This window comes from Mesorhizobium sp. M7A.F.Ca.US.011.01.1.1, assembly GCF_003998295.1.
Classification (GTDB): domain Bacteria; phylum Pseudomonadota; class Alphaproteobacteria; order Rhizobiales; family Rhizobiaceae; genus Mesorhizobium.
Map to the genome: position 1 here is coordinate 56715 of NZ_RZRT01000015.1, position 57671 is coordinate 114385.

Annotated in this window: 47 protein-coding genes and 1 pseudogene (2 of these 48 cut by a window edge); 31 read left to right on the forward strand and 17 right to left on the reverse strand. The window is 63.4% G+C overall.

The features are described from left to right. Window positions 1-969, reverse strand: the start of a protein-coding gene (locus EOA13_RS16705; protein ID WP_127294167.1) for a TonB-dependent siderophore receptor. It extends 1176 nt beyond the left edge of the window; 969 of the gene's 2145 nt are visible here — the first part of the coding sequence; its start codon is at window positions 967-969; the stop codon falls past the left edge of the window. 242 nt (window positions 970-1211) lie between these two features. Between EOA13_RS16705 and EOA13_RS16710 the strand changes: the two genes are divergently transcribed. Beyond that, a complete protein-coding gene (locus EOA13_RS16710; protein ID WP_127294169.1) occupies window positions 1212-2588 on the forward strand; it encodes an MFS transporter in 1377 nt (458 codons plus the stop codon). Window positions 2589-2843: 255 nt separating this feature from the next. Here EOA13_RS16710 and purH read toward each other — a convergent pair whose 3' ends face one another. The 4 genes from purH to htpX form a co-directional block, all read right to left on the reverse strand. Further along, window positions 2844-4460 carry a bifunctional phosphoribosylaminoimidazolecarboxamide formyltransferase/IMP cyclohydrolase gene (purH, locus tag EOA13_RS16715; protein WP_127294171.1) on the reverse strand — a complete coding sequence of 539 codons (1617 nt, stop codon included), beginning with the start codon at window positions 4458-4460 and terminating at the stop codon, window positions 2844-2846. Window positions 4461-4809: 349 nt separating this feature from the next. Further along, window positions 4810-6534, reverse strand: coding sequence for a heparinase II/III family protein (locus tag EOA13_RS16720; protein WP_127294173.1), 1725 nt, complete (start codon window positions 6532-6534; stop codon window positions 4810-4812). Between the two features lie 148 nt (window positions 6535-6682). Further along, entirely contained in the window at window positions 6683-8071 is a 1389-nt protein-coding gene (locus tag EOA13_RS16725; RefSeq protein WP_245490400.1) for an RsmB/NOP family class I SAM-dependent RNA methyltransferase, read from the reverse strand. Then, a complete protein-coding gene (gene htpX / locus EOA13_RS16730) occupies window positions 8068-9087 on the reverse strand; it encodes a zinc metalloprotease HtpX (protein WP_127294177.1) in 1020 nt (339 codons plus the stop codon). Before htpX ends, EOA13_RS16725 begins: the two co-directional genes overlap by 4 nt. A 137-nt stretch (window positions 9088-9224) precedes the next feature. On the opposite strand from htpX, the gene EOA13_RS16735 reads away from it, so the two are divergent. Further along, window positions 9225-9446 carry a DUF1674 domain-containing protein gene (locus EOA13_RS16735; RefSeq protein ID WP_127294179.1) on the forward strand — a complete coding sequence of 74 codons (222 nt, stop codon included), beginning with the start codon at window positions 9225-9227 and terminating at the stop codon, window positions 9444-9446. Between the two features lie 8 nt (window positions 9447-9454). Here the strand turns inward: EOA13_RS16735 and EOA13_RS16740 are convergent, their stop codons facing one another. Then, window positions 9455-10120, reverse strand: a complete 666-nt coding sequence (locus EOA13_RS16740; RefSeq protein WP_127294181.1) for an HAD-IA family hydrolase — start codon at window positions 10118-10120, stop codon at window positions 9455-9457. Between the two features lie 168 nt (window positions 10121-10288). On the opposite strand from EOA13_RS16740, the gene EOA13_RS16745 reads away from it, so the two are divergent. The 3 genes from EOA13_RS16745 (at window position 10289) to EOA13_RS16755 (ending at window position 14603) form a co-directional block, all read left to right on the forward strand. Further along, window positions 10289-11158, forward strand: a complete 870-nt coding sequence (locus EOA13_RS16745; protein WP_127294183.1) for a transglutaminase family protein — start codon at window positions 10289-10291, stop codon at window positions 11156-11158. Window positions 11159-11505: 347 nt separating this feature from the next. Further along, window positions 11506-12924, forward strand: a complete 1419-nt coding sequence (locus EOA13_RS16750; protein ID WP_127294185.1) for a pilus assembly protein — start codon at window positions 11506-11508, stop codon at window positions 12922-12924. 410 nt (window positions 12925-13334) lie between these two features. Then, a complete protein-coding gene (locus EOA13_RS16755; RefSeq protein ID WP_127294187.1) occupies window positions 13335-14603 on the forward strand; it encodes a cyclopropane-fatty-acyl-phospholipid synthase family protein in 1269 nt (422 codons plus the stop codon). Between the two features lies 1 nt (window position 14604). Here EOA13_RS16755 and EOA13_RS16760 read toward each other — a convergent pair whose 3' ends face one another. Then, window positions 14605-15351, reverse strand: coding sequence for an MOSC domain-containing protein (locus tag EOA13_RS16760; RefSeq protein ID WP_245490401.1), 747 nt, complete (start codon window positions 15349-15351; stop codon window positions 14605-14607). Continuing rightward, complete coding sequence (gene acs / locus EOA13_RS16765) at window positions 15351-17306, reverse strand: acetate--CoA ligase (protein WP_127294189.1); 1956 nt, start codon at window positions 17304-17306, stop codon at window positions 15351-15353. Before acs ends, EOA13_RS16760 begins: the two co-directional genes overlap by 1 nt. A 303-nt stretch (window positions 17307-17609) precedes the next feature. Here acs and EOA13_RS16770 point away from each other — a divergent pair, with 303 nt between their 5' ends. Continuing rightward, on the forward strand, window positions 17610-17882 hold the full coding sequence (locus EOA13_RS16770) for an usg protein (protein WP_013529022.1): 273 nt from the start codon (window positions 17610-17612) through the stop codon (window positions 17880-17882). 305 nt (window positions 17883-18187) lie between these two features. Here the strand turns inward: EOA13_RS16770 and EOA13_RS16775 are convergent, their stop codons facing one another. Then, window positions 18188-19222, reverse strand: coding sequence for an aldo/keto reductase (locus tag EOA13_RS16775; protein WP_127294191.1), 1035 nt, complete (start codon window positions 19220-19222; stop codon window positions 18188-18190). 52 nt (window positions 19223-19274) lie between these two features. Beyond that, on the reverse strand, window positions 19275-20456 hold the full coding sequence (locus tag EOA13_RS16780; protein ID WP_127294193.1) for an MFS transporter: 1182 nt from the start codon (window positions 20454-20456) through the stop codon (window positions 19275-19277). A 119-nt stretch (window positions 20457-20575) separates the two neighbouring features. Between EOA13_RS16780 and EOA13_RS16785 the strand changes: the two genes are divergently transcribed. After that, on the forward strand, window positions 20576-21484 hold the full coding sequence (locus tag EOA13_RS16785) for a LysR substrate-binding domain-containing protein (protein WP_127294195.1): 909 nt from the start codon (window positions 20576-20578) through the stop codon (window positions 21482-21484). A 44-nt stretch (window positions 21485-21528) separates the two neighbouring features. On the opposite strand, the gene EOA13_RS16790 is transcribed toward EOA13_RS16785, so the two are convergent. From EOA13_RS16790 to EOA13_RS16800, 3 genes are all read right to left on the reverse strand, one after another. Then, complete coding sequence (locus EOA13_RS16790; RefSeq protein ID WP_127294197.1) at window positions 21529-22578, reverse strand: aldo/keto reductase; 1050 nt, start codon at window positions 22576-22578, stop codon at window positions 21529-21531. 178 nt (window positions 22579-22756) lie between these two features. Continuing rightward, window positions 22757-23011 (reverse strand): type II toxin-antitoxin system Phd/YefM family antitoxin, encoded by a 255-nt coding sequence (locus EOA13_RS16795; protein WP_127294199.1) that lies wholly within the window; start codon window positions 23009-23011, stop codon window positions 22757-22759. Window positions 23012-23094: 83 nt separating this feature from the next. Then, the gene (locus tag EOA13_RS16800) at window positions 23095-23757 is read right to left on the reverse strand and encodes a YggS family pyridoxal phosphate-dependent enzyme (RefSeq protein ID WP_127294201.1); all 663 of its coding nucleotides are present in this window, start codon (window positions 23755-23757) and stop codon (window positions 23095-23097) included. A gap of 155 nt (window positions 23758-23912) precedes the next feature. On the opposite strand from EOA13_RS16800, the gene leuS reads away from it, so the two are divergent. The 3 genes from leuS (at window position 23913) to EOA13_RS16815 (ending at window position 29956) form a co-directional block, all read left to right on the forward strand. Next, window positions 23913-26537: a leucine--tRNA ligase gene (gene leuS, locus EOA13_RS16805; protein ID WP_127294203.1), complete on the forward strand. Its 2625-nt coding sequence runs from the start codon at window positions 23913-23915 to the stop codon at window positions 26535-26537. Next, window positions 26524-27102 carry an LPS assembly lipoprotein LptE gene (lptE, locus tag EOA13_RS16810; RefSeq protein ID WP_023811749.1) on the forward strand — a complete coding sequence of 193 codons (579 nt, stop codon included), beginning with the start codon at window positions 26524-26526 and terminating at the stop codon, window positions 27100-27102. Before leuS ends, lptE begins: the two co-directional genes overlap by 14 nt. 310 nt (window positions 27103-27412) lie before the next feature. Continuing rightward, window positions 27413-29956 (forward strand): DNA translocase FtsK, encoded by a 2544-nt coding sequence (locus EOA13_RS16815; RefSeq protein WP_127294205.1) that lies wholly within the window; start codon window positions 27413-27415, stop codon window positions 29954-29956. Window positions 29957-30042: 86 nt separating this feature from the next. Here the strand turns inward: EOA13_RS16815 and fsa are convergent, their stop codons facing one another. Then, window positions 30043-30699: a fructose-6-phosphate aldolase gene (gene fsa / locus EOA13_RS16820; RefSeq protein ID WP_127294207.1), complete on the reverse strand. Its 657-nt coding sequence runs from the start codon at window positions 30697-30699 to the stop codon at window positions 30043-30045. A 90-nt stretch (window positions 30700-30789) separates the two neighbouring features. On the opposite strand from fsa, the gene EOA13_RS16825 reads away from it, so the two are divergent. From EOA13_RS16825 to EOA13_RS16860, 8 genes are all read left to right on the forward strand, one after another. After that, window positions 30790-32973 (forward strand): primosomal protein N', encoded by a 2184-nt coding sequence (locus EOA13_RS16825; protein WP_127294209.1) that lies wholly within the window; start codon window positions 30790-30792, stop codon window positions 32971-32973. A 53-nt stretch (window positions 32974-33026) separates the two neighbouring features. Further along, window positions 33027-33722, forward strand: a complete 696-nt coding sequence (locus EOA13_RS16830) for an aspartate/glutamate racemase family protein (protein WP_127294211.1) — start codon at window positions 33027-33029, stop codon at window positions 33720-33722. 94 nt (window positions 33723-33816) lie between these two features. After that, a complete protein-coding gene (locus tag EOA13_RS16835; RefSeq protein WP_127294213.1) occupies window positions 33817-34212 on the forward strand; it encodes a DUF4345 family protein in 396 nt (131 codons plus the stop codon). 246 nt (window positions 34213-34458) lie between these two features. Continuing rightward, window positions 34459-35019: a F0F1 ATP synthase subunit delta gene (locus EOA13_RS16840; protein ID WP_023762496.1), complete on the forward strand. Its 561-nt coding sequence runs from the start codon at window positions 34459-34461 to the stop codon at window positions 35017-35019. After that, entirely contained in the window at window positions 35019-36548 is a 1530-nt protein-coding gene (atpA, locus tag EOA13_RS16845; protein WP_127294215.1) for a F0F1 ATP synthase subunit alpha, read from the forward strand. Before EOA13_RS16840 ends, atpA begins: the two co-directional genes overlap by 1 nt. A gap of 46 nt (window positions 36549-36594) precedes the next feature. Further along, window positions 36595-37479, forward strand: a complete 885-nt coding sequence (locus EOA13_RS16850) for a F0F1 ATP synthase subunit gamma (RefSeq protein ID WP_023811757.1) — start codon at window positions 36595-36597, stop codon at window positions 37477-37479. Window positions 37480-37549: 70 nt separating this feature from the next. Further along, a complete protein-coding gene (gene atpD, locus EOA13_RS16855; protein ID WP_023811758.1) occupies window positions 37550-39157 on the forward strand; it encodes a F0F1 ATP synthase subunit beta in 1608 nt (535 codons plus the stop codon). A 113-nt stretch (window positions 39158-39270) separates the two neighbouring features. After that, window positions 39271-39678, forward strand: coding sequence for a F0F1 ATP synthase subunit epsilon (locus EOA13_RS16860; protein WP_127294217.1), 408 nt, complete (start codon window positions 39271-39273; stop codon window positions 39676-39678). A gap of 52 nt (window positions 39679-39730) precedes the next feature. On the opposite strand, the gene EOA13_RS16865 is transcribed toward EOA13_RS16860, so the two are convergent. Continuing rightward, window positions 39731-41251: a mannitol dehydrogenase family protein gene (locus EOA13_RS16865; protein WP_127294219.1), complete on the reverse strand. Its 1521-nt coding sequence runs from the start codon at window positions 41249-41251 to the stop codon at window positions 39731-39733. Window positions 41252-41394: 143 nt separating this feature from the next. On the opposite strand from EOA13_RS16865, the gene uxaC reads away from it, so the two are divergent. The 8 genes from uxaC (at window position 41395) to EOA13_RS16905 (ending at window position 48591) form a co-directional block, all read left to right on the forward strand. Further along, window positions 41395-42807: a glucuronate isomerase gene (uxaC, locus tag EOA13_RS16870; protein WP_164780112.1), complete on the forward strand. Its 1413-nt coding sequence runs from the start codon at window positions 41395-41397 to the stop codon at window positions 42805-42807. Window positions 42808-42840: 33 nt separating this feature from the next. Further along, window positions 42841-43818 (forward strand): TRAP transporter substrate-binding protein, encoded by a 978-nt coding sequence (locus tag EOA13_RS16875; RefSeq protein WP_127294223.1) that lies wholly within the window; start codon window positions 42841-42843, stop codon window positions 43816-43818. Window positions 43819-43875: 57 nt separating this feature from the next. Next, window positions 43876-44403, forward strand: coding sequence for a TRAP transporter small permease (locus EOA13_RS16880; protein WP_127261423.1), 528 nt, complete (start codon window positions 43876-43878; stop codon window positions 44401-44403). Then, entirely contained in the window at window positions 44403-45683 is a 1281-nt protein-coding gene (locus EOA13_RS16885; RefSeq protein ID WP_127294225.1) for a TRAP transporter large permease, read from the forward strand. The genes EOA13_RS16880 and EOA13_RS16885 overlap by 1 nt, the downstream gene beginning before the upstream one ends. Before the next feature lie 101 nt (window positions 45684-45784). Next, complete coding sequence (locus EOA13_RS16890) at window positions 45785-46558, forward strand: FadR/GntR family transcriptional regulator (RefSeq protein WP_127294227.1); 774 nt, start codon at window positions 45785-45787, stop codon at window positions 46556-46558. 23 nt (window positions 46559-46581) lie between these two features. After that, window positions 46582-47433, forward strand: coding sequence for a 5-dehydro-4-deoxy-D-glucuronate isomerase (gene kduI, locus EOA13_RS16895; RefSeq protein ID WP_127294229.1), 852 nt, complete (start codon window positions 46582-46584; stop codon window positions 47431-47433). Then, window positions 47430-48188 (forward strand): 2-dehydro-3-deoxy-D-gluconate 5-dehydrogenase KduD, encoded by a 759-nt coding sequence (gene kduD / locus EOA13_RS16900; RefSeq protein ID WP_127294231.1) that lies wholly within the window; start codon window positions 47430-47432, stop codon window positions 48186-48188. The genes kduI and kduD overlap by 4 nt, the downstream gene beginning before the upstream one ends. Before the next feature lie 67 nt (window positions 48189-48255). Then, window positions 48256-48591: a cupin domain-containing protein gene (locus tag EOA13_RS16905; protein WP_127294232.1), complete on the forward strand. Its 336-nt coding sequence runs from the start codon at window positions 48256-48258 to the stop codon at window positions 48589-48591. 288 nt (window positions 48592-48879) lie between these two features. Here the strand turns inward: EOA13_RS16905 and EOA13_RS16910 are convergent, their stop codons facing one another. Further along, complete coding sequence (locus EOA13_RS16910) at window positions 48880-50301, reverse strand: coniferyl aldehyde dehydrogenase (RefSeq protein ID WP_127294234.1); 1422 nt, start codon at window positions 50299-50301, stop codon at window positions 48880-48882. A gap of 648 nt (window positions 50302-50949) precedes the next feature. On the opposite strand from EOA13_RS16910, the gene EOA13_RS38770 reads away from it, so the two are divergent. Together EOA13_RS38770 and recQ are read left to right on the forward strand one after the other, a co-directional pair. After that, a complete protein-coding gene (locus EOA13_RS38770; protein ID WP_245490402.1) occupies window positions 50950-51405 on the forward strand; it encodes a sulfotransferase in 456 nt (151 codons plus the stop codon). Next, entirely contained in the window at window positions 51405-53246 is a 1842-nt protein-coding gene (gene recQ, locus EOA13_RS16920; protein ID WP_127294236.1) for a DNA helicase RecQ, read from the forward strand. Before EOA13_RS38770 ends, recQ begins: the two co-directional genes overlap by 1 nt. Before the next feature lie 260 nt (window positions 53247-53506). On the opposite strand, the pseudogene EOA13_RS16925 reads toward recQ, so the two are convergent. Then, window positions 53507-54402: pseudogene (locus EOA13_RS16925) on the reverse strand (LysR family transcriptional regulator). A 276-nt stretch (window positions 54403-54678) separates the two neighbouring features. Here EOA13_RS16925 and EOA13_RS16930 point away from each other — a divergent pair. The 3 genes from EOA13_RS16930 to EOA13_RS16945 all read left to right on the forward strand — a co-directional run. Then, a complete protein-coding gene (locus EOA13_RS16930; RefSeq protein WP_127294238.1) occupies window positions 54679-55413 on the forward strand; it encodes an SDR family oxidoreductase in 735 nt (244 codons plus the stop codon). A gap of 72 nt (window positions 55414-55485) precedes the next feature. After that, on the forward strand, window positions 55486-56085 hold the full coding sequence (locus EOA13_RS16935) for an NADPH-dependent F420 reductase (RefSeq protein ID WP_127294240.1): 600 nt from the start codon (window positions 55486-55488) through the stop codon (window positions 56083-56085). A 1282-nt stretch (window positions 56086-57367) separates the two neighbouring features. Beyond that, a protein-coding gene (locus tag EOA13_RS16945; RefSeq protein ID WP_063169437.1) for a DUF1403 family protein crosses the window boundary here: on the forward strand, window positions 57368-57671 show its beginning. It continues 653 nt past the right edge of the window; only the first 304 of its 957 coding nucleotides appear in the window; the start codon lies at window positions 57368-57370; its stop codon lies off the right edge, out of view.

Genomic DNA, 57671 nt, shown 5'->3' on the forward strand with positions numbered 1-57671 from the left:
GCGGAAGGTGAGGTTCTCGTTGAACTCGTGCTCGAACTGGTAGCCGATATCGACCTGCTCCGTGTTGAAGCGGTTGAAATCCGGCTCGCCCAGGAATGTGCCGACGTCGATATTGCCGCCAGCCGGGGTGCCGCGTGCGCCTGTCCCATCTCGCTTGTAATAGTCAGTCAGGATGGTGAGCGACGTTCCTTCCTCGGGCTTGATGGTCAACGCGGGCGCGATGTAAAGCCGATCGTCGTTGGAATAATCCCATCCTTGATCGCCATCCTTGGCCAGCCCGGTGAGCCGATAGGTCCACACGCCATCGGGGTCGATCGGTCCGCCAAAATCAACGCCAACCTCCTTGGTACCGTCGCCATAGGACGTGTAAATCTCCCCCTGCTTCTGGTCCAGCGGCCGCTTGGTGATGGCATTGACCAGTCCGCCAGGGCCGTTGAGACCAAAAAGCGTCGATGTCGATCCCTTCAGGACCTCCACGCGCTGAAGTCCGTAAGGCTCGAGACGGCTGGCCGTGAACCAAGCGGGGATGCGCGCCGTGAGGCCATCGCGATAAGTACCGAGCGATGTCTGGTCGAAACCGCGGATACGAATATAGTCGGATCGGTCATCGTTGCCGAACTCGTCGGTGAGGACGCTGGATGTGTAGGCCACGGCCTGCTGGAGGCTTTCGACATGGCGTGCCTCCAGTTCCTTCTGGGTTACAACTGAAACCGAGGCGGGAACGTCGACGATGGGCGTATCGGTCTTGGTGCCGGTCGCCGTATCCTCGGCGACGATCGTTTGATCGGGCCCGACAACGCGGTCCGACTTGCCGGTGACGACGATCGTTTCCAGTTGGGTTGCATCGTCCGGCAAAACCTCCTGGGCCCGGCCGGCCCCCATCGCTCCAAAAGATGCCGCTATCAAGGCACTGCTCGCAATCAATCGCCTTGCCTGAGTGCGCAACAATGCCTGTCGACCAATCGTCATCTCTTATTCCCTGTCAGACCAATATCGAGCCGTTCGACCGGTGACTTTCCGGCCCTACGCGAGCGCAATTAGTCAAAGCGGACAAAAGGAGTCAACTTAATAATCGAGAAATTCGCACCCACGGCAATCGCTGCGAAGCAGGGGGGAGGACGGCGGGACGGCGCCAAGCTTCGTTCATTGCATGAGCGCATAAAACATGCAGACATGGCGCCCGAGACGGAACCGGTGCCCGGGGGATCATGATGACGGTAGAGACAGTGCAGCATGCGTCCGGGCGCGGCATCTGGGGATGGATGCTGTTCGACTGGGCGGCGCAGCCGTTCTTTACCGTCGTCACCACCTTCATTTTCGGACCTTACTTCGTGTCGCGGATGGCGAGCGATCCGGAGACCGGCCAGGCGGCCTGGGGCTACGGTATTGCCGCGGCCGGCCTTGTCATTGCAGTGCTGTCACCCATCCTCGGCTCGATCGCCGACCAGACCGGACCGCGCAAGCCTTGGATCGCATTCTTTGCCGCGGTCAAGATCACCTGCCTTTGCATGCTTTGGTTCGCGGCCCCCGGTTCGAACCTTTTCCTGGTCGTGCTGTTCTTTTCGCTGGCGTCGGTGGCGGCGGAGTTTTCGACTGTGTTCAACGATTCGATGATGCCGCGCCTGGTGCCGAAGAGCGAGATCGGCAGGATCTCCAACATGGCCTGGGGCCTTGGCTATCTCGGCGGCATGATCGCGCTGATCTTCGTCGTCGCCTGCCTGGCCGGTTCGCCGGAGACCGGCAAGACGATCATCGGCATCGACCCGCTGTTCGGGCTCGACCCGAAGCTCGGCGAGGACGCGCGCGCAACCGGGCCTTTGTCAGCCGGCTGGTACTTCCTGTTCATCCTGCCGATGTTCTTTTTCACCCCCGACGCCATCAAGGGCCTGCCGATCGGTCCGGCTGTCCGAGAGGGGTTGGCGGAGCTGAAAGTGACACTGGGTGAGGTGCGCAAGCGCAGCGGTATCTTCCGCTTTCTGGTCGCCCGCATGATCTATCAGGACGGCGTCAACGCGTTGCTGGCGTTGGGTGGCACTTTCGCCGCTGCGATGTTCCACTGGTCGATCACCGAGATCGGTATTTTCGGCATCATTCTCAACGTCATCGCCATCTTCGGCTGCCTGGTCGCAGCCCGTCTCGACACGGCGCTTGGCTCAAAAACCATCGTCATGATCTCGCTGGTCCTGCTCAGCATCGCCACGATCGGCATCGTCTCGACTGGGCCGGGCTATACTTTGTTCGGCCTCTGGATGATGCCTGGACCGGACAGCGGCGGCCTTTTCGGCACGGCAGCGGAAAAAGCCTACATCTTCTTCGGCCTGTTGATCGGCGTGGCTTTCGGGCCGGTGCAGGCGTCGTCGCGGTCCTACATGGCGCGCAGCGTCACCGCGGCAGAATCCGGCCGCTATTTCGGCATTTACGCGCTGGCCGGGCGGGCGACCAGTTTCCTGGCGCCGTTCATGGTCGCGTCGGTCACCCTGGCCAGCGGCTCGGCGCGGCTCGGCATGGCGGTGATCGTGCTGTTCCTGGGCATCGGCATGGCGATCCTGGTCAAGACGCCCTATCCGGCGGACCGGCCGGTGGATTGACTTTGCCCTCCCCCTTGTGGGGGTGAGCAGCCGGTTCGCGAAGCGAATTCATCGTGCCAGTGGCACGATGAAAGGCCGGTGAACGCCGGGACGCTGCGAAGCAGTGGGGACCCGGCCCGGCGACTGGTCATTCAGAATTCAGCCCCGAGCCCTTCGCAGGCTTAGGGCGTTCGAAGCTCGAAAAGCCAAGCAATTGGCTTTTCGTTCGCTGCGCGAACCGCTTCTCACCCCCACAAAGGGGGAGGGTAAAAGCAGCTAATGGCGGAAATGCCTGATCCCCGTAAACACCATGGCGATGCCGTGCTCGTCGGCGGCGGCGATGACGTCCTTGTCGTTCATCGAGCCGCCCGGCTGGATGACGGCGGTGGCGCCGGCGGCAATCGCCGACAGCAACCCATCGGCGAAGGGGAAAAAGGCGTCGGAGGCGACGACCGAGCCCTTGGTCAGCGGTTCGGCAAGGCCGGCGGCCTCGGCCGCGTCGAGCGCCTTGCGGGCGGCGATGCGTGAGGAATCGACCCGGCTCATCTGGCCGGCGCCGATGCCGGCGGTAGCGCCGTCCTTGACGTAGACGATGGCGTTCGACTTGACATGCTTGGCAATGCGGAAAGCGAATTTGAGGTCGGCCATTTCGGCCGCTGTCGGCGCGCGCTTCGTCACCACCTTCAGCTCGAGGTCGTCGACGACGGCGTTGTCCCGGCCCTGGATGAGCAGGCCGCCGGCGACGGATTTGACCGTCGTCCCCGGCGTGCGCGGGTCCGGCATCCCACCGGTGACCAGCAGGCGCAAATTCTTCTTCCCCGCCACGATGGCCGCTGCCTCATCGGTGGCGTCGGGCGCGATAATCACCTCGGTGAAGGTTTTTACGATCTCTTCCGCCGCCTCGGCGTCGAGGGTGCGGTTGACGGCGATGATGCCGCCGAAGGCCGAGACCGGGTCGCAGGCCAGCGCCTTGGCGTAGGCGGCTTTCAGCGAGGCGCCTTCGGCAACGCCGCACGGATTGGCGTGCTTGATGATGGCGACGGCAGCGGAAAGGTCGGGGTCGAACTCGCCGACCAATTCGAAGGCGGCGTCGGTGTCGTTGATGTTGTTGTAGGATAGCTGCTTGCCCTGCAGCTGGCGCGCCGTGGCGACGCCTGGGCGCTTGTCGCCGTTGACGTAGAAGCCGGCGCTCTGATGCGGATTCTCGCCATAGCGCATCACCTCGACCAGCCTGCCGCCAAAGGCGCGCCATGTCGGATGTTCGATCTCGAGCGCCTCGGCGAACCAGCCGGAGATCGCCGCGTCATAGCTGGCGGTGCGGGCAAAGGCCTTGGCCGCCAGCTTCTTGCGGAAATCCAGCGACAGCGAGCCGATGTTCATCTCCAGCGCATTCAGCACCGAAGCGTAATCGCCGGGATCGGTGACGATGGCGACATAGGCGTGGTTCTTGGCCGAGGCGCGGATCATCGCCGGGCCGCCAATGTCGATGTTTTCGACGATCGACGCGTAATCAGCGCCGGAGCGGCGGACCTCCTCGAACGGATAGAGATTGGAGACGACGAGATCGATCGGCTCGATGCCGTATTTGCGCATTGCCGCGGAATGCTCCGGATCGTCGCGCACGCCAAGCAGCGCGCCATGCACGCCGGGATGCAAGGTCTTGACGCGGCCGTCCATGATCTCGGGGAAACCGGTGAGCTCGGAGACGTCGCGCACCGCCAGGCCCGCCTCGGTGATCGCCTTTGCCGTGCCGCCGGTCGAGACCAGTTCGACACCGGCCGCTGCCAGCGCTTTGGCGAAATCGATAAGGCCCGTCTTGTCGAAAACGGAGAGCAGGGCGCGACGCACGGGAACAAGGTCTGGTGCGGGAATGTTCTTGGCGGCGACGGCCATGGGCTGGCGGCCTTTCACGACTGGTGTGGTGGATGCCCGCGCCCGTAGCACATGCCGCCCGGAAATCAAACCGGCGGTCAGGTGGGGGCAAGGCGAATCCGTGTTAACGGGTTTCTTCGGAGACTTCGCAGGCGCGTTGGCTGACGGAGCACCAACGAAAAAACCCGCCTATGCGGCGGGCCACTGGCACAAATCAGCACCATAGGCAAAAATGTACCATAGCTGAGGGCACGGAGTCAAGAAAAAATTCCTATCGTGGGAAAGCTGCCGGCACAAAAGCTGCCGATGCCCCCGAACTGGTTGTCGTCAGGCCTTTTGTTAACCTGAGTTCGAAGTCCTGTCAGGAGGGTCAGTTGTTTTCCGGGTAGCCGGCGATGCTGGTGCGGGTCAGCTGCCAGTGGATTTCGGCGATTTCCGAAGCCTTGAAGGCAAGCACGATCTGGCGGCTGCGGCGCGGGCCGCCAAGGCCGGCGAAATAGATCGATTCCTCGACCTCCGGCACCACTTCGGCTGCTGTGAACACCCAGGTGTCGGCCTGATCGGCGGCCAGCACCAGGCGGTCATGCTCGTCCTGCAAAAGGTTGACGTCGGGATGAACGTGGAAGCGGACGGTGACGAAGTCGCGCCCATTGTTGCGGATCGCCGTATTGCCGGGGCGCTGGAAGCGGTCGCGGCCAGCCAGCACATTGCCGTTCGACGACAGTTTCAGCTCGCGCTCATGCAGGAAGCCGAAGCGCGGGACATAGCCGTCATGGCGGGCGATGAAGCCCTGAACGCCCTTCTGGTCGGTGCGCTTGCACTGCACATGCTGCGGGCCGCCGATCAGCGGCGAACCGAGCAGGTCGTTGACGCGCAACGAATGGCTGAAGCGCGCCGACGAGGTGTCGTTGATGGTGGCGGTCGAGTGCGCGGCGGTAGCGCGCGCCAGCGGCCGGAATTCAGCCGCGCCATAGGTGTCAATGCCGGCATTGACGATGTAGTGCTGGCGGCCGGACGACAGTTCGAAGGCGAGGCAGCTGGCGTGTGCGGCGTTGGACACATCGATCGGCGGCGGCGGGCCGGTGTCGGCGATGACCGTGGTGCCGCCCATCGACAGGCGCTCATAGCCGGAATGCGGCGCATGCAGCAGCGGCGCGCCAGCGGTGTCGTCGTGGCGCAGAATGGTGGCGATGCGGTCGTGGATGGTGGCGCCCATGCCGTTGAAGCGGGCGAGGCTGCCATCCTGATGGCGGAAGAAGCGCAGCGCCGGCAGCATGCGGTCGATGGCGCCGATCAGCGCCTGCGGCGGCGTTTCCGCCTGGTTGGCATAAGTCTGGCGCAGCGGCAGAAGGTCGGCGAGGATTTCCAGGACGACCATCGGGTTGCGCGAAATGTGCCCGCCATCGGCGAGGATCTGGCGGTCGAGTTCCTCGGCAAGATTGCGGGTCGCGCCCCGCAGGGCCGATGCCGGCGCCGGCAGGGACAAGGCAGCGAAGGCGAGCGCGATGCGGGCCCGCAGCCTGTCCTTGCCGTCGGGCATTTCGCGCGCCATCGACCTGAGGTAGCGGATCTGGATGGCAACCGATTTCAGGAAGGCGCGGTAGAAAGGGAACTCGGCGCCCTGCAATACGACCGAGGAGTGCTGCAACCAGGCGATGATGCGCTTGGCCGTCGTGCCCGGCTCCCAGGCGATGCCGGAGATATGGCTGCCATGCATGGTGATCCAGTCGGAGACCAGGGCGCGGGCATTGGCGGCGGCAAGCTCGGTGCCGGCGGCGCGCATATGGCGCAGCCAGCGAAAGCCGTGCAGCGTCTTCTGCCAGCCGTGATTGGGCACGTGGATCTGGAAAGGCGACTTGCCGCCGGTCTCGACCACGTGCCCCGACAGGGGATAGCGGCCGTAATAGATCTCGAGTGCGATCTGCGGGTCGGCGAGGCGCAGGTCCGGCGGTGCGATCAGCACACGTTCCGGCGTGCGGCCGGAATATCGCCAGCGATAGACAGGCCCGGCGCGCAGGCGCCGGCGCGTTTTGCGCCAGAACTCCTTCGCGACAAGCGTCCACAGACGCGTCGTGCTGCTGGCAGCAAGTGCCAAAACTCCTCCTGATCGTCCTCTACCCCGGCGCCGAGTCTACATGATTGCACGATTCGTGCGAAGGCGAATTCCACGAGCCCACGCCGGTTCACCTGGTTTTGCCCCCGATCCTACCCAAAAAAGTCAGTAAATCCGGGCAGTTCAATCCCTAGCCGGCTCGCCGCATGCGAGCGGCGAAGAAGCCGTCGAGGCCCGAGCGCTCCGGCACGCCGAGGTCCAGGTCGGCGGGCGTGGTGCGCAGCGTGCCTTGCTGCGTCAGGAACGGATCGATGCCGGCGATCTCGCCTTGCCGCAACGGATCGTTGGTGATTTCAGGCGTGCCGGCCAGAAAGGCGCGATAGAGATCCTCGCCTTCGAGCGGATCGAGCGAACAGTTGGAAAAGACGATCCTGCCGCCGGGCTTCACCAGCGTGACGGCGCGGGCGAGCAACCTGCGTTGCAGGTCGGCCAGTTTTTCGACATCGGCCGAAGTCTTGGTCCATGGCACGTCGGGATGCCGCCGCACCGTGCCGGTCGACGAGCAGGGCGCGTCGAGGAGGATCGCGTCGAAGAGTTCTTCCGGCTCATATTTGAGCAGGTCGGCCTGGACGATTTCGGCCGACAGGCCGAGACGGTCGAGATTCTGCGTCAGCCGCACGAGCCGGTTTTTTGACGTGTCGACGGCGGTGACCTTCGCGCCGGCAACGATCAGCTGCGCGGTCTTGCCGCCGGGCGCGGCGCAGAGATCGGCAACCCGCAATCCCGTGACATCGCCGAACAGCCGGGCGGGCAGGCTGGCCGCGGCGTCCTGGACCCACCAGGCGCCCTCGGCAAAGCCAGGCAATTCAGTGACAGGACCGACAAGATTCTCGACTCGCACCGTGCCTGTCTGCAGGACGATGCCGCCGAGTTTTTCGGCCCAGAGTCCGGGATCGGCCTTGACCGAGAAGTCGACCGGCGCCTCAACGCGATGCGCTTCGAGGATCTGTCTGGCCTTCTCGTTGCCGTAGGTGGTCTTCAGCCGGTCGGAAAACCATTTGGGCGCTTCGTCGGTGGCGGCAAGGGCGGCAGGCAGTTCCGTTTCCTTGGCCCGTGCCAGTGTGCGCAGCACGCCATTGACGAGGCCGGAGAAACGCACCGTGCGCGGATCGGACTTGGCATGGGTCACCGCAATGTCGACGGCGGCGCTGTCGGGAATATCGAGGAACAGGATCTGTGCCGCTGACACATGCAATATGTGCGACAAAGCGGTGGCATTGGGCGGCAGCGGTTTTTCCAGGCGCCGCGCCAGCAGCCCTGATATGGTCATGCGGTAGCGCAGCGCGGTGACCAGGATGGCGCGGACAAGGCCGCGATCGCGCAAATCGAGCGCCTTGTATTGCGGGTGGCCGTTTTCGTGATCGGTCAGCCCGTCAAGCGGGGTCCTGGCGTCGATGACGGCGGCAAGCAGGCGCGCCGCCGCCTTGCGGGCGGCGAGGCCGGCAACGAAGTCGCCGCCGTCCCTGTGTTCCTGATCGCCTGAAACTGTGCGTCGTGGTCCTCTGTCCGCCACGCTCACGACCACCGGCCCTTGGGCCCGGTCGGATTGCGACCCCACGGGTTGGATTTGGGCTTGGCGGCCTCCGCCGGCTGCTCGGGCCGCGCTGCCTGATCCCATGGGCCGGATGGCCGTAGTTCGTCCGCCTGGCGTGGCGTTGGGGCCTGGCGCGGTGCAGCCCGGGTTTCGCTGCCGGCCATGTCGCGCGCCATCGCCTGCAAGGCTGCGATGCGGTTCTCAGTGGCGGGGTGGGTGGAGAACAGGCTGTCCATGCGCTCGCCGTGAAGAGGATTGATGATGAAGAGATGCGCGGTCGCGGGATTTCGCTCGGCATCGGGGTTGCGGATGCGTTCGGCGCCGCGGGCGATCTTGTCAAGCGCCGATGCAAGCCAAAGCGGGTGTCCACAGATTTCGGCGCCACGCCGGTCGGCCTCGTATTCGCGGGTCCGGCTGACCGCCATCTGCACGACCATCGCTGCAAACGGAGCCACGATCATCGCAACCAGCACGCCGACAAAGCCGAACGGGTTGTTGTCGCGGTTGCCGCTGAAAAAGAACGCAAAATTGCCGAGCATCGAAATGGCGCCGGCAAAGGTGGCGACGATCGTCATGGTGAGCGTGTCGCGATGCTGCACATGGGCGAGTTCGTGCGCCATGACCGCTGCGACCTCTTCAGGCGTCAGCGCCTGCAACAGGCCGGTGGAGGCAGCCACCGCCGCATTCTGCGGATTGCGGCCGGTGGCAAAGGCGTTCGGCTGCGGGTTGTCGATCAGATAGGTCTTCGGCATCGGCAGGCCGGCCTGTTTGGCCATTGCCTGGACGATGGCGTAATATTCGGGCGCGTTCCTTTCGTCGACCTCGACGGCACGGTTCATCGACAGCACCATCTTGTCGGCATTCCAGTAGCTGAACAGGTTGGTGCCGGCGGCGATCAGCAGCGCGATCATCATGCCGCCGGTTCCGCCGATCAAAAAGCCGACGCCCATGAACAGCGCGGTCATCGCGGCAAGAAGCATGGCGGTGCGGATGGTGTTCATCGTCTGCTCCTGTCCGGGGGATAGCGAAAAGGGGTCGATCGTCGTGGGTTCATGGCTATATGATGGGAAACGCCAGTTCCTGTTTCAATTGACTGGACTCAATCTGCTGACTGGACTGAATCTGCCGAGATTATCGCATGACCGACGAAATCAGTAAAACAGGCGCCGCTCCTGCCGAAGCGGCATCGCAAAGAGAGCTAGCGCCGGCCGCACGCCGTGCGTTGGCCGAGGCCGCAGCGCGGCGGGAAGAATACCGCGAAAAGGAGGCCGCGCTGCCGAAGGAGATCGGCGGCCGCGGCGGCAAGGAGCCAGGGCGCTACGGCGACTGGGAAGTAAAGGGCCTGACCAGCGACTTCTAGATGCGTCCCTACGCAGCGTTGCGCTGCGGCTCGAGCGCGATCCAGCCACGCTCGTCGACCGTGATGCCGACCATGTCGTAGCCTGCGATCGCGGCATGTTGCGTTGGCAGGGGATGCTTGTGCGTGGCGCTGATGACCATGACCGCCGCGCCCGCCGCTTCGGCTGCCGCGATGCCAGCTGGAGCATCCTCGAAGACGAGGCAATCGCGCGCGTCGACGCCGAGCCGTTCCGCGCCAAGCCGGAAGCAATCGGGCGCCGGCTTGCCGCGGGAGACATCTTCCGCCGCGACGATGACGGCCGGGACAGGGATGCCGGCGGCCTTCATGCGCAACAGCGCCAGCTCGCGCGGGGCGGAGGTTACGATTGCCCAGCGTTCGGGCGGCAGCGAATCGAGAAATGCCACGGCGCCTGCGATCTGGAGAATGCCATCGAGATCGGCCGCCTCGGCCTTCAGCAGCAGATCAGCCTCGTATGCCGGGTCGACGCCCGGCAGTGCCAGGCCGGTGATGGTCTCGATCGCGCGCACGCCATGGATCGTCGGCAGGAAGGCGGCGACGTCGAGGCCCTGGCGGCGTGCCCAATCGCTCCACACCCGTTCCGCCGAGGCGATGGAATTGATGAGCGTGCCGTCCATGTCGAAGAGGAAGGCCGCGAATTTTCTGCCTGAATACATGATTTTCCTGAGTTCGGGGAGCGCTGGTGGGGTTGCCGAACCTAACGTCTCGACCGCGGCAGGGGAAGACACGGGGTGGGCTTTTCGATCGGCCCAGGGAACCACGGTATCCTCCGGGCGTTTGGGAAGGACTGCTTCTCACAACAACGATCGAAGGGGGGACCAACGATGCTGATCCGGCTCGGCTACGAAATCGCCATCGAATGCGTAGCCGCCACGCCGGTGATTTCAGTGCTCGAGATCCATCGGGACAGGCAGGCCGACATCAAGCGGCAGACGCGGGTGCTGACCTCTCCCGCGGTGCCGACAAGACTGTACCACGATCTGCATGGCAATGCCTGCCGACGCTTCACAGCGCCCGCCGGTGGTTTTCGCATCCTGTATGACGCGGTCGTCGAGGACAGCGGCGAGACCGACGAGGTAAACACGCTGGCCAGGGAAGTGCCGGTGGCGGCCCTGCCGGACGAGGTTCTCGGTTATCTCCTGGGCAGTCGGTATTGCGAGACGGATCATCTGAGCAGCCTGGCCTGGCAGCTCTTCGGTGACATCCCGTCCGGCTGGGCGCGCGTGCAGGCGATCGTCGACTATGTCCACAATCGGTTGTCGTTCGGCTATGGCTATGCGCGCTCGACCCGCACCGCGGCGCAGGCGCATGAGGAGCGCGTCGGGGTTTGCCGCGACTTCGCTCATCTGGCGATCACGCTTTGCCGCTGCATGAATATTCCGGCACGCTACGTGAACGGCTATCTCGGCGATATCGGCGTGCCAGCCGATCCGGCGCCGATGGACTTCTCGGCGTGGCTGGAAGTGTTCCTCGACGGCAAATGGTACACGTTCGATCCTCGCCACAACACGCCAAGAATCGGCCGTATCGTCATCGCCCGCGGCCGCGACGCCACCGACGTGCCGCTGCTGCACAGTTTCGGCCCCCACCGGCTCAGCCTGTTCAAGGTGTGGACCTACGAACAGGAAGGCAATCTGTTCAACCCGCCCTACCACGGCATCGACAGGACCGTCAGCGCACAGATGCTGGCGTAGTCGCGAGGCCTACCGATGCAACTGCTCCAGGGTGGTCAGGAGGTTTTCTCCGGGCCGCAACTTTCGGAACACATGGTCCGCTTCGGCACAGTGAGCTTGTGCCGCAACAGGACGCCGTCGGCGGCGTCGCGATGCCTCGGGCCAGATCATGGTAAGCGGCTGGTAAACGCCAGCGCCACGGCGCGTTCCCGTTTACCAGCCGTTCACCTTTGTTGGTTCCAAAGTTTAACAAAAACAGTGACTTGCTACTGAAAAGCCAGCTCTCCGCCCAGCTAGGGCGTCATCCGGCGGGAATCCTGCATTGCCCTTTCCGCGGCGACGAGGCCGAGGCGAGTGGAGGCTGTAGGATGCGGAATTACGGGGGTCTTGTTCACGCGGTCGGCGGGTTCGCCAGGGATCGCGGTGGAAATTTCGCAGTCCTGTTCGGCCTCAGCGCCTCGGTCTTGGCGCTGGCTGTCGGCTTCTCGGTCAACGTATCGCAGCTCTACAATGCCAGATCGAGCCTCCAGAGCGTGGTCGACGCCGCGGTCACGTCGACGGCACGCGACCTGACGACCGGCGCCATCAAGGAAGCCGATGCCAACACATCGGTGCAGGCTTTTCTCGACGCCAACAGCACGGCAGGCATCCTGCAGGCCAACCAAATCGTGCTCGACAAGCTGACTGTCAACAGGACCGCCAAGACGGTCCAGGCCGACGCCCATGTCGATGTCGGGCTGTATTTCCCGATTTTTGGCACGGGCGACATGAAACGCGTCGCCGTCTCCACGACGGCGCTCTATTCGGACAAGACCATCGAAGTGGCGATGATGCTCGATGTGACCGGATCGATGGGGCCGAACGCATGGGCCAAGACCAACAAGATCGCCGACTTACAAAATGCCGCTTCCGGGGCTGTCAGCGATCTGCTGGACAACAACATCGATGCGAAAAACCCACGCGTGCGTGTGGCGATCGTTCCCTATGCCGAAGCGGTGAATACCGGCGGTCTCGCTGACAGCGTCTTCGTCGAGGCGAGAGGCGGGCCGGATCTGCCGCCGCCTGTGGATGCTCCGGTTTCGGCGTCGGTGACACCCGCGCCGGACAAATGTGCCACGGAACGCAAAGACAAGGATGGCTATGCCGATACGTCATCCGACGGGCCTTACACGTCGCGGTGGGACAACAAAGGCAAAGAGTATCTGGCTAAAATCAATAGGGATGATCACATGAGAACGTGCCCGACGCCCGAGCTCATCCCGTTGTCGGCCGACGAGGACAAACTGCTCGACACGATCGACGATTTCAGCGCGGCTGGTGTGACCGCCGGCGGCATCGCCGTGCAGTGGGGTTACTACATGCTTTCGCCGTCCTGGCGCCCGACGATCGTCAATGCCGGGCTCGGCGCGGGTCCCGCCAATTTCGACAAGAGGAAAGTCGCCAAGGTTGCCATCCTGATGACGGACGGCCAGTTCAATACAGCGTTCGCCGGCGGTCGCGGGGCGTCCAAATCGCAGAACGCGGGCCAGATGTCGCGTGGCAATGCCGAAGGTATCTGCGACGCCATGAAGCGCGACGGCATCGAAATCTTCACGATAGGCTTCGACCTGAACGATCCGACCATGAAGGCGACCGAACGGGATCAGGCGAAAAGCGTGCTCCAGGATTGCTCCACGGCGGACACATCCTCGCTGAAGCATTATTACGAGGCCGCAACCGGTGCGGAACTGAAGCAGGCATTCGATGACATCGTCCGGAACATCGAGAAGGTCACCGTTGCCAAATAAGCTCTTGAGAACTGCGGTTCAGTTGTGATCGCCCAAACGGAAAAGGCCGCCGCTTCTTTCGAAGCCGGCGGCCTTCCGTGTTTCCGTCCGTGGCGCGGCCCTATGGCGATGACCTATGAGGTCACCCGCCGCGCATTTCGCGCCTTAACGGGAAGACTGCTTCCCGAAAGTGCAATCCGCTGAGGCCACGTTCTGGAAAACGAAATCACTCGACATCGGATCACCTCCTTTCGATTTGTTGAACACATACTCATGATGGGGTGCGTTGCAGCAAAAGACAAGGCGCAGGTTTGAAAAAGTCGGGAAGGTGCTTTTGGCACGACACTGGGTTGCGGGCTGTCGGCCGGGCAGGCAAGATCATGGCATAGAGCCGAGCCGGCAACCCGGGTCGGCCCCTGTGGGAGGAATGCATGGAAGCAGCCGAGAGAGCGGCGCGGATCGTGCGGACGGTTGTCGAGACGCTGAAACCGGGCTTTGCCGTCAGGCTGTGGACCGGGGAGCGGATCGGCCCCGCCACAGGTCCGGTGCTCACCATCAACGACCAGGACATCGTCTGGCAGATCGTGAAGCGACCGTCCCTGTCGACGCTGATCGAGATGTGGATTTCAAAGACGATCGACATCGAAGACGGGACGATCTTCGACTTCTACGCCCTGCCGTCGCAAGGCAAGCTCAGAACCAAGCTCAAGTCGCTGCCGAAAATGGCGATCCTGCGCGACCTGCCTTCCGTGCTTTTGGCACGCAAGCAGATGACGGCGCGGACCGATCTTTCGGGGCGCAATCCTTATGTCAGCGGTTCGAGCCAGGAGGCGATCCAGCATCACTATGACATTTCGAACGCCTTCTACCGGCTCTTCCTCGACGAGCGCATGGTCTACAGTTGCGGCTACTTCAAGGATTTCGACAACAGCATCGATCAAGCGCAGATCGACAAGCTCGACCATATCTGCCGCAAACTCCGGCTGAAACCGGGCGAACGACTGCTCGACATCGGCTGTGGCTGGGGAGCGATGCTGATCCATGCCGCGAAGAACTATGGCATCATCGGCCACGGTGTCTCGCTGTCGCAGGCCCAGACCGAGCTGGCCCGTGAGCGCATTCGCGCCGAGGGGCTGGAGGACCGCATCACCATCGAGATCAAATCCTATGCGGAGCTTACAGGCAGCTTCGACAAGATCTCGTCGATCGGCATGTTCGAGCATCTCGGGCTCGCCAACCACGCCACTTATTTCAAGACCATTCATCGCCTGCTGAAGCCCGGCGGCATCTATCTGCACCACGCCATCACCCGGCGCAGCAAGGGCGACATGAAGAAGACCCTGCGCAAGGGGCCGGAGTTCAAGGCGCTGCTCAAATACATTTTCCCCGGCGGCGAACTCGACACGATCGGCATGACAACAGGCAATCTCGAGGCGCACGGCTTCCTGGTCTACGACGTGGAGAATCTGCGCGAGCATTACGCCCGCACCTGTCGCCTGTGGGCCGAGCGCCTGCATGCGCGTTTCGACGAGGCTATCGCCGAGGTGGGCGAGGCCAGGGCGCGGCTATGGCTGCTCTACCTGACCGGCTGTTCGATCACCTTCGAACGTGCCTCGGCACAGATTTTCCAGACCGTCGTGACCAAGCGCGCGCGTGGTCCAAGCGGCCTGCCGCCGACGCGGGCGGATCTATATCCATAGCTTACACGAAGCGCATCGCGTCGCCGACTTCGACGCGCGCCGGCCGATCGACCGTACAGTAGACGCCGAGATTGTGGGCGTTATGGCGGACCAGGTTGCGCAGGATCGCCGGATCATGGTCGAAGCCATCCTGGGCGACGATGGTGAAACCGCAGCGGCGGCAGGGTTCCGAGATGGTCAGCAGGAGATCGCCGACGGCAAGCTTGCGGCCGATCCATTCCGTTTCGGGAAATGACCCTTCGATTGCCGCCATGTCGACGACGATGTTGGGGCGGAAGCGGCGTGGGTCGACGACCCCTTCCGGGTGCAACGCTTTGAGCCGTGCCAGCGAGGCGGTGGTCAACAGATGGATGGGCGCCTTGCGGTAGCGCTCCGCGGTCAGCGGGCCGGAATAGCTGGGTGCGGCATTCTCGCGGCGAAACGGTCGGATCGAGGCCTCGAAGCCGAGATAGGCCGACACCGCGCGGTCGCTCTCGATACTTGGCGCAGCCAGCCAGTTGTCCCCGGGAACGGCAATCTCGAGTTCCAGGGTCGGCGACAGCCGGGTGCGGATGCGCGGCACCTTGTGCCATTTCGCGTCGCGGTCCGGTCGCGCGATCTCATTGTCGGACGCGTCGACAAGGCCGAACATACGGTCGCCCTCGATGCTCTCGATATCGACCGAGATTGTTTCCCGACGCTCGCCGGCAAGCGAACTCGCCGGATAGCGCCAGAGTTCACTGACAGTGCCGAGCGCGGCCTGCATCATCAGCTCTTCTTGTTCTGCCGGTTGGCGACCAAATCATCGACGACGGCTGGATCGGCGAGCGTCGAGGTATCGCCGAGCGCTGAAAAATCGTCCTCGGCAATCTTGCGCAGGATGCGGCGCATGATCTTGCCGGAGCGCGTCTTCGGCAGGCCTGGCGCGAACTGGAGCTTGTCTGGCGAAGCGATGGCGCCGATCTCCTTGCGGACATGGGCAACCAGCTCCTTGCGCAGTTCCTCGCTCGGCTGCTCGCCGGCCATCAGTGTGACGTAGCAGTAGATGCCCTGGCCCTTGATGTCATGCGGATAGCCGACGACGGCGGCTTCCGAAACCTTGTCGTGGCTGACCAGTGCGGATTCGACCTCGGCCGTGCCCATGCGATGGCCGGAGACGTTGATGACGTCGTCGACGCGGCCGGTGATCCAGTAATAGCCATCGGCGTCGCGGCGGCAGCCGTCGCCGGTGAAGTACTTGCCCTTGTAGGTCGAGAAATAGGTCTGGATGAAGCGATCATGATCGCCATAGACGGTGCGCATCTGGCCGGGCCAGGAATCGGTGATGCACAGATTGCCGTCGGCCGCACCTTCCAGCACCTTGCCCTCGCCGTCGACCAGCTGCGGCTTGACGCCGAAGAAGGGCCGTGTCGCCGAACCCGCCTTGAGGTCGGTGGCGCCCGGCAGCGGCGTGATCAGGATGCCGCCGGTCTCGGTCTGCCACCATGTGTCGACGATCGGAACCTTGCCGTTGCCGACGATGTTGAAATACCACTCCCAGGCTTCCGGATTGATAGGCTCGCCGACCGAACCCAGCACGCGCAGCGACTTGCGCGACGTCTTGCTGACATGCGCATCGCCGGCGCCCATCAGCGCGCGTAGCGCCGTCGGCGCGGTGTAGAAGATATTGACCTTGTGCTTGTCGATGACTTCCCAGAAGCGCGACTGCGACGGATAGTTCGGCACGCCTTCGAACATCAGCGTGGTGGCGCCGTTGGCGAGCGGGCCATAGACGATGTAGCTGTGGCCGGTGACCCAGCCAACATCGGCGGTGCACCAGTAGATGTCGCCGTCATGGTAGTCGAAGACATATTGGTGGGTCATCGAGACGTAGACGAGATAGCCGGCGGTGGTGTGCAGCACGCCCTTCGGCTTGCCGGTCGATCCCGAGGTATAGAGGATGAACAGCGGGTCCTCGGCCTTCATCTTCTCGGGCTTGCATTCGGCTTTCACCGTCGCGACCTCGTCGTGGTACCAGACGTCGCGGCCGGGAATCCAGCCGGTCTTGCCGCCGGTGCGGCGCACGACCACCACCTTTTCGACTTTCGTCCCGGCCTTCGCGGCGATCTCGATCGCCTTGTCGGTGTTTTCCTTCAACGGGATCGGCTTGCCGCCGCGCAGGCCTTCATCTGATGTGATGACGAAGGTCGACTTGCAGTCGTCGATGCGGCCGGCCAGCGCATCCGGCGAGAAGCCGCCGAAGACGATCGAATGGACGGCGCCGATACGCGTGCAGGCCAGCATCGCATAGGCGGCTTCCGGGATCATCGGCATGTAGATGGTGACGCGGTCGCCTTTCTTGACGCCGTGTTTCTTCATCACATTGGCGAGCCGGCAGACATGCTCGTAGAGCTCGTTATAGGTGATCTTCTTGTCGTCGTAGGGATTGTCACCTTCCCAGATGATGGCGGTCTGGTTGCCGCGCTTCTTCAGGTGCCGGTCGATGCAGTTGTAGGAAACGTTGGTCAGTCCGTCCTCGAACCATTTGATCGAGACCTTGCCGTCGAAGGAGGTGTTCTTGACCTTGCTGAAGGGCTTGAACCAGTCGATACGCTTGCCGTGCTTGCCCCAGAATTTGTCCGGGTTCTTGAGGCTGTCGGCATACCATTTCAGGTAGGTGTCATTGTCGATCAGCGCGTTTTTCTTCCACGCCGGCTGGACGCGATGGACATGAACCTCGGACATTCCTGACTTTCCTCCCGAACCGATCCGCCGGCTTGAAATGTCGGCGGGATCGCGGCGACACGGCCGCGAATTCGGCGGCATTATTACCAGTTCCGCCGTTACGGCAACATTAGACGTTGGATTCGCGCGGCGGGATGCCGCAGGTAGCTTCTCCGAGGCTGTCAGCACTCGGAGGGGTTCGCTGCTAACTGCATGTTTTCGCATGCCAAAGCCGGTTCAGATGAAGAAAAAATCAATAGACGGTTAATCAGCGGCGCGCACAATCAGCCGTGGGAGGACAGGCGAATCAACCTGGGGACCGTCATGCGCGACCATGCCGAAATGGACCTGATGCTCAAAGGCTATGGCTTGACCACGGCCAAGATTCTTTATCACTTTCCCGATCACCCGCATCTGCTGCAGAGCTTCATCTGGCAGGACTACGATCTGGCGCCGAAGTTTCCGGTGCTGATCAAGTTCATCGAATTCTGGAAGGCCAAGCTGGACGGGCCGCTGCATTCGATCAGCTACACCCACCAGAAGCTGATCGCGCCGAATGAATGGCGCAAGGTGGATGGTGAGTTCGTGCTGCACTGAGAGCAGTAGGCAGGCATTTTATCGACCATTATTGGTTGGCGCAAACGCCCATCGCGTCGTCATCCACGGGCGAAGCAAGGAGCGAAGCGACGCGGCGCAGACCCGAGGATCCATGCCGGGACTCCGAAGCGTCACAACGGTGCAGAATTCTGCTCCGCTGCACTTTACGGCCAAGGTCGCGGCATGGATCCTCGGGTCTTCGCGACGCCGCTTCGCGGCTGCTCCGCCCGTGGATGACGAAGTTGAGGGGCTACGGCTACTCCCCAATGCCTATGGCGGCCCCGGAACGTAGGACTGCGACTTAATCACACCACCGGCGGGCTCAGCCGAGCAAAGCCTTCCTGCCGCCGATACGGGAAGTACGGGTAGGGCGCGGTGACTTCGCTTGCCGCGTCGAGTTTCCTGATCTGCTCCGGCGTCAACGTCCAGCCGACGGCGCCGAGGTTCTGGCGCAACTGCTCCTCGTTGCGGGCGCCGATGATGACCGACGACACGGTCGGGCGCTGCAGCAGCCAGTTGATGGCGATCTGCGGCACGGTCTTGCCGGTCTCCAGCGCCACCGCATCAAGCGCATCCATAACCCGGTAGAGATGCTCGTCCTCGACCGGCGGTCCGAAGCTTGCCGTGTCGTGCAGCCGGCTCTTTTCCGGCAAGGACTGGCCACGGCGGATCTTGCCGGTCAGGCGGCCCCAGCCAAGCGGGCTCCACACCAGCGCACCGACGCCCTGGTCGAGGCCGAGCGGCATCAGTTCCCACTCATAGTCGCGGCCGACCAGCGAATAGTAGACCTGATGCGCGACATAGCGCGGATAGCCTTGGCTGTCGGCCTGCGCCAACGACTTCATCACCTGCCAGCCGGAGAAATTGGAGACGCCGACATAGCGCAGCTTGCCGGCGCGAACCAACTCGCCCAGCGTCGACAGAACCTCCTCGATCGGTGTGCCGGCATCGAAGGCGTGCAGCTGCAGCAGGTCGATGTAATCGGTGCCGAGGCGCCTCAGCGCATCATCCACGGATCTGATCAGCCGCGACCGAGACGAGCCATAGTCGGCCGGCCCGTCGCCCATCGGCAGCGCGGTCTTGGTCGAGATCAGCACGGCGTCGCGGCGGCCTTTTATGGCTTCGCCCAGCACCTCTTCAGAAGCGCCGTTCGAATAGACGTCGGCGGTGTCGAACAGGTTGACGCCGGCCTCCAGGCAAATGTCGACCAGCCGCCGCGCTTCCCTGGCATCGCTGTTGCCCCAGGCGCCGAACAGCGGGCCGGAACCGCCAAAGGTTCCCGCGCCAAATGAGAGTGCGGGCACTTTTAGGCCCGATGCACCGAGACGTCGGTAGTCCATCTTTTTACTCCTGTGGAACGAAGGGTGTCGAAAGCGGGTTTGCAGAGGACGGTCACGACCGGATGGAGGCAGGCTCGCCGAGCGTGACGGTGCGATCGAGACGCAGCGCCAGTCCCGCCACGGCGAGTGCCGCGAGCGGCAGCAGGGCGGCGACCCAGGTGAGGGAACCCAGGCCAAACCCATGGGCAATGACCGCGCCGCCAAGCCAGGCGCCTGCGGCGTTGCCGAGATTGAAGGCGGCGATGTTGAAGGACGAGGCGAGGCTCTGACCGGCACCTTGCGCCTTGTCCAGCACCCACATTTGCAGGGGCGCCACGGTGGCGAAGGCGGCGGCACCGAGCAGGCCGACATAGATGACGGCCATCACCTGGCTATGGATGGCGAAGGTCATCGTTGCGAGCACCAGTGCCAGCACCACGAGACTGCCGAGCACGGCCGGCGCCAGCCAGCGGTCGGCGACTTTGCCGCCAAGCAAATTGCCAGCAATGAGGCCGCCACCGAAGACGAGCAGGATCGGCGATACCGCTGCTTCCCCAAAGCCGCTGATCTCGGTCAGCAGCGGTGCGATATAGGTGAAGACGGCGAAGACGCCGGCATAGCCGAGCACCGTGGTGGCGAGGCCGAGCAGGACGGGGGTGCGGCGTAAAACGGCGAGATCGGCGCGCAGGTCGCTCTTTTCGGGCGTCGTCCGGCTGCGTGGCACCAGAGCCAGGATGACGGCGAAGGCCGCCACACCGACCAATGTCACCGCCCAGAAGGTCGCCCGCCAGCCGAAGGCCTGGCCGAGCCAGGTGCCGAAGGGCACGCCGAGGATGTTGGCGATGGTCAGGCCGGTGAACATCAGCGCGATCGCCGAAGCCTTCTTGTTGGGTGCGACCAGTCCGGTGGCGACGACAGAGCCGACGCCGAAGAAGGTGCCGTGGGCAAAGGCGGTGATGATGCGGGCGCCCATCAGCGTCCAGTAGTCCGGCGCCAGCGCACAGGCGAGATTGCCAAGCGTGAAGATCGCCATCAGCGCCAGAAGCACGGTCTTGCGTGGCCAGTTGCCGGTGGCGATGGTCAGCAAGGGCGCGCCGATGACGACGCCAAGCGCATAGCCCGAAATGAGCTGGCCGGCGGCCGAGATCGAAACGCCGAGATCCTTGCTGACATCGAGCAGCAGACCCATGATGACGAATTCGGTGACGCCGATGCCGAAGGCACCGGCGGCGAGGGCGTAGAGAGCAAGAGGCATGGCGGTTTCCACTTCGATGACGAAGAGCGCCGTCCCGCGCCCCGACCCCTGAGATCGTGCTCCCCTGCATTGTGAACCAGACTTGCCTTGGGCACATTTTCTGTGAAATAGATTCACAAATGGCCAGGCCTGACATCAACCGCTCCGGCGAGATCGAAGTTTTTGTGCGCGTCGTCGCGGAAGGCAGTTTTTCCTCTGCGGCACGCGCGTTGCGCATGACGCCGTCGGCGGTGAGCAAGCTGATCGCGCGGCTGGAGGCCCGGCTTGGCGCGCGGCTGGTCAGTCGTTCGACGCGAAAGCTGCAACTGACGCCGGAAGGCACAGCGTTCTACGACAGCGGCCTGCGCATCCTCGCCGACATGGCGGCGGCCGAGCAGGAGGCCGCGGCGGGTGCGGCACCGCGCGGAAGGCTGCGCGTCAACAGCTACGTGCCCTTCGGGGTACACCGGCTGGTCCCGCTTCTGCCACGCTTCCTCGAACGCTACCCCGAGATTTCAGTCGATCTGGTGCTGACCGACAGCGTCATCGACCTGATGGCGGAACGCGCCGATGTCGCCATCCGTGCCGGGCCGCTGAGTGAGTCACGGCTGGTGGCGCGCAAGCTCGGGCAAAGCCCGGTGGTCGTCGTTGCAGCACCTTCCTATCTGGAGAAGCACGGCATGCCACCGACGCCAGCCGATCTCGACAGGCACAACCGCATGGGCTTCGGGTTCGTCAGGCATCTCGATGGCTGGCCGTTCCTCGACGCGGACGGCCGCGCCATCATGGTTCCCATCACCGGCAACACGCTGGTCAGCGATGGCGAGGCGATGCGGCTGATGGCGCTGGCGGGCGCGGGCATCGCCCGGCTCGCGCGCTGGCATGTGGCGGCCGATATCGCCGCCGGTCGGCTGGTGTCGCTGCTGGAGGCATTCAATCCCGGCGACGAGGAGCCCACCCATGCCGTCTATGTAGGCCAGGGCCGGCATCTGCCGGCGCGGGTGCGTGCCTTTCTCGACTTTCTGGGTGAGAGCGTCCGGCTGAGCTGACATCCGGGAGCCACGGGCTCCCGGGATGTCAGCGTGGGCTATATTTATGCTTTCGGCGTGAACGGCGCCGGGCGGCGGCCCGCTGCCTGGCGCTCCAGCATCCAGCCGGGATATTCGGACGGCAGGGCGCTGACCTCGTCGAGACGAAGCAGATCGTCGCTGTCGAGCTTCACTTCAGTGGCGGCAAGGTTCTGCTCCAGCTGCTCCATGCGGCTGGCGCCGATGATGACGCTCATCACGAAGGGCTTGGCCAGGACATAGCCGAGCGCCACCGTGGCGACGCTGACATCATGCTTCTTGGCGATTTCGCGCATGACGGCAACGGCCGCCCAGGCACGGTCCTCATTGACCGGCGGGAAGTTGAAGGACGCGCGGCGGCCTTCGCCATTGCCGGGCGCGCCGGGGCCATATTTGCCGGACAGCAGGCCACCGGCCATCGGCGACCACACCATCAGGCCGAGCTTCTCCTCATTGAGCAAGGGTACGATTTCGCGCTCGAGGTCGCGGCCGGCGATCGAATAGTAGGATTGCACGGTCTCAAAACGGGCGAAACCCTTGCGCTCGGCGATGCCGAGCGCCTTGGCGATGCGCCATGCCGCCCAGTTGGAGACGCCGACATAGCGAACCTTGCCGCTGGCAACGAGATCGTCGAGCGCCCGCAGCGTTTCGTCGATCGGCGTCACGGTGTCGGTGCCGTGCAGCTGGTAAAGATCGATATGGTCGAGTTGCAGCCGCTTCAGGCTGGCATCGACCGAATCCATGATGTGGCCGCGTGAAGAGCCGCGCTGGTTCGGACCGTCGCCCATGGCGCCGTGGGCTTTGGTGGCGATGACCACATTCTGCCTGTTGACGCCGAGATCCCTGAGCGACTGGCCGAGCAGCCGTTCGGATTCGCCAAAAGAGTAGACGTCGGCCGTATCGAAGAAATTGACGCCGGCGGCAAGCGAATGGGCAACGATCTCATTGACGCCCTTCTGGTCGAGGCTGGCGATCAGGCCCCATTGGGCATTCTGGCCGGCAGCACCGAAGGTCATGGTGCCGAGGCACAGTTCGGAGACGAACATCCCTGTATTTCCAAGCTGGTTGTAGCGCATGGTGGCGGCTCCAGAGAGTTTGTGATGACGCAAAGCAAATAGGAACGGTACGTTTCGTTTCCAGTCTTGGTGCAATGGACTCGCCGGACTGGCCCACAGGTCTTTAGCCGGATCTGTGCTGAAGCATCGGCGACCGTCAGGAACGCAACGATGAAAATAGAGTCAGGCTGCCCAAGGATTAGAGATCGAGATCCCGGATCATCGTCTCGGAGCGCCGATTGACCTCCTCGATGAAGTCGTCATCCCACTCCGGGCCGGAAAAAAGATATTCTGTAAGCGAATGCTTTGCGCCGACCAGTCTCTGGTAGTGTTCGGCAGCCAGCACGACAACAGCGGGCTTTCCGCGCACGGTGATGGTCTGAGGTCCCTTTTCGCGCGCCTGCTGGACCAGCTCCGAGAGCTTGTTCTTTGCGTTCTGAAGATCCCAGTTCATGAGGACTGCTCGCTCGATAGCTTGGCTAACTATAGCAGACATTCCTAAAGGTCGGCAGCGCTGCTGGCCAACAGATGTGTCCGCTATCGGCTGCCGAAGATCGCCGAGCCCACCCGCACGCTGGTGGCGCCGAAGGCGATCGCCGTCTCGTAGTCGCCGGACATGCCCATCGAGAGTTTGGCGACGTCGGCTTCCTTGCCGAGCTTTTCCAACAGCGCGAAGTGCGGGCCGGGGTTCTCGTCGGCCGGCGGGATGCACATCAAGCCCTCGATGGCGAGGCCATGCACGTCGCGGCAGCGGGCGACGAAGGCCACCGCCTCCCGGGGCTCGATGCCAGCTTTCTGCGGCTCGGAGCCGGTGTTGACCTGGACGTAGAGCTTCGGTGCACGGCCCTGCCTGGCGATCTCCTTGGCCAGTTCGGCGGCGATCTTCTCGCGATCGACCGTTTCGATGACGTCGAACAGCGTCACCGCTTCCCGAGCCTTGTTGGATTGCAGCGGGCCGATCAGATGCAGTTCGATACCCGGAAATGCGTCCTTCAGATCAGGCCATTTGCCTTGCGCCTCCTGCACGCGGTTCTCGCCGAAGACGCGCTGGCCGGCCTCGATGACCGGGCCGATGTCGGCAGCGTCGAAGGTCTTTGAGACCGCGACCAGGGTCACGGCGCCGGCTTCGCGGCCGGCCTCGCGCTCGGCGGCGGCGATCTTCGCCTTGACCGCGAAAAATTGCTGAACGGCGTCACCCATATGCAAATCCTGCTGTTTTGACCGGCGTTTTTGTCAGACGCGATACCCATATGGTTGACGGGTTTGCCAAACCATGGTGAACACCCGGACCACATTCCCTGAACTGCCGAGCCGTCGCCCACGGTTCGCGCATGCTTTTAAGTGAAAAACGTCCCATGGCAACCGAACGATACAATCCGCGCGCGTCAGAGCCCAAATGGCAGAAGGCCTGGGACGTCAAGAAGCTGTTCGAAGCGCACAATGACGATCCGCGCCCGAAATACTACGTGCTGGAAATGTTCCCCTATCCGTCGGGGCGCATCCATATCGGTCATACCCGCAATTACACGATGGGTGACGTGGTGGCGCGCTACAAGCGGGCCAAGGGCTTCAACGTGCTGCACCCGATGGGCTGGGACGCCTTCGGCATGCCGGCCGAAAACGCGGCGATGCAAAACAAGGTCCATCCCAAGGAATGGACCTACCAGAACATCGCCACCATGCGCGAGCAGCTCAAGGTCATGGGGCTGTCGCTGGATTGGGCGCGCGAATTCGCCACCTGTGACGTCGACTATTACCACCGCCAGCAGATGCTGTTCCTCGATTTCGTCGAGAAGGGGCTGGTGACGCGCAAATCCTCCAAGGTCAACTGGGATCCGGAGGACATGACCGTGCTCGCCAACGAGCAGGTCATCGATGGACGCGGCTGGCGCTCGGGCGCGCTGGTCGAACAGCGCGAACTGACGCAGTGGTTCTTCAAGATCACCGACTTCGCCCAGGATCTGCTGGATTCGCTCGACGGCCTCGACGAATGGCCGGAAAAAGTGAAGCTGATGCAGCAGAACTGGATCGGCCGCTCGGAAGGCCTGCTGATCCGCTGGCCTCTGGCCGACGCCTCTGATGGCGAGCATGAGCTGGAAGTCTATACGACAAGGCCCGACACCATCTTCGGCGCTTCCTTCATGGCTGTCGCCGCCGATCATCCGTTGGCCAGGAACGCCGCTGCGCACAATCCGGCGCTGGCGAAGTTCATCGAGGATATCGGCCATATGGGCACCTCGGTGGCGGCGCTGGAGACAGCTGAGAAGAAGGGTTTCGACACCGGCATTCGCGTCGTCCATCCGTTTGACGACAACTGGACGCTGCCTGTCTATGTCGCCAATTTCGTGCTGATGGAATACGGCACCGGCGCCATTTTCGGCTGTCCGTCCGGCGACCAGCGCGACCTCGACTTCGCCAACAAATACGGCCTGCCGGTGATTCCGGTGGTGATGCCGGAAGGCGAGAATCCGGCGACGTTCCAGATCATCGATGAAGCCTATGTCGATGACGGCGTGATGATCAATTCGCGCTTTCTCGACGGCATGAAGCCGGATCAGGCTTTCGACGAAGTCGCCAAACTGCTGGAGCAGAAGACGATCGGCAACCGGCCGATGGCCGAGAGCAAGGTGAATTTCCGCCTGCGCGACTGGGGCATTTCGCGCCAGCGCTACTGGGGCTGTCCGATCCCGATGATCCATTGCGAGGCTTGCGGCGTGGTGCCGGTGCCGAAGGCGGACCTGCCGGTGAAGCTGCCCGACGATGTCGATTTCGACCGCCCGGGAAATCCGCTCGACCGCCATCCGACATGGCGCCATGTGAAATGTCCGCAATGCGGCAGGGATGCGCGGCGCGAAACCGACACGATGGACACGTTCGTCGATTCGTCTTGGTACTTCGCCCGCTTCACCGCGCCGTGGGCGCATGAACCGACCGATCCCAAAGCGGCCAACGAATGGCTGCCGGTCGACCAGTATATCGGCGGGATCGAGCACGCGATCCTGCATCTGCTCTATTCGCGCTTCTTCACCCGCGCCATGCGCGAGGCCGGTCATGTCGATCTGGCCGAGCCGTTCAAGGGCCTGTTCACGCAAGGCATGGTGGTGCACGAAACCTATCGCGTCGGCTCGGCATCGAATGGCCGCTGGCTGGCGCCCACCGAAGTTCGGCTGGAGGATGTCGACGGCAAGCGCAGCGCCATCGACATCGCCACCGGCGAGGCCGTCACCATCGGTCCGCTGGAAAAGATGTCGAAATCGAAGAAGAACACGGTGAGCCCGGAAGACATCACCGATGGCTACGGCGCCGATACGGCGCGCTGGTTCATGCTGTCGGATTCTCCTCCCGAGCGCGATGTCGAGTGGACCGACGATGGCGCTGCCGGTGCGCATCGCTTCATCCAGCGCATCTGGCGCCTGGTGTCGACGGCGGCCGAAACACTGGCCGGCATCAAGCCCTTAGCGGCCAGCAGCGGTGAGGCCGCGGTGGTTTCCAAGGCCGCGCACAAGATCCTGAAGGCGGTCGGAGAGGATATCGAGAAGCTCGCCTTCAACCGCGCCATCGCCCGCATCTACGAACTGGCCAACGCGCTGACCACGCCGCTCAACGAGGTGGCCGAAGGCAAGGCCGATGCAGCGCTGAAAGGCGCCTGCCGGCAGGCGGTGGAGATTCTCGTGCATCTGATCGCGCCGGTCATGCCGCATCTGGCCGAGGAGTGCTGGGCAACGCTTGGCGGCACCGATCTCGTTGCCGAACGGCCTTGGCCGGTCTTCGATCCGGCGCTGGTCGTCGACAACGAAGTCACCTATCCGGTACAGGTCAACGGCAAGAAGCGGGGGGATTTGACAATTGCCCGCGACGCGGACCAAGGTGCGGTCGAAAAAGCGGTATTGGCTCTCGACTTCGTGCAGAAAGCACTCGAAGGGAAGGCTCCGCGCAAGGTGATCATCGTGCCGCAGAGGATCGTCAATGTCGTTGCCTGATCGGGAAAAGACAGAGTTGAGCCATTTGCTGCGCCGCATAGCGCTTGCCGGCTTGATAGGTTCGCTCGCGCTTGTCTCGGCCTGCACGGTGCGGCCGCTCTATTCGAGCGCGCCGCTGTCGGGTTCGCAGGCCAGTGCCAGTGCCGAACTGGCGTTGATCGGCATCAAGCCGGTCAATACGCGTTACGGCCAACAGGTGCGCAACAATCTGATTTTCGGGTTTGGACGAGGCGCCGGCGAGCCGGCCTCGCCGGCATATTCGCTCAATCTCGGCGTGACCGAAGCGGTCGAGTCCGCGGCACTCGTGCAGGTCGGAACGGATGAAGACGAACCGACCGCCGGTTCCGTGACGCTGACCGGCAGCTATACGCTGGCTGATGCGAAGACCGGCGTGGTGATCGCATCCGGCAAACGTTCGATCACCTCGTCCTTCGACAGGCCGCGTCAGGAATTCGCCGCATACCGGGCGCAGATCGACGCCGAGAATCGCGCTGCGCGAGAGTTGGCGGAAGCGCTGCAGCTGTCCATTGCCCAGGACCTTGTCCGGCACGGCAAGACCGGCTAGCGCACCTCATCGCTTCACGGAAACGGTCTGGCTCCAGGCATGATGGGGTGATCGCGGGATCGTGACCAGATTCCCGAACAGAGCCAGATTCCGAACAGGGATTGTCCGAAGATACCCATCGAGCTGCTGCGGCACGGCGAGTAGATCGCGCCACCAGCGTGGATGCGGGGAGACGACGATCGTGCCGTGTCGCTCGCAGACCACCACGAAGATTTTGGGTGCCCAGGGATGGTCGGCGATCCATCCGGGAAGCAACTGTTAACCACTCGCTCCCTATTGCTCGGCAGACATTTCAAAGTGAGTCTTGAGAATGGAAGCCAAGCGTTTTTCCCGGGTCAATTTATCGACGGCTGCATTGCCTGATGGCCCCGAGGGGAAGCGCTTGGAGAGCATCGGCGACAGGGGTGGTCAGCGAAGTTCTTCCGCGGCAGGCGACCTCGATCGTCCGGCTCGCAAGGAGCCGGACGGCCGGCAGCCCACCACACGCCAGGCTGGCTATTCCGCGCCGGTGGTCGATCTCGGCGGCAACAAGCGGCCCTATATGGAACCGCGGGGTTGCTCGGACGATACGCCTTCGAAAATCGGCGATATCGAGAGCCCTGCCTGGCAGGAATATTTCTTCCTTGCACCCAACGTGCGTTTTACACGCACGCCGGATTATGAGGCCAGGAAGCATCGTCCGCAGCACGAGCGTGTTGTCGAACACGCCGCGACGCGCCCAGCAGAGCAAGCCGTTGCTCAATCCATGATCAACGGGGCGTCCTCCGCGCCTTCGCTACTGGCATTGCCGGCTTCGGTGAAAAGCCCTGCTTCCCAGCCGTTGGCCGGCCACGCCTCGGCCAAAACGACCACTTCCGAAAGGCTGCGCTGGCCATATCTTTCGGATCATGCCTTCTTCGAGGCCATGGCACCCTATCTGGTCGACGTTTCGTCGCCGGCCCGGCAGACCGGTCCAGCGTCGCCTGCACCGGTCGCCGTGGCGCAAGGCACCGCTATGCCGATCGACATCCGCCCAGGGACCGATGCCACCGCATTGTTTCGTGTCATCGACTGCCTACCGGGCCAGGCCTTGAAGCCGTTGCCGGATGTTTGGCCGGCCAATTCGAACCAGGCCGTCGCCCAACCTGACGTGCCGGCGAGCAATGCGCCGTCGCCGGTCCAGCCTGTCGCAATTCCAGCCGCCAAAAGCGACGCTGTTTCCGCGTCGGCCGCGCCAAGTGTGAACGTCTCTGCACGGGCCGTTGCCGCCCGCTCCGCGCGCTTGCCTAGGGCTGGAAAGGTCGTGCTGTCAACCGCGGGAGATCCCTATGAGCTTCCCTCCGAAGAGCTGTTGCAGCAGCCGCCGGAGGGACAAGGCTTCTACATGTCGCAGGAGCGGCTCGAGCAGAACGCGGATCTGCTGGAAAGCGTGCTCGAAGACTTCGGCGTGCGCGGCGAGATCATCCATGTTCGCCCAGGCCCGGTCGTCACGCTCTATGAGTTCGAGCCGGCGCCGGGCGTCAAATCTTCTCGCGTCATTGGGCTTGCCGACGATATCGCCCGCTCCATGTCGGCGATTTCGGCGCGCGTCGCCGTCGTGCCCGGCCGCAACGTCATCGGCATCGAGCTCCCGAACGAAACGCGCGAAACCGTCTATTTCCGGGAGCTGATCGAATCGGAAGGCTTTCGCAAGACCAGCTGCAAGCTGGCGCTTTGTCTCGGCAAGACGATCGGCGGCGAGCCGGTCATCGCCGAGCTGGCGAAGATGCCGCATTTGCTGGTGGCCGGAACCACCGGCTCCGGCAAGTCGGTCGCCATCAACACCATGATCCTGTCGTTGCTCTATCGGCTGAAGCCGGAAGAATGCCGGCTGATCATGGTCGATCCCAAGATGCTCGAACTCTCTGTCTATGACGGCATCCCGCATCTTCTGACGCCCGTCGTCACGGATCCCAAGAAAGCCGTGACGGCGCTCAAATGGGCGGTGCGCGAAATGGAGGACCGGTATCGCAAGATGGCGCGGCTCGGTGTGCGCAACATCGACGGCTACAACGAGCGTGCCGCCGCTGCCCGCGACAAGGGCGAAACCGTCGTCATGACCGTGCAGACCGGCTTCGAAAAGGGCACCAGCGAACCGCTTTTCGAACAGCAGGAAATCGACCTTGCGCCGATGCCCTACATCGTCGTCATCGTCGACGAGATGGCCGACCTGATGATGGTCGCCGGCAAGGAGATCGAAGGCGCGATCCAGCGTCTGGCGCAGATGGCGCGCGCCGCCGGCATTCACCTGATCATGGCAACGCAGCGCCCTTCGGTCGATGTCATCACGGGCACGATCAAGGCCAACTTTCCAACCCGGATTTCCTTCCAGGTGACATCGAAGATCGACAGCCGCACAATCCTGGGCGAGCAAGGCGCCGAACAATTGCTTGGCCAGGGCGACATGCTGCACATGATGGGCGGCGGGCGCATCTCGCGCGTGCACGGGCCGTTTGTTTCCGACGCGGAGGTCGAGCATGTCGTCGCGCATCTCAAGGCGCAAGGGCGCCCTGAATATCTGGAAACCGTGACGGCCGATGAGGACGAGGAAGAAATCGAAGACGATCAGGGCACGGTCTTCGACAAGGGATCCGTTGCAGCCGAAGACAGCGACGCGATCTACGACGAGGCGGTCAAGGTGGTGGTGCGCGACAAGAAATGCTCGACGTCCTACATCCAGCGGCGCCTCGGCATCGGCTACAACCGCGCTGCGTCCCTGGTCGAGCGTATGGAAAAGGAAGGCTTGGTCGGCACACCCAACCATGTCGGCAAGCGCGAAATCATCATGGGCCGGCGCCAGCCGGCCGGCGCGCCCGAGGACGATGGCGCGGACTGATCGGCAGCCCGCTTGAAGCGCACATGAAAAGGCCGGTTGCCCGGCCTTTTCATCACAAGCGAATTGGCTTCAGCCGATCGCCATTCTCAGCCGATCTTCTGGCCGGTTTTTGCCCAGTCGGCAAGGAACTGTTCCAGGCCCTTGTCGGTCAGCGGGTGCTTGACCAGTGCCTTCAGGGTCGCCGGCGGCGCGGTCACGACATCGGCGCCGATGAGCGCCGCCTGCTTGACGTGGTTCACGGTGCGCACCGAAGCGACGAGGATCTCGGTCTGGAAATCGTAATTGTCGTAGATCTGCCTGATCTCCTGGATCAGCTCCATGCCGTCGATGCCGATGTCGTCGACGCGGCCGACGAAGGGCGAGATGAACGAGGCACCGGCCTTGGCCGCCAGCAGCGCCTGGTTGGCCGAAAAGCACAGCGTGACGTTGACCAGGCGGTTCATCTCGGTGCGGATCGTCTTGCAGGCCTTGAGACCGTCCAGCGTCAGCGGCACCTTGATGCAGACATTGTCGGCGATCTTGGCCAGAACCTTGGCCTGCTGCATCATCTCGGAATATTCGGTGGCGGTGACTTCAGCCGAGACCGGACCCTTGACGATGTCGCAAATCTCTCTGGTGACGTCGGCGATCTTGCCGCCGGATTTGAGGATCAGCGACGGATTGGTGGTGACGCCGTCGAGCAGCCCCAGATCGTTCAGCTCACGGATATCCTTGACGTCGGCGGTGTCGACAAAAAATTTCATGGCGGGTCTCCTGAAGATTTTCATGTGCATGTCATGCACATTCGGGGTCGGCCTTTGATCTAGACCAAAGTCAGGGCAAGGTCACGCCTCATGATCGAAGATTCGCCCTTTGTCACAGCCGCGCCGGTGCTGGTGCCGATGCCCGCCGAACGCCCCTACACCTATGCCGTGCCCGCCGGCATGCGCGTGGTGCCGGGCTCGATCGTGCGCGTGCCGCTCGGGCCGCGCCAGGTCGCCGGCATCGTCTGGGATGGCGCGGTCGAGAAGGTCGACGCGAAAAAGCTGCGCCCCATCGAACAGGTCTTCGACTGCCCGCCGATCGACCGCGCCATGCGCCGTTTCGTCGACTGGGTGGCGCAGTACACGCTGTCGCCGCCGGGCATGGTGGCGCGCATGCTGCTCAGGGCGCCGGAGGCTTTCGACCCCGAACCGTGGATCGAGGGGCTGCAGCGCACGCTTCTCGCACCCGACCGGATGACGGGCGCCAGGCAGCGCGTGCTGGAGACGGCCGAAGGCGGCCTTGCCTGGACGCGCTCCGGCCTCGCTCACGCCGCCGGCGTGTCGTCGACGGTGATCGACGGCCTGAGGGCGCAAGGCGTGTTCGAGACCGTGATGATCCCGCCGCGCCCGGTGGTGGCCGCGCCCGATCCCGGCTACGCCATTCCGGAACTGATGCCGGACCAGAGCGCCGCGGCGCAGATGCTGCGCGCCAATGTCGCAGCCGGCGTGTTCAACGTCGCGCTGCTCGACGGCGTCACCGGATCAGGCAAGACCGAGGTCTATTTCGAGGCGGTGGCGGCTGCGCTCGACCAAGGCAGGCAGGTGCTGATCCTGCTGCCGGAAATCGCGCTGACGCATGCCTTTCTCGAGCGCTTCCAGCAGCGCTTCGGCGCCAAGCCGGGTGAATGGCATTCCGACCTGCCGCCGCGGATGCGCGAGCGGGTTTGGCGGCAAGTGGCGGAAGGCGGCGTGCGGGTCGTCGCCGGTGCGCGTTCGGCGCTGTTCCTGCCGTTCAAGGAGCTCGGCCTGATCGTCGTCGACGAGGAGCACGACCCTGCCTACAAGCAGGAGGACCGCGTCTTCTACAATGCGCGTGATATGGCCGTGGTGCGCGGCCATATCGGCAGCTTCCCCGTCGTGCTGGCGTCGGCGACGCCGTCGGTCGAAAGCCGGGTCAATGCCAGCCAAGGTAAATACAACAGAGCGGTGCTTTCCGCTCGCTTCGCCGAGGCGGCGCTTCCGCATCTGAAGGCGGTCGACATGCGGCGCGCGCCGCCGGCGCGTGGCGGTTTCCTGTCGCCGGTGCTGCTCGACCAGATGCGCCAGACGCTGGAGAGGCAGGAGCAGTCGCTGCTGTTCCTCAACCGGCGCGGCTATGCGCCGCTGACGCTGTGCCGGGTCTGCGGCCACCGCTTCGGCTGCCCGGTCTGCTCGGCCTGGCTGGTCGAGCATCGTTTTCGCGGCCAGTTGGTCTGCCATCATTGCGGGCACAATGAGCGCCGCCCCGAAGCCTGCCCGGAATGCGGCACGCTCGATCATCTGGTCGCCTGCGGGCCAGGTGTCGAGCGGATCGCCGAAGAGGTCGTTGCGCATTTTCCCGACGCGCGCACCATCGTTTTGTCGTCCGACCTGATGGGCGGCGTGCGGCGGCTGCGGCTGGAGCTGGAGGCGATCGCCGATGGCGAGGCCGACATCGTCATCGGCACGCAGCTCGTCGCCAAGGGCCACAACTTTCCCAACATGACACTGGTCGGCGTCGTCGATGCCGATCTCGGCCTTGCCAATGGCGATCCGCGCGCCGCCGAGCGCACATTCCAGCTGCTCAGCCAGGTCACCGGCCGCGCCGGCCGCACCGGCAAGAAGAGCCTTGGCCTGCTGCAGACTTTTCAGCCCGACCACCCGGTGATGCGGGCGATCGTCTCGGGCGACGCCGAGGCGTTTTACGAACGTGAGATCGCCGAGCGCGAACGGGCCGCACTGCCGCCTTTCGGCCGGCTCGCCGGCGTCATCGTCAGTGCGGTGACGCGGGCGGAAGCCGAGGGCCATGCGCGCGGCCTGCGCCGCGCCGCGCCCGAGGCGACGGATTTGTTCGTGCTCGGCCCGGCGGAGGCGCCGCTGTCCCTGCTAGGCGGCCGCCATCGCTTCCGCCTGCTGATCCAGGGCGAGCGGCGCGCCGACATGCAAGGTTTTATCAGGGCCATGCTGGCCAACGGGCCAAAACAGCGCGGTTCGGTCAGGGTGCAGGTCGATATTGATCCGCAGAGCTTTTTGTAAGGTCGCGCTTTCAGCGATAGGTTGCCGCAAGCCAGCGAGATGTGGAAACTCATATGAAAACCCTCGGCCTTCTGGGCGGCATGAGCTGGGAATCGACCGCGATCTACTACCGCCTGCTCAACGAGATCGTGCGCTCGCGGCTGGGCGGGCTGCATTCGGCCAGATTGCTGCTCTGGTCGTTCGACTTCGCCGAGATCGCCGAGCGGCAGCATCACGGCGACTGGGACGGCGCCGGCGTGCTTCTCGTCGAAGCAGCGCGCAAACTCGAGGCCGGCGGCGCGGAAGGTCTGCTTTTGTGCACCAACACCATGCACAGGCTGGCCGATGAGGTGCAGGCGTCGGTGTCGATCCCGCTGATCCACATCGCCGACGCCACGGCGGTGGCGGTCAAGCGCGCCGGCATGCAGCGGCCGGCGCTGCTGGCGACGCGCTTCACCATGGAGCAGGACTTCTACAAGGGCCGGCTCGCCGACAGATTTGGATTGAGCCCTGTGGTGCCGGATGCGGCCGGGCGCGACATGGTCCATCGTGTCATCTATGAGGAACTGTGCCAAGGCATCGTCAAGGAGACTTCAAAGGCGGCTTATATAGCCGAGACCGAGCGCCTGCGCCGCGAAGAGGCGGCCGACAGCGTCATCATGGGCTGCACCGAGATCACCATGCTCATCGGCCAGCAGGACTTCGACGTTCCGGTCTTCGATACAACGCGCATCCATGCCGAGGCGGCGGTCGAATTCACGCTGGGCTGACAGGCTTCCGCAAATTGCCGGACTCCATCTGGCGTCCTTTCTTTCCTTCGCTAGAATGCCCGGAATTTCAAAACAGGCATTTCGAGGGGACGAGATGGATTTTGCGCTTCCGTGGCCGACGAGCCAGGGCGAATGGCTGGCGTGGTCAAGCGCCGTCGTCACCGTGCTGCTCGGGCTTTTGTTTTTTCTGGCACCCAATCTCGCCTTCCGTGCCCTGCGCCTGCAGGTCAAGCCCGAGAAGGCTGCGGCGATCGCCGAGGGACGCGGCAGGATGTCGGGCTTCTATCTCGGCGTCGGCCTGTGCTGCATCCTCTTGGCGCAGCCGCTGATCTACATGGCGCTCGGCTTCTCCTGGCTGTTCACCGCCTTTGGCCGGCTGCTGTCGATGATGTCGGATGGCGCCAACACGCCTTTCAATTGGGTTTCCATTGTGGTGGAATTGGTGCTGGCGGCATTGCCGCTCGCCTTTGCCTTCGGCTTTCTGCCTTGAATCGTTGGGTATTCCGCGATGGAAGACGGGTGACTTTCGCCGGATGCGACAATAGTGCCTGAAAACCATGCGGAACGACGCATTGCGGTCTTAAAATGCCTGTGCTAGACGGCAATCGACTTTCGGCCGGGGATAGCGGAAGCCGCGCCTCCGTGCACGAAAAAATGCAGTAAGGTCAAAGATTTAGCCAGAGTTTTTGCTCGCGCCAACAATCTACGGCCTGTCAGACAAGAGAAAAGACGGTCCGTGGCTCAATCGTCATCGCCAATCTCAGGTGTCGCAGAACGCTATGCGGGTTCGCTGTTCGAACTCGCCCTGCAGGCAAATTCCGTGGCCAAGGTCGAAGCCGACCTCAACAGTTTCGAAGCGATGCTCGCGGGCAGCGCTGATCTCACCCGGCTGATCAACAGCCCGGTGTTCTCCAGCGAGGACCAGGCCAAGGCCATCGCGGCGATCGCCGACAAGGCCGGGATTGCCGGCCTCACGGGCAATTTCCTGCGCGTCGTCGCCCGCAACCGCCGCCTGTTCGCCATTCCCGGCATGATCAGGGCATTCCGCCAGATATCCGCCGAACATCGTGGCGAGACCGCTGCTGAAGTGACGTCGGCGCATGAGCTGACGGCTGCCCAGCAGACCGAACTCAAGGCGGCGCTGAAGAGCGTTGCCGGCAAGGACGTGGCCATCTCCGTCACCGTCGATCCGTCGCTGCTCGGCGGGCTGGTGGTCAAGATGGGCTCGCGCCAGATCGATACGTCGCTCAAAACCAAACTCAATTCGCTCAAGCTTGCACTGAAAGAGGTCGGCTGATGGACATCCGCGCCGCGGAAATTTCCGCAATTCTGAAAGACCAGATCAAGAATTTCGGCAAGGAGGCCGAGGTCTCCGAAGTCGGACAGGTGCTGTCCGTCGGTGACGGTATCGCCCGTGTCTACGGCCTCGACAATGTCCAGGCCGGCGAAATGGTCGAATTCCCCGGCGGCATCCGCGGCATGGCGCTCAACCTCGAAGCCGACAATGTCGGCGTCGTCATCTTCGGCGCCGACCGCGACATCAAGGAAGGCGACATCGTCAAGCGCACCGGCGCCATCGTCGACGTCCCCGTCGGCCCCGGCCTGCTCGGCCGCGTCGTCGACGCGCTCGGCAATCCGATCGATGGCAAGGGTCCGATCAAGGCGGTCGAGCGCAAGCGCGTCGACGTCAAGGCGCCCGGCATCATCCCGCGCAAGTCGGTGAACGAGCCGATGTCGACCGGCCTCAAGGCCATCGATGCGCTGATCCCGGTCGGACGCGGCCAGCGCGAGCTGGTCATCGGCGATCGCCAGACCGGCAAGACCGCCATCATCCTCGACACGATGCTCAACCAGAAATCGGTGCACGACAACGGCCCCGAGAAGGAAAAGCTCTACTGCGTTTACGTCGCCGTCGGCCAGAAGCGCTCGACCGTCGCGCAGTTCGTCAAGGTGCTGGAAGAGCGCGGCGCGCTCGAATACTCGATCATCGTCGCCGCCACCGCTTCCGATCCGGCGCCGATGCAGTTCCTGGCGCCGTTCGCCGGCGCCACCATGGGCGAATACTTCCGCGACAATGGCATGCACGCGCTGATCAGCTATGACGATCTGTCGAAGCAGGCCGTCGCCTATCGCCAGATGTCGCTGCTGCTGCGCCGCCCGCCGGGCCGCGAAGCCTATCCGGGTGACGTCTTCTACCTGCATTCGCGCCTGCTCGAGCGCGCCGCCAAGCTCAACGACGATCTGGGCGGTGGGTCGCTGACCGCCCTGCCGATCATCGAGACGCAGGCCAACGACGTGTCGGCCTACATCCCGACCAACGTGATCTCGATCACCGACGGCCAGATATTCCTCGAAACCAACCTGTTCTTCCAGGGCATCCGTCCTGCGGTGAACGTCGGCCTGTCGGTCAGCCGCGTCGGCTCGGCCGCGCAGATCAAGGCGATGAAGCAGGTTGCCGGCTCGATCAAGGGCGAACTCGCGCAGTACCGCGAAATGGCGGCCTTCGCGCAGTTCGGCTCCGATCTCGACGCCGCCACGCAGCGCCTGCTCAACCGCGGATCGCGCCTGACCGAACTCCTGAAGCAGCCGCAGTTCTCGCCGCTGAAGACGGAAGAGCAGGTCGCGGTGATCTTCGCCGGCGTCAACGGCTATCTCGACAAGCTGCCGGTCAACCAGGTCGGAAAGTTCGAGCATGGCCTGCTCAGCCACATGCGTGCGGCGGGCAAGGACGTTCTCGACGCCATCCGCAAGGAAAAGGCGCTGTCGGATGATCTGCGCGCCAAGCTGAAGGCCGAGATCGACACTTTCGCCAAGACCTTTGCCTGAGCGAATTGCCAGTCGGGATGAGACAAGACGGGATCAGGTTTGAAGCATGCCTTCATTAAAAGACCTTCGTAACCGTATCGCCTCGGTTAAGGCGACGCAGAAGATCACCAAGGCGATGCAGATGGTCGCCGCGGCGAAGCTGCGCCGTGCGCAAGAGGCTGCGGAAGCGGCGCGCCCCTATTCGGAGCGCATGGGTTCCGTTCTGGCCAACATCACCCAGGCCATCGGCGGCGGCGGCGATGCCCCGGCGCTGATGACCGGCACCGGCAAGGACGACGTGCATCTGCTCGTCGTCTGCACCGCCGAGCGCGGCCTGTGCGGCGGCTTCAATTCGCAGATCGCCCGCCTTGCCCGCGACCATATCCGCAAGCTTTTGGCGGACGGCAAGCAGGTCAAGATCATCTGCGTCGGCAAGAAGGGTTTCGACATCCTGCGCCGCGACTATGCGTCGATGATCATCGACCGAGTCGACCTGCGCGAGGTCAAGACACTCGGCTTCGTCAATGCCGATGCGATCGCCAAGAAGGTCATCCACCTCTTCAACGAAGGCGGCTTCGACATCTGCACGCTGTTCTATTCGCAGTTCAAGTCGGTGATCAGCCAGATCCCGACCGCGCAGCAGATCATCCCGGCCGGCGTTGCTTCGGCTCCTGCCGAGGCGACGGATGGCGGCAACGCCGTCTACGAATATGAACCGGAGCCGGGCGAAATCCTCTCCGACCTCATTCCGCGCAACATCTCCGTGCAGGTTTTCCGGGCGCTGCTCGAAAATGTGGCCGGCGAAATGGGCGCCAAGATGAGCGCCATGGACAATGCGACGCGCAACGCCGGCGACATGATCAACAAGCTGTCGATCACCTATAACCGCCAGCGGCAGGCGCAGATCACCAAGGAACTGATCGAAATCATTTCGGGCGCCGAGGCGCTCTAGGCGCGGTTCGCGGGTCATCGACCCGCGATCGGACCGCGTGAGAAACAAAGGACGAAAAAGGGTAAAGACGATGGCGAAAGCAGCGACCCCCCAGAAGGCGACATCCAAGACGGCAGCCCCCAAGGCAGCAGCCGCGAAAACCGCAGCCCCCGTGAAGGCGGCAAAGGCTCCAGCAGCAGCCGCGAAGGCTGCCCCGGCCAAGGCAGCAGCACCGGCGAAGGCCGCCGCTGCCAAGACATCGGCAGTGGCCAGCAAGGCAACCGGCGTTGCCGGCAAGGTCCGCCAGGTCATCGGCGCCGTTGTCGACGTGCAGTTCGGCGATCACCTGCCGGCGATCCTGAACGCGCTCGAGACGACCAATGTCGGCAATCGCCTCGTGCTCGAAGTCGCCCAGCACCTGGGTGAAAACACCGTGCGCTGCATCGCCATGGACTCGACCGAAGGTCTGGTTCGCGGTCAGGAAGTGCGCGACACCGGTGCGCCGATCACCGTGCCGGTCGGCCCGGGCATGCTCGGCCGCATCATCAACGTCATCGGCGAGCCGGTCGACGAAGAAGGCCCGGTCGACGCAACCGAAATGCGCTCCATCCACCAGCCGGCTCCGACCTATGTCGAGCAGTCGACGGAAGCCCAGATCCTGATCACCGGCATCAAGGTGCTCGACCTGCTGGCGCCCTACGCCAAGGGCGGCAAGATCGGCCTGTTCGGCGGCGCCGGCGTCGGCAAGACCGTGCTGATCCAGGAACTGATCAACAACATCGCCAAGGCGCATGGCGGCTATTCGGTGTTCGCCGGCGTTGGCGAGCGCACCCGCGAAGGCAACGATCTCTATCATGAGTTCATCGAATCCGGCGTCAACAAGAAGGGCGGCGGCGAAGGCTCCAAGGCGGCACTCGTCTATGGCCAGATGAACGAGCCGCCGGGCGCGCGCGCCCGCGTCGGCCTGACCGGCCTGACGGTTGCGGAATATTTCCGCGACCAGGGCCAGGACGTGCTGTTCTTCGTCGACAACATCTTCCGTTTCACCCAGGCTGGCTCGGAAGTGTCGGCTCTGCTCGGCCGCATCCCGTCGGCCGTCGGCTATCAGCCGACGCTCGCCACCGACATGGGCGCGCTGCAGGAACGCATCACCACCACCACCAAGGGCTCGATCACGTCCGTGCAGGCCATCTACGTGCCCGCCGACGACTTGACCGATCCGGCGCCGGCGACCTCGTTCGCCCACCTTGACGCGACCACGACGCTGAACCGCGCCATCGCCGAAAAGGGCATCTATCCGGCGGTCGATCCGTTGGATTCGACCTCGCGCATGCTCGACCCGCTGGTCGTCGGCGACGAGCACTATGGCGTCGCGCGCCAGGTGCAGTCGATCCTCCAGCGCTACAAGTCGCTGCAGGACATCATCGCCATCCTGGGCATGGACGAGCTGTCGGAAGAAGACAAGCAGACCGTGGCCCGCGCCCGCAAGATCGAGCGCTTCCTGTCGCAGCCCTTCTTCGTCGCCGAAGTGTTCACCGGCGCGCCGGGCAAGCTGGTCGATCTCGCCGACACCATCAAGGGCTTCAAGGGCCTCTGCAACGGCGACTACGATCACCTTCCGGAAGCCGCCTTCTACATGGTCGGCGGCATCGAGGAAGCGGTCGAGAAGGCACAGCGCCTCGCGGCTGAAGCGGCTTAATTTAGGGAATAGGGAGTAGTCAGTAGTGAGTGGGGAATAGCAGCTGCGTAATGTGGACCGGTTAGGGCCACTTACTACTGCCTAGTTCCTATTCCCTACTCACTAAATTGATCATGGCTGAAGCTTTCAAGTTCGAACTGGTCTCGCCGGAGCGTCTGCTCGTTTCCGAGCAGGTCGAATCCGTCGTAATTCCCGGCGCCGAAGGCGAGATGACCGTCATGGCGCATCACGCTCCGGTCATGACCACGATCAAGCCGGGCGTCGTCACGGTGAAGACCGCGGCGGGCGGCGAAGAGCGCTATGTGGTGTTCGGCGGCTTCGCCGACATCGTTCCGGCCGGCTGCACGCTGCTGGCGGAATCGGCTGTCGCGGTGAAGGATGTCGACCGCGCCGATCTCGCGCGCCGCATCCAGGAAGCCAAGGAAGACGCCAATGATGCCAAGGACGACGAGGCTCGCAGCAAGGCGGAACAGTTCCTTAGCCAGCTCACCACGCTGGAAGGCGCCATCCTGCCGGCGTGAAATGCGGTTTCGATAAAAGAGTAAAAAGCGGGGCCTTGCCTCGCTTTTTTGTTTAGATGCCCAAGGCTGCGAAGGCCAGGGTCGGACCATCGCGCCGCAGGTGGACGAGATGGACAGCCACGAGTTCGATCAACGTCTGCCGCTCGGCATGGTCCCTGGCGAAGCCGGCCAGGTCGAACACCGCGGTCACGGTTTCGTTGGCCGGCAGCTGCTCGCTCAAAAGTGCCGTCAGCGCCGCGTCGAGCGGATCGGTGAAATGCCCCGCCGGCAAGGTTTTTCCTCGCGCGGCGCAAGCAGCGATCCAGGCAGCCAGTACCAACGTGAGATGGACCAGCTCGGTGCCGGCTTCGAGGCATTCGATGGCGGAAGCGATGATGCGCTGCGGCAGTTTCTGGCTGCCGTCATTGGCGATCTGCGCCGTGCGATGGGCAAGTGCAGTGTTGGAAAAACGCTCCGCGAGCTCCGCAGTATAGGCGCTCGTGTCCAATCCGGCATCCTCGGGCAGGGTCGGGATGGCTTCGGCCCACAATGCATCAACGAATTGCCGGATCGCCGGGTCGGCGAAGGCGCGGTCGACGGTGGCATGACCGCTGAGCAGGCCAAGATAGGCGATGGCCGAATGCGAGCCGTTGAGCAGCCTGAGCTTCATGTCCTCGAACGGGCCGACATCGCGAACCATGGTGACGCCGAATTGTTCCCACGCGGGCCGGCCAGTCGGGAACTTATCTTCGACCACCCACTGACAAAACGGCTCGGTCATCACGGGCCAGGCATCCTCGACGCCGAGTTCTTCAGCGATCCGCACCCGATCGGCGTCAGTGGTTGCGGGCACGATGCGATCGACCATGCTGGAGGGAAACGCGACTTGTTGTGCGATGTGGTCGGCAATTCCGACATCGCTCGATTGCGCGAGCCCGGCATCTCGCAACTGGGCGAATTCGACCAACAGCCGGTGCAGCGTGGCGCCGTTGGCCGGCAAATTGTCGCAACACAGGACAGTGAAGGGCGGCGTGCCGGCGGCGCGTCGCCGGGCAAGCGCCTCGGTCAGAAAACCATGCGCTGTCTTCGGCATCCGGGGATTGGCCAGATCATGGGCGATATCGGGATGTGCGGCGTCCAATCCGCCGCCTGCCGCCCTCAGATAGGCCTTTTCAGTGATCGTCAACGTGACGATGCGGGTGCGCGGATCGGTCAGCGCGACCAGCACCGCCCTGGGATCCTCCGGCGCCACCAGCATCACACCGATCGAACCGATGACCTGAAGCCTTTCGGTTCCACTGCTTCTGATCGCCAGCGTGTAGAGCCCGTCCTGCGGCGTGAGAGCGTCGCGCGTGTCGGTGCTGCGCAGCGAAACGCCTGTTATGCCCCAATCCGCGTCGCCTGCCGCCAGGCAATCGTCGACATAGGCTGCCTGATGGGCGCGGTGGAAGGCGCCGACACCAAGGTGCACGATGCCCGGGACGACGCAGCTGCGATCATACGCAGGTGTCGCGATCGAAGCCGGCAGTGCGCGCACCGTCTTCGTGGAAAGGCGTTCGGTCGTCGTGGTGCGACTGGTCTGGTCGGATGACATGAGTGGCCTCGGCAGGGATCGGCAAAGCGGCGTAACACTCGATTTCCTGCCACACAATGGGTCGAAAAGTCATCATACAACAGTGGGATTTTTGTATGTTGACATTATTTCTTGCCGCCCCTACCGATAGTGGCCTTGGGAGGATGACCGTGACACTGACCCATGCGGATCTGCTGTTTCCCGCCGAGGCGCATTCGCGCGCGATTGCCCGTGATCTCTATGCCGGGATCAAGGACCTGCCCCTTGTCAGCCCGCATGGCCACACCGATCCGCGCTGGTATGCGCTGAACGAGCCATTCCCGGATCCGGCGCAACTGCTCATCGTCCCGGATCACTACATCTTCCGCATGCTGTTCAGCCAGGGCGTCCGCCTCGAGGATCTCGGCGTCGCTACGCTGGACGGCGCGCCTGTCGAAACCGACGGCCGGACGATCTGGCGGCGCTTTGCCGAGCACTATTATCTGTTTCGGGGCACACCGACCCGGCTGTGGTTCGACCACGTACTTGCCGATCTGTTCGGCATCGACGAACCGCTGACCGCCGCGACGGCCGACCGCCACTACGACACGATTGCAACGCTGCTGCAGTGGGAGAATTTTCGCCCGCGCGCGCTGTTCGAGCGTTTCAACATCGAGGTCATCGCGACCACGGAAGGCGCGCTCGACGATCTCAAATGGCACCAGATGATCCGCGACAGCGGCTGGCAGGGCCGCGTTATCACCGCCTATCGACCAGATGCGGTCGTCGATCCCGATTTCGAAGAGTTTTCAACCAATCTCGACCGGCTCGGCGAGATCACCGGCTGCGACACCGGCAGCTGGGCAGGCTATCTCGACGCGCATCGCCAGCGGCGCGCCTTCTTCAAGAGCTTTGGCGCGACCTCGTCGGATCATGGCCATCCGACGGCCGAGACCGCCAATCTTTCGGATGCGGCGGCGCAAGAGCTGTTCAATCGGGTTCGCCGTGGTTCCGACGACGAGCGCGAGCGAAAACTGTTCCGCGCCCAGATGCTCACCGAGATGGCCAAGATGAGCCTCGACGATGGGCTGGTCCTGCAGATCCATCCCGGCTCCTGGCGCAACCATTCGCCCGCAATCTTCCAAAAATTCGGCCGCGACAAGGGTTTCGATATCCCGACCAGGACCGACTATGTGACGGCGCTGAAGCCGCTGCTCGACTGCGTCGGGCTGGAGCGCGACCTCACCGTCATCCTGTTCACGCTCGACGAGACCAGCTATGCGCGCGAGCTGGCGCCGCTGGCCGGTGTCTACCCGGCGCTGAAGCTTGGGCCGGCATGGTGGTTCCACGACAGCCCGGAAGGCATGCGGCGCTTCCGCGAGATGACCACCGAGACGGCCGGCTTCTACAACACCGTCGGTTTCAACGACGACACCCGTGCCTTTCCCTCGATCCCGGCGCGTCACGATGTGGCGCGGCGGGTCGACTGCGCGTTCCTGGCGCGTCTCGTCGCCGAGCACAGGCTGCGCGAGGACGAGGCGCATGAGCTGGCGCGGGAACTGACCTATACGCTGGCGAAAAAGGCGTATCGGCTCTGAGCCGGGCGCTACGATTTTAAAAGGGAGGAAGTTATGTTGCATCTTTCGAAATTGACGGCAGCCACATTCGCCTTCGGCTCACTGCTGGTCGGCATTGCCAATGCCGACACCGTGCTGAGGTCATCGGATACCCATCCCGACGGCTATCCGACCGTCGAGGCGGTCAAATACATGGGCGACCTGATCAAGCAGCGCACTAATGGCCGCTATTCGGTCGAGGTCTACCATTCGGCGCAGCTCGGAGAGGAAAAGGACACGATCGAACAGACCCAGGCCGGCGTCATCGACCTCAATCGCGTCTCGATGGGGCCGTTCAACGGCGTCGTGCCGGAAACGGCGGTTCCGTCCCTGCCGTACATGTTCCGATCGGTCGACCATATGCGTCATGTGATGGATGGGCCGATCGGTGACGAGATCCTGAAGGCTTTCGAGGCGCACGACCTCGTCGGCCTCGCCTTCTACGATTCCGGCGCCCGCTCCTTCTACAACACCAAGAAGGACATCGCTTCGATGGCCGACATGAAGGGCATGAAATTCCGTGTCATCCAGTCCGACGTGTTCGTCGACATGGTCAATGCGCTGGGCGCCAATGCCACGCCGATGGCCTATGGCGAAGTCTATTCGGCCTTACAGACCGGTGTCATCGACGGCGCCGAGAACAACTGGCCGAGCTTCGAATCCGCCAAGCACTATGAGGTCGCCAAGCACTACACCATGGATCAGCACCAGATCGTTCCGGAAGTGCTGGTGATGTCGAAGGCGAGCTGGGACAAGCTCACGCCGGAAGACCAGGCGATCGTGCGGCAGGCGGCCAAGGACAGCGTCGTCAAGATGCGCGAATTGTGGGACGCACAGGAGAAAAAGTCGCGCGACATCGTCGAGAAAGCCGGCGTCAAGGTCAGCGAGATCGACAAGCAGCCACTGATCGATGCGATGAAGCCGGTCTACGAGAAATATCTCTCGACCCCCGAGTTGAAAGATCTCGCCGCGCGCATCCAAGCGACCGAGTAGTCCGTTCTGGTAAATGATGGCGCGATGTCCGCGCCATCCTCCGGGGGAGGCGTGCATATGAAACCATTTTGGCTCGCAATAGAGCGACTGCTGTCACGGTTGGCGAGGCTTGCGCTGTGGGTCAGCGGCATCGGGCTGACCCTGATGACGGTGATCATCTTCTGGCAGGTATTTTCGCGTTATGTGCTCAACAGTTCGCCAAGCTGGACGGAGCCCTTCTCGGTGCTTTTGATGGGTTGGTTCATCTTCCTGGGGGCAGCGGTCGGTGTCCGCGAGCGCACCCATCTGGGTTTCGATGTGTTGCTCTATTTCCTGCCGCCCGCCGCCAAGGCGGTGCTGCGCAGCGTTTCGGACATCGTCGTGCTCGCCTTCGGCGCCGGCATGATCGTCTACGGTGTCCAGCTTGCCAGACTGACCTGGAATACGGTGATGCCGTCTCTGGCTTTTCCGGGCGGCGTCGGTTTCCTGCCGGTGATCCTGGGCGGCGCGCTTGTCTGTCTGTTTTCGCTTGAGCGGCTGGCCGGGCGGTTTGCCGGACTGCCGGTCGATGCCGATCAGTACGCCACGGGCGAGGAGGGTCTTTGATGGCACTGACGGTCCTGTTCGGCACCTTCGTCTTCTTGCTGATCATCGGCACACCGATCGCGTTCTGTCTCGGCGTCGCCAGCTTCGCGACGGTTCTGGTGCTGGGTCTGCCGCCGCTTGTGGTGTTCCAGCGTCTCAACTCCGGCGTCAGCGTGTTTTCGCTGATGGCCATCCCGTTCTTCATCTTCGCCGGCGATCTGATGGTGCGCGGCGGTATCGCCGCCAGGCTGGTGGCGCTTGCCGGTTCCCTAGTCGGTCACTTGCGCGGCGGGCTGGGGCAGGTCAACATCGCTGCCTCGACCATGTTCGGCGGCATTTCCGGATCGGCGGTGGCCGATGCTTCGGCGGTCGGCGGGCTGATGATCCCGCAGATGAAGGCGCGCGGCTACGGCGTCGACTATGCCGTCAACATCACCTCCGTCGGCGCCATCATTGCGCTGCTGATCCCGCCCTCGCACAACATGATCATCTATTCCATCTCGGCCGGCGGCCGCATCTCGATCGCCGACCTGTTCACCGCCGGCGTCATACCCGGCCTGCTGCTGGCGTTGTCTCTCATGATCACAGCCTATTGGGTTGCCAGCCGTCGCGGCTACCCAATCGAGCCGTTCGCCGGCTTCGGCCGCGCCTTGCAACTGCTTGTCGCCGCAATTCCGGGGCTGGTCCTGATCGGCATTATCTTCGGCGGCGTCCGCTCCGGCGTCTTCACGGCCACTGAGAGCTCGTGCATCGCCATCGTCTACGCCTTCCTGGTGACGCTTATCATCTACCGCTCGATGAGCTGGAACGACTTCGTCGCTGCGACAACGGCGGCCGTGCGCACGACGGCAATGGTGCTGATGATCATCGGCTGTGCTGCTGCCTTTGGCTGGCTGCTAGCCTATCTCAGGGTCCCCGCCGCGCTCGTCGCCTTCCTGCAGTCCGTATCCGACAACAAGCTGGTCATCCTGCTGATGATCAATGTGGTGCTGCTTATCCTCGGCACGTTCATGGATATGTCGCCACTGATCATCATCACCACGCCGATCTTCCTGCCCGTGGTGATGGCCTATGGCGTAGACCCCGTGCATTTCGGCGTCATCCTTATCCTCAATCTCGGCATCGGCCTGTGCACGCCGCCAGTGGGGGCGGTGCTGTTCGTCAGCTGCGCCATCGGACGGATCCCGATCTGGACGGCGATGCGCTCGATCTGGCCATTCTACGGCGCGGCTTTCGTCGTGCTGATGCTTGTCACCTACATACCGGAAATCTCATTGTGGCTACCGAGCCTGTTCCACTAGAGCAGTTCACGAAACGGAGAACTGCTCTAACCCCTTGTTTTGACGCAATTCCGGACGGAAAACCGTTTCAGACTCCTGGAATTGCTTTAGGAGACCATCAAGTGCCCGCTGCATCCGCCGACCTCAAGGTCGAGAGAAAACCCAAGCTGTCGGAAACCGTCGTCGCGGCGATCCGCAGGCAGCTGCAGGCGGGCGAGATTCAGCCCGGCCACAAATTGCCGACCGAAGGCCAGCTGACCGAAACCTTCGGCGTCAGCCGCACCGTCATCCGCGAGGCGCTGGCCAAGCTTGCCGCCGACGGGCTGGTCGAACCGCGCCAGGGCGCCGGCGTCTTCGTCACAGAGCACATCTCGACAATGTTCGGCGCGCTGGCCGCCGACATGGGCAGCAAGGATTCGATCGCACTCAACGTGCTCGAAGTGCGGCTGGCGATCGAGATCGAATCGGCCGGGCTCGCCGCCATCCGTCGCAACGCCGCGCAGGAGGCGGCGATCCAGGAAGCCTTCTTCGAATTCGAGCGGCTGCTGCTTGCCAGCGAGCCGACCGGTCCGGCCGACCTCGCCTTCCATCGCGCCATCGCCAGCGCAACCAGCAACCCCTTCTATGTCGAGATGCTCGACGTGCTCGGCCGGCGCGCCATCCCGTGCGACGTGACTTCGCCCTGGTCGACCGAACTGGCGCAATCCGACAGCTATCAGCGCGGGCTCCAGCGCGAGCATCTGGTGATCCTCAACGCCATTACCTCTGGCGATGCCGAGGCCGCGCGCGAGGCGATGCGCGCACACCTCACCGCCAGCCAGCAGCGTTACCGCGAGCGGCTGCATGCACGTCAGGCTTTTTATTCCAGTTCGGTCAAGGCCGCCGCCGGCGAATGACCCGTTTCAAGTCAGGACCGACAATGAACCAGAGCCATACCGACTACACCTCGCGATTTGCCATTGACCCGGCTGCCGCCGCGGCAATGGGCACCGATGAGCTGCGTCACAATTTCCACATTGACGGCCTGTTCCAGCCCGGCCGCATCAGCCTGACCTACACTCATTACGACCGCATGATCGTTGGTGGCGCCGTGCCGACTGGCGCACCGCTGCCGCTGGAAGCGATCAAGCCGACCGGCACGAAGAACTTTCTCGACCGTCGCGAGCTGATCGCCGTCAACATCGGCGGCGCGGGCGTCATCACGGCCGGCGGCCAGTCTTTCGAATTGCAGGCGCGCGACATGCTCTATCTCGGCATGGGCACCACCGACGTGTCCTTCGCCTCGGTGGACAAGACCGCGCCGGCTAAATTCTATCTGCTCAGCGCGCCGGCGCACCAGGCCTGGCCCAGCCGGCTGATCCGCATCGGCGACGCCAAGCGCCTCGATCTCGGCAGCAAGGACACGTGCAACGAGCGTTCGATCTTCCAGTTCATCCATGCCGAGGGCGTGAAGACCTGCCAGTTGGTGGTCGGCATGACTCAGTTGGCTTCAGGATCGGTGTGGAACACCATGCCATGCCATGTGCATGACCGGCGCATGGAGGCCTATCTCTATTTCGACCTGGCCGAAACGGCGCGCGTCTTCCATTTCATGGGCGAGCCTGACGAGACGCGCCATATCGTCATGGGCAATGAGGAGGCGGTGCTGTCGCCGGGATGGTCGATCCACTCCGGCGCCGGCACCTCCAACTATGCTTTCATCTGGGCGATGGCCGGCGACAATGTCGACTATACCGATGTCGACCCGGTGGCGTTGGGCGATCTGCGGTGAGCGACCCCTTCAGCCTTGCCGGAAAACGTATCCTGGTCACCGGCGCCAACACAGGCATCGGCCAAGGCATCGCCGTGTGCGTCGCACGCGCCGGGGGCGCGGTGGTCGGCGTCGGCCGCTCGTCGATGGACGATACGGCAGACAAGATCGCCGCGATGGGCGGGCAATTCGAAGCGGTGAGCGCCGACCTCTCCGACATTTCGGCCGCCGGCCCGTTGCTCGACCGGATCTGGGACGAAAGCGGTCCGCTCGACGGGCTGGTCAACAATGCCGGCATCATCCGCCGCGCCGATGCCGTCGATCTCAGCGAGGCCGATTGGGACGACGTCATGGACGTTAACCTGAAGACGGTTTTCTTGCTCTGCCAAAGCTTTGCAAGGCGTGCCTTGGCCGGTGAGCGGAAAGGCAAGATCGTCAACATTGCCTCCGTGTTGAGCTTTCAGGGTGGCATCCGCGTTGCGTCCTACACTGCCTCGAAGCACGGTGTGCTCGGCATCACGCGTCTGCTCGCCTGCGAATGGGCGCAAAAAGGCGTCAACGTCAACGCCATCGCGCCGGGCTATATCGAGACCAACAACACGCAGGCGCTGCGCGCCGATCCCGACCGCAGCGCCGCCATCCTGGCGCGTATTCCGGCTGGCCGCTGGGGCGAGGCGGATGACATTGGCGACGCCGCCGTCTTCCTGCTGGCGCCGGCGTCGAACTACATGCATGGAGCGGTGGTGCCGGTGGATGGCGGCTGGCTGGTGCGCTAGGTTTTGACCCAATTCCGGACGGAAAACCGTTTCACACTTTTCCTGGAATTGCTCTGAGGAGATGACGATGACCGCAAAGATTTTTGCGCATGCCGGCGAGGGCGCCTGGACGCCGACCCCGGACGGCAACAAGCGACGCGTTCTCCTGCACACCGACGAGTTGATGCTGGTCGAATTCGGCTTCGACAGGGGTGGCGTCGGCGCCCTGCATTCGCACCCACACGTCCAGGCAAGCTATGTCGCCGAGGGCAGCTTCGAGGTGACCATCGACGGCCGGAGCGAGATCGTTGGGACGGGCGGGAGCTTCATCGTGCCGTCGGGCCTGGTGCACGGCGTCAAGGCGCTCGAAGCGGGGCGGCTGGTCGACAGCTTCACGCCGCACCGGGCCGATTTCCTCGGCTAGAGCATTTCACCGTTTCACGGAAACGGCGAGCTGCTCTAACTCCTTGTTTTGATGCAATCCTAGACGGAAAACCGCTTCACACTTTTCCTAGAATTGCTCTAGCGAGGATAAGAGATCGAGCGGGAATGACCCGCACCCCAGAAAGAGGCGCGGGTCTGTTGCCTGGGCGCTTGTGGCGCCGCGGTACTCAAGACATCACCGCAGGATGAGGACCCTGCCGCACCGTGGTGAAGATAGTCTTAATGCGCCGGGGGTTGCGTGGGCACGACGAACCGGAGGCTCGCTCGGTCAGGTGATGTGACGCAGGAGGCTGAAAAGCCGTTCGAACGCCTTGCCGTAGGGTGGGCGCAGCAGGCTTCCCGCGCTCAGCCGCGACTGCATGAAAACCGGTTTCTCCTTGCTGAAGGTCCGAAATCCCCATTCGCCGTGATAGGCGCCCATGCCGCTGGCGCCGACCCCGCCGAAGGGCTGGTTTTCCTGTACCAGATGCAGCATGCAGTCGTTGATGGTGACGCCGCCGGCAATTGTCTCGTGCAGGATGCGTCGACGATTGCCGCTGTGATTTCCGAACCAGTAGAGCGCCAGCGGCCGGTCCTCCCGATTGACATGGTCGATCGCCTCGTCGATCCCGGCATATTCGATGATCGGCAGCAGCGGGCCAAAAATCTCTTCGCGCATCAGCCGCAGGTTCGAGGCGGCGTTTCGGACCAGGGTCGGCAGCAACTTCCGGCTGGTGGCGCCGAACTCTTCGCCGGCCGGGTTGATTTCGGTGACAGCGGCGCCGGCATCACGCGCTTCAGTGACCATGTCGCGCAGGCGCTGGTGGTGCCGGTCGCTGATGATGGCGGTATAATCGGGGTTGTCGCGCAGGGTCGGGTAGAGCTTCGCGATCGCCGTTGCGAGCTTGGCGGCGACCGCGTCTGCTTGCCCCTTTGGCACCAGAAGATAATCCGGCGCGATACAGGTCTGCCCGGCATTCAACAGCTTGCCGTAGGCAGTGCTGGATACTGCCGCGTCGAGGTCGCAGGATGGATCGAAGATTGCCGGCGACTTGCCGCCGAGTTCGAGCGTGACCGGGGTCAGGTTGGCTGCCGCGGCGATCGCGACCTGGCGTCCGACCGCGGTCGAGCCGGTGAACAGCAAATGATCGAAAGGCATCGACACGAAGGCCTTTCCCATCTCCGCGTCGCCGCTGATGACGCTGAGCTCATCGGGTGCGAAATGCTCGGCAACGAGTTTGGCCAGCAGCGCTGAAAATGCCGGCGTCAATTCGGAAGGTTTTATAAGCACGCGATTGCCGGCCGCGAGTGCCGCCGTGACCGGCGCGACGGCGAGCTGGAAAGGATAGTTCCAGGGCGACACGATGCCCACGACCCCGAGCGGCTGCGGGACGAGGCGATTCCGGCCGGGCAGGAACGGCATGGTGGTGGCAACGCGACGCTCCCGCATCCAGCCCCTGAGATGCGACAGCGCGTGGCGGATGCCGGCGCGTACGACGAACAGTTCCGCAAGCCGCGTCTCATGCGCGGAACGGCCGCCAAAGTCGGCGTCGATGGCCGCGCAGATCTCGGCCTCATGCCGCTCGGTCAACGCCAACAGGCGTTTCAGGCGATCCTTGCGGATGCCAAAGTTGGGGAAAGGCTGCGCCTCGAAGGCAGCACGCTGCAACCGAAACCGCTCGCCGAGAGCATCCTGTCTGGCCTGCAGCATCGCGCCCTCCCTGACTTGTCGGGCCGAGCTTACATCGTGGTGCGTGAAGGAATCCAGCGGGGGTGCAGGTCTCGCAAGGGAAGGTGCTGCGGCGAGCCTTGGATCGATCCGCAGCTTCCGCGTTCGCGCCGCAGGCTTTCCTTGTGCCGGCTTGTTCTGGTTGTGGTCCGGTGTCAGCTGCGCTAAGGCAAGGTGCCCATGCGGAGAGTCGTTTTGATCGGTTTGCACATCCTCTCCAATCCACGAAATTGCAGCCCGGTGTCTGCCTGATGCAGGCATCGGCGATGAGCATCTTGGCCGTGGCCCGCAGGCGGCGCGTTTCGTCCCGGGTGGCCCTGATGCAAGATCGGGTTGCCGCATTGCGCCAGCGGAATTGCGGATGAAGGGCGCGCGCAGGCTTGAGGCTGCGTTTGGAGCGGCCGCGCGAAGGGTTATGCGGGAGTTTCTGCGGTTCGTGCCGCTGTCTCTGAAACAGCGCATGCAAAGACGCACATACGCACGTGCGACGCCCGCCAACAGAATTTACATTTCGGGCTGCGCGCGCAGCGGGACGACGCTGACACAGCGGCTGATGAGGTGTTTCGAGGATATTTTCGTCCATCCGCCCGAAGCGCGATACACAATGCTGGACATGTTGGATCGGCCGGAATGCATCTGGCGAAGCTCCCTCCCTCCATCGGCTTGATCTATTGTGTGCGCCATCCATTCGACACGCTGACAAGTTCGCATCCGCAAACACGCAACGAGCGTCGGTTCCACGTCACGCCGCATCGCTGGCTGGCCGAATACGACGCGCTGATCCGGCTGAAGAAGGCACAACCGCACCGACAGATCCTCTTTGTCCGCTACGAAGACATGATCGGCGAGCCCGATGCGCAGCAGGACAGAATCGCGCAGTCGTTCGGACTGACACCGCGCATTCGTTTCAGCGAGGATCCGGACAATCCGATCCGGGTGGCTTCGTTGAGAAAATGGGAACGGAATGAAGAATTCAGGACCTATCTCGGCGGCCTGCCTCCGGCATTTCTCGTCCGCGTCCAGCGTTTCTGCGCCGCGTTCGGCTATGACATGCCAATAAGCACGCCGACCGTGGACGCGCGGTGATGCAGGCACCAGCGGCCGTCGCGACAGAAGAGCGAGATCCCAAGCGGCGCGTGCTGAAAGACGTGTTCGGCTTCGATGATTTTCGCCCCGGCCAGGCCGATGTCATGGACGCGCTGCTGGCTGGGCGTCATGTGCTGGCCGTCATGCCGACAGGTGCGGGCAAATCGCTCTGCTACCAAGTGCCGGCGCTGGTCCTGGGCGGGCTCACCATTGTCGTTTCGCCGTTGGTGGCGCTGATGCAGGATCAGGTCGCCGCCTTGCGGCTCGCCGGCGTGGCTGCCGATACGATCAATTCCTCGATCGACCGCGATGCCAATATCGCCGCATGGCGTCGCGTCGCCTCAGGCCAGACGCGCCTGCTCTATCTCGCGCCGGAGCGGCTGATGACCGAGCGGATGCTCGAGGCGCTGGCCAGGCTCGATGTCAGCCTGATCGCCGTCGACGAGGCGCATTGCATCTCGCAATGGGGGCCGGCGTTCCGGCGCGAATACGAGGACCTGTCGCGTCTGCGCGGCATCTTTCCCAACGTGCCGATCATCGCGCTGACGGCAACGGCGGACGAAGGCACGCGCACCGACATCGAATCCCGGCTATTTGCCGAGCGCGTCGAGACCCTGGTGCTGGGCTTCGACCGGCCGAACATCAAGCTTGCCATCGAGGCCAAGCAGGACAGCAAGCGGCAATTGCTGCGCTTCGTCGAGCGCCATCCCGGCCGCAGCGGCATCGTCTACTGCCTATCGCGCAAGAAGACGGAGGAGATGGCGGCCTTCCTCGAGAAGAACGGCGTCACCGCGCTCGCCTATCATGCCGGCATGAGCAAGGAGGCGCGAGACGCCAACCAGAACAGCTTCATGACCCTTTCAGGCGTCGTCATGGTGGCGACCATCGCTTTCGGCATGGGCATTGACAAACCTGATGTCGCCTATGTCTTCCACACCGACATGCCGGGCAGCCTGGAGGCCTACTACCAGGAGATCGGCCGCGCCGGCCGCGATGGGCGGGACGCCGAGGCGCATATGCTGTTCGGCCTTGGCGATATCCGCATGCGCCGGATGTTCATCGACGACGAGGATGCGCCGCCCGAGCACAAGAGGCGCTCGCATGGCCGGCTCGACACGCTGATCGGCTATTGCGAGACGGCGCAGTGCCGCCGCCAGGTGCTGCTCGGCTATTTCGGCGAGGAAGCGCAGCCTTGCGGCAATTGCGACACCTGCCTCGACCAGGCGCCGCGCGCCGATGGCGGAGCGGAGGCGCGGATCATCCTGGCAGCCATCGCCCAGAGTGGCGAACGCTTCGGTGCCGGCCATGTCATTGACATTCTGCTCGGCCATGAAACCGAGAAGGTGCTGGCCAGGAACCACCAGAGACTTGCCAGCTTCGGCAGCGGGCTGGCGCACAAGAAGGATTTTTGGCTGTCGCTGATCCGGCAACTCGTCGCCGGCGGGTTCCTGATCCCGGATCCGGCCGGCCATGGCGGGCTCGCCATCGCCGAAAAGGGCCAGGCGCTTGGCCGTGGCGAGGTGCCGTTCCATTATCGTGTCGAGGTGCGCAGCCGCGCCTTGCGCGGCAAGACGCGCTCCGGGCAGGATTTCGGGCAATCGGATGTGGACACCGGGCTGCTGGCCGCGCTGAAGACCTTGCGACTGCGGCTCGCCAAGGAGCGCCAGGTGCCGGCCTATGTGGTGTTTTCCGATCGCACCCTGATCGACATGGCAGAGCGCCGCCCAAACGACCTCGACGCCTTCGCTGAAGTGAATGGGGTTGGGGCGGCAAAGCTGAAGGAGTTCGGCCAGGTTTTTCTGAGTGCGATTGCCGAGCACCAATCCGATGGTTCGGCCTGAGGTCAGATCAGCGACTGGTCACGCGCCCTGAAGCATAGGGATCTTCGGAGAAGGCATCCGTTCCGAGACCTCCTGTTGCGTCGCCGCCCATTCCTCCACCGCCCATGCCCCCGCCGAGACCGATCAGTTCAATGTTCTCTGGCCGGCCAGTCGACAGATCAGGCCCAGACTGAGGCGTTCATCGACTTCATGGCTGAGCATCTGCAACCGCAATAGGTGCCGCTGTCCGCTTATCCACCGCAGCGTCGACCCGCCGGGCGTCAGTCGCGCGATATGGACAGTCCCGTGAAAAGCGGAGCGTAGGCGGCGAGCCTGCGGGATACGAACTCCGTGAAGAGCCGCACGCGCTTCGTCTTGCGTGTCTCCCCCTGTGTGAGAAGCCAGAGCGTTCCGTACATGTGCAGGTCGGTGCCCGGCACCCTCACCAGCAGGGGGTCGGCATCTCCGACGAAGCACGGCAGTGTCGTGATCCCGAGACCTTGCCGTACGGCAACGATCTGCGCCTCGGCGTCCGTGGTCCTGAATGGAACCCCCGCGGTGCGAACCTCACCCGCGCTGGCCCACTCTGGAATTCCATGAACGCTTATGACGATCCAGCGGATGGGATCAGGCGCGCCCGCACGCCACGCGGCCAGGCGATCGCGGGACATGTAGACGCCGCCGAACACCTCCGGTCCCTTCAGGCCGTGAAGATTGAGCGGCAGGGTTTTGCGGTCGTAGACGACGCGGATCGCGACGTCGGCCTCTCGGTTGGTCAGATTTGCCAGCTCGCCGGACGACAGGATTTCCATCTCGATGTCCGGTGCAGACGCGCGAAATCGGCGAAGTCCGGCATGAGCAGGTGTGTCGCGAGGGGCGGTGCCAGCGTCACCCGCAGAAGCCCGCGCACACCCTGGTCGCGCCCGAAGACGCGCGTCTCCAGCTGGTGCGACGATGCTTCCATCTGGTTCGCGAGATCGAGGACTTCCTCGCCCGCAGCCGTCAGGCGGTAGCCCGAAGGCAGCTTTTCGAACATGTGCGCTCCGAGGCGTTCCTCGAGCTGGGCGACGCGTCGCAGCACGGTCGAGTGATTCACCCCGAGCTGCGCGCCGGCCGCCCGCACCGAGCCTCCGCGCGCGACGGCAAGAAAGTAGCGAATGTCATCCCAGTCGATCATGGTGCAATCCGGCACCGCGCGGTGCGCCTTCCAAAGCCCGTATCTAACGCATGCTACAGCAGTACGGGCGGGACATCATAGCTTATGTCGACAGGGGCGGCGCAATTCCGAATGGCGGACACGGATCGTCACGGCTGGCGTCAGTCCTGAAAGCGGATCGATTTTGCACCACCGATGTGCGCGCTTCCGCACTCACCGCGTGACCCTGACGGGCCCATCTAGAGGTTCTCGGGGCGTACCCGAACGACCAAAGACAGAGCCTGGAAGGATTGAGTTATGGGAAAACTAGACGGTAAGGTTGCGGTTATTACGGGCGGCGCCACCGGCATCGGTCGTGCCGCAGCGAAGCGCTTCATCGAGGAGGGCGCCTTCGTCTTCATCTTCGGCCGCCGGCAGGAAGCGCTAGAAGCCGCCGTGGCCGACCTCGGGCCTAATGCCCGCGCGGTGAAAGGCTCGGTTTCCAACGAGGCCGACCTCGACCGGCTCTACGCAGCGGTGAAGGCCGAGCGCGGAACCCTCGACATCGTCTTCGCCAATGCCGGGGCGGGAGGCCTGCTTCCGCTCGGCGAGATCACCGCCGAGCACATTGACGAAACCTTCGACACCAATGTGAAGGGTACGATCTTCACGGTCCAGAAGGCGCTGCCGCTGATGGGCGAGGGCGGTTCGATCATCCTGACCGGATCGAGCGCCGGCACCACGGGCGCCCCCGCATTCAGCGTCTACAGCGCGAGCAAGGCGGCCGTGCGCAATCTTGCGCGGAGCTGGGCCGAGGATCTGAAGGGCACCGGCATCCGGGTAAACGTGCTGTCGCCCGGGCCGACAGCGACCGAACTCGCGAAGGCAGCGATAGGGGAGGAGGGCTTGAAGGCCTTTGCCTCGATGAACCCGCTCCAGCGCATGGCCGATCCGGCGGAGATTGGAGCGGCGGCTGCCTTTCTCGCGTCATCGGACAGCAGCTTCATGACCGCCAGCGAGGTCGCCGTCGACGGCGGCCTGGCGCAAATCTGACGCTACGCCCCGCCGTTCATTCCATTCGATATTCCGGGCCCGCAGGGCGTGGCAAACTGAAGGAGAATATACATGAGCTATGCAATTATTGGCTTCGGCAAGATCGGCCACGCTCTTGCCAAGGCGTTTGCCCGCAACGGCATCGAAGTGTCCGTGGCAACCACGCGCGACCCGGAAAGCTTTGCAGCCGATGCGGCCGCGATCGGACCCACGATTATCCCCAAAACGCTGGCGGAAGCGATCAAGGCGGACATCGTCTTTCTGGCGGTTCGTTTCGAGTCGCACCCAGATGTCGCGAAGGCGCTGTCAAGCTGGGAAGGCAAGACGATCATCGACGCGACGAACGTGTTTCCAGTGCCTGAAGAGCTGGACGGTCTGCCGTCCTCCGCCTTCGTCGCAAAGGCGTTCACCGGCGCCAAGTTGGTCAAAGGCTTCAATCACCTGATTGCGGCCACCCTGGCTGCCGATCCGGTCGTCGAGGGCGGCCACCGGGTCGTCTTTCTGTCGAGCGACGACGAGGACGCGATCGCTCCCGTGGCGGCCTTGGCCAAACAACTCGGGTTCGCACCGGTCAAGCTGGGGAAGCTCAACGAGGGTGGCGCACTGGTGCACGCACGCGGCCGCACTTGGGGCCAGCTGATCTTCCAGGACCTGTTCAAGAAGGAGCAGTAACGGATTTATCGTGCACCGACAGAGTGGCCGGTGTTCGACGCCGGCCTCATCGTCAGCAACGAGCCGAGCGAGCAAAGTGACGTGCTTGAAAGCGGCTTACATCTGCCTGGGATCCTTCGGCCGACATGTGCCGGCCACCCATGAATCGTAATTGCAATAGCTGACGTCCCAGCCGGCATCGCGTTTTTTGGAAGTTACCCCACGACGCGATAATTGCAGTTGTTTGCGACGAAGTTGCCGTCCATCGACACGCATGCCGATGCGACAGTGGAAAGACTGAAGAGGGCCGTGCCGGCGACTGTGACGGCGAGAGAGGCTTTGCGCATAGTGGTCTCCTAACTGGCTGGGCGAACCAACCATTACGAGATCTTGGGCCGGGCTACTTCCCCCATTTGGGCTAAACCGGCTGGCAAATTCACAGCGACATGGCTGCGCTTGCGGACAGAAAGCCATGTGCGGAGATTGCGAATGGGCCTGCCCATCGCCGAAGCTCTACGGCCTCCGCTAAGGCCATAGTGTCCCGACTCGGGCGGCTTTGTCCTGCTGGCTGCGCGATATGCGCGCGATATGCGGCAGGCGGCTAGCAGCCCAGGAGATGTCAGGTTCTTGGGCTAAATGGCGGAGAGGGAGGGATTCCCTTTCACCTCTATGATACTGAAAATACTAGTCTTTTCGCGCTTTTTGTTACACAGTTTGTTACACAGCTACAACTACGATTTATAACCGCTCTAAGCTCGCAGCTTTTGGGCTCGCCTGCCCAATCCATCCGATCTGTCGAAACCGATGGCTTGTAGGACACTCCCGCGTGTGTACGTTGGGGCTTGGGTCAGAAGGTGACCCACAGCAAAGACGGGAGCGCCGCAGCGCAAAAGATCTCATCGGTCAAGGAACAGATAGTGAAGTAGCCTGTGACAATCGGCGCCAGCATCACCTCCAAAGCCGACCAGGAAAAACCCGCAAAAAACGTCGCCCTCAGATACCCCGTCGGCAATGAATATGGGACCGAAGTTGCGCGGCAGATCGGGCGTTAGATGCCTTCATGACATCTGAACCTGAGCAGGCTCCTACGCCGCGAGCCGGCACATTTCCGAACGGAGTTTCGTCCGGCTGCGCAAAAAGGTGCCCTGTCGAGACTTACTTGTTGGCCAAATGGCTTAGCAGGGACGAACTCGTGAAGAGATTGATAATGCAACACTATCAGTCGTTGTGCTGATCCGACAGGCTGTGCGTTTTGGCACGAAAATCATGGCGAAAAGCGCACCGGCACTTTACTCTCCAAATTATGATTCGCCTCGATCCCGCGACCGCCAGCTCCTCTGCGCCGCCCTCCGTTCCCGCGTGGGCGATCACAAGCGCCGGCGCGCCGAGTGACGGCGACGCCGCCTTCCGGGCCGGCGCCGCCCTGGGTGCCCTCGACACGCTCGCCCGCGCGCAGGCAGCCTGGGCCGGCGCTTGGCGGCAGCGGCTGGCGGTTCGCTGCGCCGCCTCCAGCATGCGGCTCGCCGGCCGCGCCGAGGATGCGGCCGCCTTGCGCGATGCCTGGCATTTGCGTCCCCTACGTGCTGACCCCGGTCCCGCAGGCGCCG

What these genes read in the sequence shown, in the direction of transcription:
- EOA13_RS16795 (WP_127294199.1), bottom strand. Translation starts at nt 23,011, where the DNA reads ATGAACTGGGATCTTCAGAACGCAAAGAACAAGCTCTCGGAGCTGGTC.
- lptE (WP_023811749.1), top strand. Translation starts at nt 26,524, where the DNA reads ATGTCGTTGCCTGATCGGGAAAAGACAGAGTTGAGCCATTTGCTGCGC.
- EOA13_RS16790 (WP_127294197.1), bottom strand. Translation starts at nt 22,578, where the DNA reads ATGCGCTACAACCAGCTTGGAAATACAGGGATGTTCGTCTCCGAACTG.
- EOA13_RS16710 (WP_127294169.1), top strand. Translation starts at nt 1,212, where the DNA reads ATGACGGTAGAGACAGTGCAGCATGCGTCCGGGCGCGGCATCTGGGGA.
- EOA13_RS38770 (WP_245490402.1), top strand. Translation starts at nt 50,950, where the DNA reads ATGCATCTGGCGAAGCTCCCTCCCTCCATCGGCTTGATCTATTGTGTG.
- EOA13_RS16785 (WP_127294195.1), top strand. Translation starts at nt 20,576, where the DNA reads ATGGCCAGGCCTGACATCAACCGCTCCGGCGAGATCGAAGTTTTTGTG.
- EOA13_RS16910 (WP_127294234.1), bottom strand. Translation starts at nt 50,301, where the DNA reads ATGCTGCAGGCCAGACAGGATGCTCTCGGCGAGCGGTTTCGGTTGCAG.
- EOA13_RS16875 (WP_127294223.1), top strand. Translation starts at nt 42,841, where the DNA reads ATGTTGCATCTTTCGAAATTGACGGCAGCCACATTCGCCTTCGGCTCA.
- EOA13_RS16835 (WP_127294213.1), top strand. Translation starts at nt 33,817, where the DNA reads ATGGATTTTGCGCTTCCGTGGCCGACGAGCCAGGGCGAATGGCTGGCG.
- EOA13_RS16815 (WP_127294205.1), top strand. Translation starts at nt 27,413, where the DNA reads ATGGAAGCCAAGCGTTTTTCCCGGGTCAATTTATCGACGGCTGCATTG.
- uxaC (WP_164780112.1), top strand. Translation starts at nt 41,395, where the DNA reads ATGACCGTGACACTGACCCATGCGGATCTGCTGTTTCCCGCCGAGGCG.
- atpD (WP_023811758.1), top strand. Translation starts at nt 37,550, where the DNA reads ATGGCGAAAGCAGCGACCCCCCAGAAGGCGACATCCAAGACGGCAGCC.
- EOA13_RS16825 (WP_127294209.1), top strand. Translation starts at nt 30,790, where the DNA reads ATGATCGAAGATTCGCCCTTTGTCACAGCCGCGCCGGTGCTGGTGCCG.
- EOA13_RS16865 (WP_127294219.1), bottom strand. Translation starts at nt 41,251, where the DNA reads ATGTCATCCGACCAGACCAGTCGCACCACGACGACCGAACGCCTTTCC.
- EOA13_RS16880 (WP_127261423.1), top strand. Translation starts at nt 43,876, where the DNA reads ATGAAACCATTTTGGCTCGCAATAGAGCGACTGCTGTCACGGTTGGCG.
- EOA13_RS16930 (WP_127294238.1), top strand. Translation starts at nt 54,679, where the DNA reads ATGGGAAAACTAGACGGTAAGGTTGCGGTTATTACGGGCGGCGCCACC.
- EOA13_RS16935 (WP_127294240.1), top strand. Translation starts at nt 55,486, where the DNA reads ATGAGCTATGCAATTATTGGCTTCGGCAAGATCGGCCACGCTCTTGCC.
- EOA13_RS16780 (WP_127294193.1), bottom strand. Translation starts at nt 20,456, where the DNA reads ATGCCTCTTGCTCTCTACGCCCTCGCCGCCGGTGCCTTCGGCATCGGC.
- kduI (WP_127294229.1), top strand. Translation starts at nt 46,582, where the DNA reads ATGAACCAGAGCCATACCGACTACACCTCGCGATTTGCCATTGACCCG.
- fsa (WP_127294207.1), bottom strand. Translation starts at nt 30,699, where the DNA reads ATGAAATTTTTTGTCGACACCGCCGACGTCAAGGATATCCGTGAGCTG.
- EOA13_RS16800 (WP_127294201.1), bottom strand. Translation starts at nt 23,757, where the DNA reads ATGGGTGACGCCGTTCAGCAATTTTTCGCGGTCAAGGCGAAGATCGCC.
- EOA13_RS16885 (WP_127294225.1), top strand. Translation starts at nt 44,403, where the DNA reads ATGGCACTGACGGTCCTGTTCGGCACCTTCGTCTTCTTGCTGATCATC.
- atpA (WP_127294215.1), top strand. Translation starts at nt 35,019, where the DNA reads ATGGACATCCGCGCCGCGGAAATTTCCGCAATTCTGAAAGACCAGATC.
- EOA13_RS16740 (WP_127294181.1), bottom strand. Translation starts at nt 10,120, where the DNA reads ATGTATTCAGGCAGAAAATTCGCGGCCTTCCTCTTCGACATGGACGGC.
- EOA13_RS16850 (WP_023811757.1), top strand. Translation starts at nt 36,595, where the DNA reads ATGCCTTCATTAAAAGACCTTCGTAACCGTATCGCCTCGGTTAAGGCG.
- EOA13_RS16750 (WP_127294185.1), top strand. Translation starts at nt 11,506, where the DNA reads ATGCGGAATTACGGGGGTCTTGTTCACGCGGTCGGCGGGTTCGCCAGG.
- EOA13_RS16745 (WP_127294183.1), top strand. Translation starts at nt 10,289, where the DNA reads ATGCTGATCCGGCTCGGCTACGAAATCGCCATCGAATGCGTAGCCGCC.
- acs (WP_127294189.1), bottom strand. Translation starts at nt 17,306, where the DNA reads ATGTCCGAGGTTCATGTCCATCGCGTCCAGCCGGCGTGGAAGAAAAAC.
- leuS (WP_127294203.1), top strand. Translation starts at nt 23,913, where the DNA reads ATGGCAACCGAACGATACAATCCGCGCGCGTCAGAGCCCAAATGGCAG.
- EOA13_RS16755 (WP_127294187.1), top strand. Translation starts at nt 13,335, where the DNA reads ATGGAAGCAGCCGAGAGAGCGGCGCGGATCGTGCGGACGGTTGTCGAG.
- EOA13_RS16770 (WP_013529022.1), top strand. Translation starts at nt 17,610, where the DNA reads ATGCGCGACCATGCCGAAATGGACCTGATGCTCAAAGGCTATGGCTTG.
- purH (WP_127294171.1), bottom strand. Translation starts at nt 4,460, where the DNA reads ATGGCCGTCGCCGCCAAGAACATTCCCGCACCAGACCTTGTTCCCGTG.
- EOA13_RS16830 (WP_127294211.1), top strand. Translation starts at nt 33,027, where the DNA reads ATGAAAACCCTCGGCCTTCTGGGCGGCATGAGCTGGGAATCGACCGCG.
- recQ (WP_127294236.1), top strand. Translation starts at nt 51,405, where the DNA reads ATGCAGGCACCAGCGGCCGTCGCGACAGAAGAGCGAGATCCCAAGCGG.
- EOA13_RS16775 (WP_127294191.1), bottom strand. Translation starts at nt 19,222, where the DNA reads ATGGACTACCGACGTCTCGGTGCATCGGGCCTAAAAGTGCCCGCACTC.
- htpX (WP_127294177.1), bottom strand. Translation starts at nt 9,087, where the DNA reads ATGAACACCATCCGCACCGCCATGCTTCTTGCCGCGATGACCGCGCTG.
- EOA13_RS16760 (WP_245490401.1), bottom strand. Translation starts at nt 15,351, where the DNA reads ATGATGCAGGCCGCGCTCGGCACTGTCAGTGAACTCTGGCGCTATCCG.
- EOA13_RS16860 (WP_127294217.1), top strand. Translation starts at nt 39,271, where the DNA reads ATGGCTGAAGCTTTCAAGTTCGAACTGGTCTCGCCGGAGCGTCTGCTC.
- EOA13_RS16735 (WP_127294179.1), top strand. Translation starts at nt 9,225, where the DNA reads ATGACCGACGAAATCAGTAAAACAGGCGCCGCTCCTGCCGAAGCGGCA.
- EOA13_RS16905 (WP_127294232.1), top strand. Translation starts at nt 48,256, where the DNA reads ATGACCGCAAAGATTTTTGCGCATGCCGGCGAGGGCGCCTGGACGCCG.